Source organism: Streptomyces phaeoluteigriseus, assembly GCF_001896135.2.
Lineage (GTDB): Bacteria > Actinomycetota > Actinomycetes > Streptomycetales > Streptomycetaceae > Streptomyces > Streptomyces phaeoluteigriseus.
Window position 1 is genome coordinate 737,929 of record NZ_MPOH02000019.1, and the last position, 57,133, is coordinate 795,061.

Here is a 57,133-nt window from a genome sequence, read left to right on the forward strand (position 1 = left end):
GAACGGACGCTTCCTTTGTACTCACCCGAGAGACTCTCTCAGGCTTTCCTCCGGGCGCTTCCCTTCGGTCTTGCGTTTCCGACTCTATCAGACCGTTTCCCGATCCGATTTCCTCGGCGCTTTCCAGGTTCCCGCTTTTCTTTCGCGGTTTCCCTTTCCGGCGGTTCCGACTCTATCAGATCCTTTCGGCGCTGATTCCCCGTCAGAGGGGGGTTGCCTTCCCGGCTGTTGGGCCGTTCCGACGAGTGAGACTTTAGCGGATTCCCCGGCCCCGAAGCCAATCGGGGCTGCGTCCTTTCGAACGCGGATTCCTCATTTCGCGAATACACACGCCAATGACACGACGACAGACGAATCGACTGTTCGTCGAGGTGTGGTTGGTACCTGCGGAATGGCTGTCCGGGGACCGACCGGGGTCGGCGCTCACGTCGGACAACTCGGAGAACACTACGTAGCCACCCTGGGTGTGTCAACCCATGCCCTGGAGCCATCCCGGAGGCGTACGCTGCCTCTCATGACCACGCGTACGTGCAGCACCCAGCTGTGGTGGGCCGCCTGACGGCGGCCGGACTGACGTATGCACTCAACGGCCGCCGCCCCGGCGGCCGTTCGTGTTTCTCCCTCCGGGGGGTCGGCCGGCCGGGCGGCGGCCTCGACCAGGAGGTGGAGAGATGAAGCGGGTCTTCAGCGGGGTCAAGCCGAGCGGGCATCTGACGCTGGGGAACTACCTGGGGGCCATGCGGCAGTGGGCCGCGGTCGACCAGCATCGGGCTGACGCGTTGTTCTGTGTCGTCGATCTGCACGCGCTCACCGTCGATCACGACCCCGCGCGGGTGCGTCGGCTGAGCAGGCAGGCCGCCACGCTGCTGCTGGCGGCCGGGCTGGATCCGCGGCTGTGCACCCTCTTCGTGCAGAGCCATGTCGACGAGCATGCGCGGTTGTCGTACGTGCTGGAGTGTGTGGCCACCGACGGCGAGATGCGACGGATGATCCAGTACAGGGAGAAGGCCGCGCGGGAGCGTGAGCGGGGTGGGAGCGTGCGGTTGTCGCTGCTGACCTATCCGGTGCTGATGGCGGCGGACATCCTGGCGTACGGGACGGACGAGGTGCCGGTCGGGGACGATCAGGTCCAGCATGTGGAGTTGACCCGGGATCTGGCGCTGCGGTTCAACCAGCGGTACGGGCAGGCGTTCGTGGTGCCGCGGGCCACGCATCCGACGGTGGGGGCCCGGGTCATGAATCTGCAGGAGCCGATGTCGAAGATGGGCAAGAGCGATGACTCCGGTCCCGGCATCGTCTACCTGCTGGACGAGCCGGACGTCGTGCGCAGGAAGGTCATGCGGGCCGTGACCGACAGCGGGCGGGAGGTCGAGTACGACCGGGTCAAGCGGCCCGGGGTCGCGAATCTGCTGGAGATCCTCGCTGCCTGTACGGGCGGGAACCCGGAGGCACTGGCAGACGTATACGAGTCGTACGGCGCTTTGAAGAAGGACACCGCGGAGGCTGTGGTGGAGATCCTCGGGCCCGTGCAGGCCAGGCACAAGGAGTTGTGCGCTGACCCCGGGTTCGTGGAGGGGGTGCTGAGGGATGGTGCGGAGAGAGCGCGGGCCATGGCCCGGCCGGTCGTGGATGCCGCCTACCGGGCGATCGGGCTGCTGCCCGCGGTGGCGGAACCGGCGCTGAACGCAGCCCGGTAGGCGCGTGGGCTGGTGGCGAGGCGCGATGCGAAGTGCTGGCGCATCGTGACCTCGCTGCCGAAGCCCGCGCGGCGGGCGACCTCGGGCATGGGGAGGTCGGTGCGTTCGAGGAGTTTCTGGGCTGCGGCGAGGCGCTGGTCGAGGAGCCAGCGGAGCGGCGTGGAGCCGGTGGCTGCCGTGAAGTGGCGGGCGAAGGTGCGCGGGGCCATGCCCGCGCGGGCCGCCAGGTCGGCGACCGTGAGCGGTTCGTGCAGGTGGCGGAGCGCGTGTTCGCGTACGGCGGCGAGCGTGTCGGCGTCGCGGTCGGTGTGCGGGGTGGCGTGTTCGATGAACTGGGCCTGGGTGCCGGTGCGGAAGGGGGGCGGTGCATCGAGCGGGCGATGGTGGCGGCCGCTTCCGCGCCGTGGGAGTGGCGGACCAGGTGGAGGCAGAGGTCGATGCCGGCCGCCGTTCCCGCGGCGGTCCAGATGTTGTCGTCCTCGATGAAGAGGGCGTCGGGGACGACGGTGACCCGGGGGTGGTGGGTGCGCAGGAGGTCGGTCAGGTTCCAGTGGGTGATCGCGCGGCGGCCGTCGAGGAGACCGGCCTGGGCGAGCGTGAAGGCTCCGCCGCAGAGGGCGGCGATGGTGGTGCCGCGGGCGTGGGCGCTGCGGAGGGCGTCGAGGACGGGTGGTGGTGCGGGGGTGAGGTGGTCGTCGAGGCCGGGGACCAGGATCAGGTCGGCGCCGGACAGCCAGGAGAGGGTGCGGTCGGGGAGAAGGCTGAGTCCGCCGCGCATGGGGACGGGCGTGGTGGTGTCGGTGGCGACGCGGCGCAGGTCGAAGGCGGGGGCGTCGCGGTCGGTGCGGTCGGTGCCCCAGACCTCGGTGATGACGGAGACGTCGAAGGCGCGGATACCGGGGAAGGCGACGAGTGCCACGCGGTAGTCGCTCGTCCGTTCCCTGCGTGCGTTCGCCTGCTCCATGCATGGCAGTAAACCATCGATCGCTGGCTTTCCGGCTTCTGGGACGGGCGGGGTCCCGGCGGCAGGATCGAGGACATGGACATCGCTGAGAACGCAGCACTGGTGGTCGTGGACGTACAGAAGGGCTTCGACGAGGCCGGCTACTGGGGGCGTCGGAACAACCCCGGTGCCGACGACAACATCGCCTCGCTCATCGACGTATGGCAGGCCACGGGACGGCCGGTCGTGTTCGTGCGGCACGACTCGGTCGAGCCGGGGTCGCCGCTGCGGGTGGGGCATGAGGGGAACGGCTTCAAGGCGTACGTGGAGGAGAGGAGGGGGAAGGGTGCCGGGGCCGAGCTGTTCCTCACGAAGACGGTGAACTCCGCCTTCTACGGGTCGCCGGATCTGGACGCCTGGCTGAAGGCGGAGGGCGTCGGACAGATCGTGCTGGCCGGGATCCAGACCAACATGTGTGTGGAGACGACCGCGCGGATGGGCGGGAATCTGGGGTACGACGTCGTGGTCGCGTACGACGCCACGTACACGTTCGATCTGGAAGGGCCGTTCGGCTGGCGGCGGAGTGCGGACGAGGTGGGGCAGGCGTCGGCGGTGTCGCTGCACGGGGGCGGCTTCGCGCGGGTCGTCACCACAGCGGAGGTGGCGGACGCGGCGATGTGACCGCCCCCGGGTGGGCGGTGGGGCGGGCGGGGCCGCTGCTGTCAGTCCTTGATGTGCTGTCAGTCCTTGGTGCCGGCGGCCAGCTCACGGCTGCGGTCGCGGGCGGCTTCCAGGGCGGCGATGAGGGCGGCTCGTACGCCGTGGTCCTCGAGTTCGCGGATGGCGCTGATGGTGGTGCCGGCCGGGGAAGTGACGTTCTCACGGAGCTTGACCGGGTGCTCGCCGCTGTCACGGAGCATCGTCGCGGCGCCGATCGCGGACTGGACGATGAGGTCGTGGGCCTTGTCGCGGGGCAGGCCGAGCAGGATGCCGGCGTCCGTCATCGCTTCGACCAGGTAGAAGAAGTACGCCGGCCCGGAGCCGGAGAGGGCCGTGCAGGCGTCCTGCTGCGACTCGGGGACGCGGAGCGTCTTGCCGACGGAGCCGAAGATCTCCTCGGCGTGTGCGAGGTGGTCGGCGGTGGCGTGGCTGCCGGCGGAGATGACGGACATGGCCTCGTCGACGAGGGCGGGCGTGTTCGTCATGACGCGGACGACGGGGACCCCGGCGGTGAGGCGCTCCTCGATGGAGGCGGTCGTGATGCCGGCGGCTCCGCTGATGACCAGCCGGTCGGCGGGGACGTGCGGGGCCAGCTCGTCGAGGAGGGCGCCCATGTCCTGCGGCTTCACCGTGAGGATCAGGGTGTCTGCGGTCTTGGCCGCTTCGGCGTTGGTGACCGGGGTGACGCCGTAGCGGGCGCGCAGTTCTTCGGCGCGGTCCGCGCGGCGGGCGGTGACGAGGAGGTCGGCGGGGGGCCAGCCGCCTCGGAGCATTCCGCTGAGAAGGGCTTCGCCGATCTTGCCGGTGCCTAGGACTGCGACTGTCTGGGACATGGCGGGGGTCCTCCGGGGGGTTGCGTCGTCCGGGGTCATCCTCGCATCGGGGCTGGTGCGGGGTGGGGGCTGTCCGGTGGGTGGGCGGCGCGGGTCGCCCATGCCGCCCCTGCCCGTTCCCGTCCCCGGGGCTACGCCACGGACTCACTGTCGGCGCTGCGCGCCTCGTCCTCGAACGCCGGGCGGGCTGAAGGAGTCGGTCATGTCGTCCTGCGGCGCAGGGTTGCCGCTCCCAGGGTCAGGACCAGTAGGGCGCAGCCCGCCACGATCAGGGCGTCACGGATGAATTCGGCTGTCATGTCCGTGTGGGTGAGGACCTCGTTCATGCCGTCGACCGCGTAGGACATGGGGAGGACGTTCGAGACGGCCTCCAGGGCGGGGTGCATGGTGTCGCGGGGCGTGAAGAGGCCGCAGAGCAGGAGTTGGGGGAAGATCACCGCCGGCATGAACTGGACGGCCTGGAACTCGGAGGCCGCGAAGGCCGAGACGAAGAGGCCGAGTGCTGTGCCGAGGAGGGCGTCGAGCAGGGCCACCAGAAGGAGGAGCCAGGGGCTGCCCATCACGTCCAGGTCGAGGAACCAGAGGGCCAGGCCGGTGGCGAGGGCGGACTGGACGATCGCGAGGGCACCGAAGGCAAGGGCGTAGCCGGCGATCAGGTCGCCCTTGCCCAGGGGGAGGGCGAGGAGGCGTTCGAGGGTGCCGGAGGTGCGTTCGCGCAGGGTGGCGATGGACGTGACCAGGAACATCGTGATCAGGGGGAAGATCCCGAGCAGGGACGCGCCGATGCTGTCGAAGGTGCGCGGGCTGCCGTCGAACACGTAGCGGAGCAGGAACAGCATCACGCACGGGATGAGGATCATCAGGGCGATCGAGCGCGGGTCGTGGCGGAGCTGGCGCAGGACGCGGGCGGCGGTCGCGGTGGTGCGGGAGAGGTTGAGGGGGGTGGTGGGGGCGGTGGAGGTGGGGGTGCGGGGTCCTGTGTCGTCGGGGGGCCCTGGGGTTCGATCGCTGTAATTCATCATGCGATGAATAATCTCTCCGGGAGCTGGAGCCGTCAAGCAGGGGTTGGGCGGGCGGTGCGCGTTGGGGCGCGCGGTGTGGGTGGGGGCGCGCGGTGTGGGTGGGGGCGCTCGGCAGCGCGCTGGGAGTGAGGCGGCGCGTGTGGGATGACGCGGTTCGGTTCGCGCGCTTGCACGTTCGTGTGGTGCTCGGTCGTTTCCGGTGCGCGGTGAACTCGGCTTTATGAGAATGGAATTGAATTCGCCGCGTTCTCCCGACGCGGCGCCCCGCATCTCCCCTTTCCGGCCGGAGGTGCCGTCGTCATGCGCCGTGGTGTCCGCAGGACCGAACTGCTCGCTTCCCTGGTCGTCTTCCTCGTCGCGCTGCCCGTGTGCGTGGGCGTGGCGCTGACCTCGGGAGTGCCTGCCGAGCTGGGGCTGGTCACCGGCGCGGCCGGTGGGCTGGTCGCCTCGCTGGCGCGGCTGGGGCGGTGGTTCCTGGCCGTGCCGGTGGCCGTCGTCCAGGGGATGTTCGCCGGGATCGGGGTCGTCCTGGCCACCGGGCAGGTGTACGCCCTCGGGGACACGGCCGTACCGGCGGGCGGGCTCGGGAAGGTCGCCGGGCTGGTGGGACCGGCCTGGCGAGGGGATCCGGTGGCGTTGTCAGTGGGGGGTGCCACCCTGGTCGTGTCGCTGCTGTGGGGGCGGTGGCGGCGGGGTGCGCGGCTGGTTCCGGCGCCGTTGGTCGCACTGGCGTCGGCGGTGGCCGTGACCTGGGCGCTCGGCCTGGAGGTGCGGCGGGTCGAGGTCGGAGGGCTGGGGGATGCCGTACGGCTGCCGGGCGCGGCGGAGTTCGGACGGCTGGCGGAAGTGGGGGTCACCGGGGCCGTCGTGGCCCTCGTGCTGATCATGTGGGCGGAGTCGTCGTTCACGCGGATGCCGCATCGGGTGGGGGTGCTGGTGGTGGCGGTCGGCGCGTTCGGGGTGGTGGGGGTGGTGGGGATGATCCCGGTCGCTGCGGTGGCCGCTCTCCTCCTGTACGTCGGCTGCGGGCTCGTTCCGGTGCGGGAGGTGCGGGCGTTGTGGCGCGGGCATCGGGGTGAGGTGGTCGTTCTGGTGGTGACGGCGGTCGCGGTCGTCGTGGGGAATCTGTTCGAGGGGGTGTTGGTCGGGCTGGCGCTGGCCGTGGCGAAGACTGCCTGGGAGGTCAGCCATGTGCACCTGGAGACCGAGGACCGGGGTGCCGCCGGGATCGTCGTACGGGTGCTGGGACATGCCACGTTCCTGCGGCTGCCCAGACTGCTGGACGCCCTGCACACCCTGGACGTCCAGCATCGGGACCGGGAGATACGGCTGGAGCTGGGCGGACTGCGGCACGTGGACCACGCGTGTGCGGCGGCCATAGAGGGGTGGGCCGCCGCACGGGAGCGGAGGCGATCGCGGGATCAGGGACGGATCGCGAGCAGCAACCCGACGTCGTAGGTCTCCTCGACGGTGCCGTCGGGGAAGGCGGCGAGGAGGTGTCGGCGTTCCGCGTCGAGGAAGGCGGCGGTGCTCTCCTCCCCGTGCACCAGGAACAGCGAGTGGCTGCTGATGTTCGCCAGGTGCGTGTCGACGGGGACCCGGCGGCTCCAGCGGACGTGGCGGCGGTCGAAGTCGAGGCGGCCGGCGGAGGTGGCGAGGGCCTCGTGCGTGCCGTCGCCGTTCCCGCCCACAGCCCGGTCGAGGCCGAAGTGACGCTCGACGCGGGCTGTCTGCGCGTCGATCCACGGGACGTCGAGCGCGCCGGCGTTCCACCAGAGCGCGAGGGCGCCGCCGGGACGCAGGACGCGCAGGGTTTCCGGGATCGCACGGTCCGGGTCGGTCCAGTGCCAGGACTGGGCGTAGGTGAGGAAGTCGAGGGAGGCGGTGGCGAGGGGAAGGTGGTTGCCGTCGCCGCGGACGATCGGCACCTCGGGCAGACCCCGGCGGAACTGCTCCGCCATGCCCTCCCCCGGTTCCACGGCGACGACCCGGGCGCCTCGGGCGTGCAGGAGGGCGGTCCCGATCCCGGTGCCGGCGCCTATGTCGGCGACGCGCGCGCCGGCCAGCGGGCGGCCCGCCATGTCCTCGATCGCCTCGAAGAGGGCTGCTGGGTAGGAGGGTCGGTTCGCGGCGTACTGGGCCGCGGCGGAGTCGAAGGAAAGGGCCCGTGACGTGCTGGAGGCAGGGGTCATGGGGCCATGGTGGCGGGAGGCACGGGGAGCGACCAGAGGGTCGTGCTCAGTGCGGGGTGGTGCGGAGCCCTCGGCCGCCGTCCCGGTCGGTGTGGTGGTTCTGGGCCGGTGTGGTTCCCGGTCGGTGTGGTAATTCGCAGGCCGGTGTGGTTCCCGGCCGGTGCGGTGGTTCCCGGCCGGTGCGGTGGTTCCCGGCCGGTGCGGTGGTTCCCGGTCGGGGGCTTCTTCAGGAGCGGCGGCGCTTCTTGGACGGGTTGCGGGTGCGGCGGGCGGTGCGGCGTTCGTGCTCGGTGCGGGCCGCCTCGTACTCCGCGCGGTACAGCTTCTCGCCGGGGGCCTCCGTGAGCGAGCGGAAGAAGTAGGCGAGGAGGGAGCCGACGAAGCCGATGGCGAGCAGGCCCCGCAGGGAGGCCTGGCGGTCGGGGTCGGGGCGTCTGGTGAAGCCGTCCCAGGTGTGCCGGAATGCCAGGGCGCTGGAGACCGCGAACATGACGACCAGCAGCACGGTCACGAGGCCGCCGGTGCCGGCGAGGGCCACGCCCTCGTAGGCGAAGCGCAGGACGAGGCAGGAGGCGACCGCCGCGGCGAGCGAGCCGACGGCCACGCCGATGCGGCGGGGGGTGTAGCCGTGGTCGTGGTCCACCCAGGTGGTGCCGAAGAAGCGCAGGGGCTCGGGGCGGGGGGGCGGTGGGGGTGCCGGCCGCCCGGGAACCGGCCGGGAGGCCGGAGGAACCCGCCGCGCGGTCCGGGGAACCCGCCGTGGTGTCCGGGGTGCCGTTTTCGTCGCTCACGGGACGATTATGGCTCCGGGCCGGGCGGGGTCCCCGGGTGGGTGCGTGCGGGTGGGTGCGCGCGGGTGCTTGGTGCGCGCCGGTGGGTCAGTCGCAGCGCGGCGCTATGTAACCGTCGCTGCCCGTCCGCACGTACGCGTCCGAGACGAACTGGCTGTCGGCGATGTTGTCCCAGACGTTCGTCGTGCCGTACGGGCCGGTGACCGAGGTGCCGGGCGTCTGGCAGAAGATCGGCACCCTCGTGCCCTCGGGCAGGACCTTGACGATCGGGTAGCTGGTGGCAGGTCCGCTGCGCACGTTGAGGCGCACACCGGGCGCGATCGGGTAGTACGTCAGTCCTGCCGCCGCGACCTGCGACTCGACGGCGTCCCCGGCCGCAGCCACTCCGGCCTCTTCGGTCTCTCTCACTTCTTCCAGGCGCTCTACAGACATGAAAAACCTCCCCCGTAAGACCCCATGACTGCCATGGGGTCACGTTGATTCCCCCGAATCAAGCCATGAAACACATGTACACGATTCGCACATGGAGGCTAGCAAGTCGCCTCGGTCCCGTGAGCGTCATCGACTAGGCTCCGTGCGTCGCGCGCGCGGACGAACAGCACGGGGGTGGTCCATGGCGCCACAGCACAACACCGGAGCCGGCGCGGAAGCGGAACTTCCGGAGTACTCCGGTCACTACCACCTGGAGTCCTGCCTGGGCTCGGGCGGCATGGGCGTGGTCCACCTGGCCCGCAGCACCTCGGGCATGAAGGTCGCGGTGAAGGTCGTACACGCCGAATTCGCGCGGGATCCCGAGTTCAGGGGGCGGTTCCGGCAGGAGGTGGCGGCCGCGAGGCGGGTCAGCGGTGCCTTCACGGCGCCCGTCGTCGACGCCGATCCGGAGGCCGAACGGCCCTGGATGGCCACGCTGTTCATCCCGGGCCCGACCCTGTCGGAGCATGTGAAACGGAACGGGCCCATGGGCGCGGGCGAGTTGCGGCGGCTGATGGCCGGGCTCGCGGAGGCGCTGCGGGACATCCACCGGGTCGGGGTGGTGCACCGGGATCTGAAGCCCAGCAACGTGCTGCTCGCCGAGGACGGCCCGAAGGTCATCGACTTCGGTATCTCGCGGCCGAAGGACAGCGAACTGCGCACCGAGACGGGGAAGTTGATCGGAACGCCGCCGTTCATGGCGCCGGAGCAGTTCCGGCGGCCGCGGGAGGTCGGGCCCGCCGCGGACATCTTCGCGCTGGGGTCGGTGCTGGTGCACGCGGCGACCGGGCGGGGGCCGTTCGACTCGGACAGTCCGTATGTCGTCGCGTATCAGGTCGTGCACGACGAGCCCGATCTGACCGGCCTGCCGGAGAGCCTCGCGCCGATGGTGCTGCGCTGTCTCGCGAAGGAGCCCGAGGACCGGCCGACGCCCGACGAGTTGATGCGGGAGCTGCGGACGGTGGCCGCCTCGTACGACACGCACGCGTTCATACCGGCGCAGCGCGCGCCCGGTGACGTGCGGGAGTCGGAGCCTGCGGGCTCGGCTGGGACGGCGGATCCCGTCGAGTCGTCGGATCCGTCGGACGGCGAGGACGCGGGCGCGGCCGGGGTGGCGGCGCGGCGGCGGGCAGGCGGCGGCAGGTCGCTCTCGCCCTCGGCTCGCTGCTGCTCGTCGTCGGCGGCGGGTTCACCTGCGTCCAGATGTTCGGCGAGGACGCGGGCGGGGCCGCTCGCGGTACGGACGGGTCGCGGTCCGCCGCCGACTCCTTCGCCCCCTGGGCGACTCGCCCGGCCGGGGCCGACGGTCTGCCCAAGTGCACGTACGACGCACGGCGGCTGATCTGCACCCAGCCGGGGTGGGTGTCCGCGCTCGACGCGTCCGACGGTCGCGAGCTGTGGCGGCACGCCCTGTCCCCCGACGACAAGCCCCGCGAGGCGCCGGTCGTCGCGGGCGGGCTGGCGCATGTGCTCACGCACTCGGGCAAGCGCGTCGAGGCCTTCGACCCGGCGTCGGGCAAGGTGCGCTGGGAGCGGGACGTGTCGGCGTACGAGGGTGTCCGGTACGCCGGCGGGACCCTGCTGCTGACGGCGGCCGACGGCACGGTGACCGGGGTGGACGCCGGGTCCGGGCGGACCGCGTGGAGCCGACGGGTCCCGGGGGTGGGCGATCCGTACTTCGTGTCGTTCCCCGGGGACTCGCTGGTCTACGCGACCAGCACCTCCGGCGAGGGCCGGACCCGGGTCACCGCGGTGGATCCCGCCACCGGAGACGTGCGGTGGGACGAGCGGTTCGACGAGGTGCTGACGCTCGTGGGCGCCGGGGACGACAGCGTCGTACTGCTGGCCGAGGACGGGGACGGCGGCTACGGCATGGCCGACGCCGTGGTCCGGTTCTCCCCCGGGACGAAGGTGTCGCGGCGGGTCGCGCTGTCCGTCGCGCTCCAGCAGCCGAGTGCGGCTGTGTACGGGGACCGGGTCTACCTCATGACGTACGACGGTGCTCTCGTGGCCGTCGACACGCGCGCGGAGAAACTGCTGTGGTCCCTGCAGACGGCCGTGAGCCGGGGCTCGGTGCCGACCGTCGACGGCACGCACGTGTACTTCAGCGCTCCCGACGGCCGTCTTCTCGCCGTCGACGCGGAGGCGGGGAAGCTCGTCGGCCAGACGGAGCTGCGGTTCGGCGCGCACTCCGACGAGGTGGTCAGTACGCTGCCCGCGCCCGAGGCGGCCGACGGGCGGGTCTACGCCGGGGCTCCCGACGGGACGGTGTTCGCCGTGGACGGGCGGGATCCTTCGGGCTGGTGAGCCGGGCTCGTGCGGGGGCGGCTCGTGCGGGGGCTCGCGTGGGAGGCCGGCGCGGGAATTTCGTGGCTTCGTGGGCGGGTTCGTGGGCTCGTTCGTGGGCTTCGCGCCATGCGAGAGGGCCGCCTCCGGTTGACGGAGGCGGCCCTTCGCTGTTCGGTCCGGCGTCAGCCCAGCTTCGACACGTCCCGCACCGCGCCCTTGTCGGCGCTCGTGGCCATGGCGGCGTAGGCCCGCAGGGCGGCGGAAACCTTGCGCTCACGGTTCGACGGGGCGTACACCCCGTTCAACGCCTCGTCACGGCGGGCGAGTTCCGTCTCGTCGACCAGCAACTCGATCGTGCGGTTCGGGATGTCGATGCGGATGCGGTCGCCGTCCTCGACGAGGGCGATGGTGCCCCCGGAAGCCGCCTCCGGGGAGGCGTGACCGATGGACAGGCCCGAGGTGCCGCCGGAGAAACGGCCGTCGGTGATCAGGGCGCAGGTCTTGCCGAGGCCGCGGCCCTTGAGGAAGGACGTCGGGTACAGCATCTCCTGCATGCCGGGGCCGCCCTTGGGACCCTCGTAGCGGATGACGACGACGTCGCCGTGGGTGATCTGCTTGTTGAGGATCTTCTCCACGGCCTCCTCCTGCGACTCGCAGACGACCGCGGGGCCCTCGAAGGTCCAGATCGACTCGTCGACACCGGCCGTCTTCACCACGCAGCCGTCGACGGCGAGGTTGCCCTTGAGGACCGCCAGGCCGCCGTCCTTGGAGTACGCGTGCTCGGCGGAGCGGATGCAGCCGTTCTCGGCGTCGTCGTCGAGGGCCTCCCAGCGCTCGGACTGCGAGAAGGCTTCGGAGGAGCGGACACATCCCGGAGCCGCGTGCCACAGCTCGATCGCCTCCGGGGAGGGGGAGCCGGCTCGCACGTCCCAGGTCTTCAGCCAGTCCGCCAGGGACGGGCTGTGGACCGAGTGAACGTCCTCGTTCAGCAGGCCGGCGCGGTGCAGTTCGCCGAGGAGGGCGGGGATGCCGCCGGCCCGGTGCACGTCCTCCATGTAGTACGTGCGGTCCTTGGCGACGTTCGGCGCGACCTTCGCCAGGCAGGGCACGCGGCGCGAGACCGCGTTGATCTCGTCCAGGCCGAAGGGGACCTCCGCCTCCTGGGCGGCGGCCAGCAGGTGCAGGATCGTGTTGGTCGAGCCGCCCATCGCGATGTCCAGCGCCATCGCGTTCTCGAACGCGGCGAGGGTGGCGACGTTGCGCGGCAGGACCGACTCGTCGTCCTGCTCGTAGTAGCGGCGGGTGATGTCCATGACCGTGCGGGCGGCGTCGACGTAGAGCCGCTTGCGCGCGGTGTGGGTGGCCAGGACCGAGCCGTTGCCGGGCAGGGAGAGGCCGATGGCCTCGGTCAGGCAGTTCATCGAGTTGGCGGTGAACATGCCGGAACAGCTGCCGCAGGTCGGACAGGCGTTCTCCTCGATACGGAGGATGTCCTCGTCGGAGATCTTGTCGTTCACGGCGTCGGAGATCGCGTCGACCAGGTCGAGCGTGCGGACCGTGCCGTCGACGAGGGTGGCGCGGCCGGACTCCATCGGGCCGCCGGAGACGAAGACCGTCGGGATGTTCAGGCGCAGGGCCGCCATGAGCATGCCCGGGGTGATCTTGTCGCAGTTGGAGATGCAGACCAGGGCGTCGGCACAGTGCGCCTCGACCATGTACTCCACGCTGTCCGCGATCAGGTCGCGGGAGGGCAGGCTGTAGAGCATGCCGCCGTGGCCCATCGCGATGCCGTCGTCGACGGCGATCGTGTTGAACTCGCGCGGGATGCCGCCGGCCTCGGTGATCGCCTCGCTGACGATCCGGCCGACCGGCGCCAGGTGGGTGTGGCCGGGCACGAACTCGGTGAAGCTGTTGGCCACCGCGATGATCGGCTTCCGGCCGATGTCCGCACCGGGTACACCGGAGGCGCGCATAAGGGCGCGTGCGCCCGCCATGTTGCGTCCGTGGGTGACTGTGCGGGACCTCAGCTCGGGCATCGTCGCTCGCTCCTTCAGACAGATAGGGCTGTTCATGAGCGTACGCCGGTCATCCAGGGGGCGGGACGAGGTGTCCGGAATGCGGGATACGCATCTCGGGGTCCGGCCCTCGTCGGCCCTCGTCAGTCCTTGTCAGCCCTCGTCAGCCCCTGCCAGCCCTCGTCAGCCCTGCCAGCCCTCGTCGGCTCTCGCGTTCAGGGACCGGTGAGGTGCCCCTGCACCACCGGCGCCACGCGCGCGATGATCTGCTCCACGTCCACCGAGGCCAGCGGTTCCACCTTGATCACGTACCGCAGCATGGCCGTACCGACCAGTTGCGCGGCGGCCAGCTCGGCGCGCAGTTCGGCGTCCGGCACGTCGAGCTGGGCGGCTATGCGGCGCAGCAACTGCGCGGCGACGAGACGGCGGAAGACGGCGGCCGCGGTCTCGTTGTTCACGGCCGAGCGGACGACCGCCAGCAGCGGCATCCGCGTGGTGGGGTTCTCCCAGACGCCGAACATGAACCGGGTGAGCCGCTCCCCCACCTGGTCCAGCGGCGCGTCGGCGACCGCGTCCGGCGCGTCGAGCGCGGGCGCCACGGCGACCTCGACGGCTGCGGCGAAGACCTGCTCCTTCGTGCCGAAGTAGTGGTGCACCAGCGCCGAGTCGACCCCGGCGGCCTTGGCGATGCCCCGCACGGTCGACTTCTCGTAGCCCCGCTCGGAGAACTCCCCGCGGGCCGCCGCGAGGATGCGGTCGCGGGTGTCGGCGGACTCCGCGCGCGGGGGGCGTCCGCGGCGGCGCGCTCCGGTGTCGGTCACCGGCGGGGCACCTTCGCCGCCGACGCCAGGTGCAGGCGCGTGAAGGCCAGGGCCTCCGCGAGATCGGCCTCACGTTCGGCGCCGGACATCGCGCGCCGGGTGTTGACCTCGATGACGACATGCCCGTCGAAACCGCTCAGCGCGAGCCGCTCCAGCAGCTCGGCGCAGGGCTGCGAGCCGCGGCCGGGGACGAGGTGCTCGTCCTTGGCGGAGCCGTTGCCGTCGGCGAGGTGCACGTGGCCGAGCCGGTCGCCCATGCGGTCGAGCATGTGCATCGCGTCGGTACGGGCCGTCGAGGCATGGCTGAGATCGATCGTGAAGTGCCGGTAGTCGTCCTTCGTCACATCCCAGTCGGGCGCGTACGCGAGCATCTCGCGGTCGCGATAGCGCCAGGGGTACATGTTCTCGACGGCGAACCGTACGTCCGTCTCGTCCGCCATCCGCCAGATCCCCCGGACGAAGTCGCGCGCGTACTGGCGCTGCCAGCGGAAGGGCGGGTGGACGACGACGGTGCTCGCGCCCAGCTTCTCGGCCGCCGCGCGCGCCCTCTGGAGCTTGACCCAGGGGTCGGTCGACCACACGCGCTGCGTGATGAGCAGGCAGGGAGCGTGTACGGCGAGGATCGGGACGCGGTGGTAGTCGCTGAGCCTGCGGAGCGAGTCGATGTCCTGGCTGACCGGGTCGTTCCACACCATGACCTCGACCCCGTCGTAGCCGAGGCGCGCGGCGATCTCGAAGGCCGTCGCCGTCGACTCCGGGTAGACCGAGGCAGTCGACAGGGCGACCTTCGCATCCGGGATGCGCACGACTGGCTCTGCCATGGAGGACAGGTTACGGGGTGCGGTGACCTGGCCGCGGGGTGCCTCTTCGCCGTTGTGGCGCACGCCACGGGTGGCGGGTGTGGCGTACGCCACGGGTGGTTGGGGGGCGAGTTTCGGTCGGTCGTGGGGGGAGGTGGGTGTGTGGGCAGGCGACGGGCGGGGCGGGAGAGTGTGTCTGTGCTCGGTCGGGCGGATTGGGCTCGGGCGGGCGTACCACTGGGCCGGGCCGGGCGGACCGAGCCCGGTCGGGCCGGGCAGGCCGCGCTCGGTTGCCTGCGCTCACGCGCGTGGCGCTCACGGCGGGCCATGTCGGTTGCCCGCCGCGAGGTGATGTCCGGGCGGCGCGGCAGGCCGTGTCCGGTCTGCATGCGGGGCCATGCCCCGTCTTGCCGCGCTCGCGCGCGGGCTTGCCCACGCGCGCGTGCCGCCCACGCACGCGACGCCATCTCGCGCACGCACCGCGCCCTACGCGCGCGTGCCGGTTCTCACGCACGCGGCCGGTTTCGCGCACGAGCACGCTCGCCCGTGTCTACGGCGACCCCATGTGGTCGAGCTTTCGCAGGATCACGCCCTCCCGGAGCGCCCACGGGCATATCTCCAGGGCCTCCACCCCGAACAGGTCCATCGCCCCCTCGGCGACCAGCGCGCCCGCCAGCAGCTGGCCCGCGCGGCCCTCGGAGACGCCGGGCAGCTCCGCGCGCTGGGCGGTGGTCATGCCGGCCAGGCGGGGCACCCAGGCCTCCAGGGACTCCCTCTTCAGCTGGCGCTGGACGTAGGGGCCGTCGGCGGAGCGGGCGGCGCCGGCGAGGCGGGCGAGCTGCTTGAAGGTCTTCGACGTGGCGACGACGTGGTCGGGGGAGCCGATGCGGCTGAACTCCCCGACGGTCCGGGCGATCTCGGCACGCACGTGCCGCCGCAGCGCTCGTATCCGCTCGGCGTCGGGCGGGTCCCCGGGCAGCCACCCGGCCGTGAGCCGGCCCGCGCCGAGCGGCAGGGAGACGGCCGCGTCGGGCTCCTCGTCGATGCCGTACGCGATCTCCAGGGAGCCGCCGCCGATGTCCAGGACGAGCAGCTTGCCGGCCGACCAGCCGAACCAGCGGCGGGCGGCGAGGAAGGTGAGCCGGGCCTCCTCCGCACCACTGAGGACCTGAAGCTCGACACCGGTCTCGGCCTGCACGCGCGCGAGCACGTCGTCGGCGTTGCTGGCCTCGCGCACGGCGGAGGTCGCGAACGGCAGCACGTCCTCGACGCCCTTGTCCTCGGCGGCCTGGAGGGCTTCCCGGACGACGCTGATCAGCGTGTCGACGCCCTCGCGGCCTATCGCCCCGCTCTCGTCGAGAAGTTCGGCAAGGCGCAGTTCCGCCTTGTGCGAGTGCGCGGACAGCGGGCACGCGCCCGGGTGCGCATCCACCACCAGTAGATGCACCGTGTTCGATCCCACGTCGAGGACACCGAGTCTCATGCGGGGAACGCTACTGCCAGCAGTCCTGGCCTCGGCCCCTGGTGCCCAACCTGAGACGGTCCCGTTGCCGCGCGCGGGCGACTTACCCTGGTCAGGTGCCAAAGACGAAAAAGGCGAAGGAAGAAAAGACCGACAAGGTCGACAAGACCGATAAGGTCGACAAAGCCGTCAAATCCACCAGGGTTCCTTCGGATTCTTCGCGGGTGAAGTCGTCGAAGAGGTCGCGCAAGGCCCTGGAAGCGGATGAGAAGGGCCTCGACTTCGCACGCGCGTGGGTCGAGTTCCCGGATCCGGCGGACGACGATCAGATCTTCCGGTGCGATCTGACCTGGCTGACCTCTCGCTGGAACTGCATCTTCGGCAGCGGCTGCCAGGGCATCCAGGCGGGCCGCGCGGACGACGGCTGCTGCACGCTCGGCGCGCACTTCTCCGACGAGGACGACGAGAAGCGCGTGGCGGGGCATGTGGCGCGGCTCACGCCCGACATCTGGCAGCACCACGCCGAGGGCGAGCTGGGCGGCTGGATCTCGGAGGACGAGGAGGGCTCCCGGCAGACCCGTCCGTTCAACGGCTCGTGCATCTTCCAGAACCGTCCGGGCTTCGCGGGCGGCGCCGGCTGCTCGCTGCACATCCTCGCCCTCAAGGAGGGCCGCGAGCCGCTGGAGACCAAGCCGGACGTCTGCTGGCAGCTGCCGGTGCGGCGGACGTACGACTGGATCGACCGGCCCGACGACACACGCGTGCTCCAGATCTCGATCGGCGAGTACGACCGGCGCGGCTGGGGACCGGGCGGGCACGACCTGCACTGGTGGTGCACGTCGGCGACCTCGGCGCACGGCGCGGGCGACCCGGTGTACGTCTCCTACCGGCCGGAGCTGATCGAGCTGATGGGCAAGGCCGGCTACGACCGTCTGGTCGAGCTGTGCGAGAAGCGGCTCGCCTCGCAGTTGCCGTTGCTCGCCCCGCATCCGGCGGACCCGGTGCCGGCATCGCACCCTGCGCACCCTGCGCCGGCACCGCACCCGGCAGGCCCGGTGCCGGCACCGCATCCGGCGGATCGGGTGGACGTATCGGATCCCGTCGTTCCGGTCGATCCGACCGTGTGAGGCCCTCGGCCCGGCTCCCCGGAGGCGGCGACTCGCTTCCCGGAACGGGGCGGACGGACCGAGTCCGGCCTACGCCGTCGACGGGATCGGGTCGCCGCCGCCGTCGGACGGCGGGGCCGAGCCGCCCGGGTCGGACGGGGACGGGGACGGGTCGGTGGGCGTGGGCTCGGGGCCGGAAGAGGTCGGCGGATCGCTCGGTGTGGGGTCCGTGGAGGGCGAGGCCGTGGGGGTCGGCTCCGGGTCCGGGGAGGGCGGCGGGCCGCTCGGCGCGGGGTCGGGGTCCGAGGGGGCGGGCGCGACGCCGTAACCCTCGATGGAGACGACGGCACCGGCCGGGGAGACCGCCACGCGCGCGTGCCAGTGTCCGGCGGGCTCGCGCAGATGGTCGACGTACACCTTGAGAGTGATCGATTCGCCGGGCTGGAGGGTGCCCGTGGTGCGGCTCAGGTAGAGCCAGGAGGCGCCGGTGGTCGCCGACCAGCGGACCGGCCCTTCCGCTTCCTCGGCCACGGTCAGGGTGATCAGGGTGGTGTCGCCGCTGTTCCCGGCCGTGACGGACAGCAGGCCCGCGCCCTTGTCGCCGAGTCCGGGGACGCTGATGACCTGCACGGAGACATCGGGCTTGGCGCCCTCGGGGAGCCGGGAGCCGGGCCGGGTGCTGGCGTTGCCCGCGTTCTGGTAGCCGCCCGACCCGTCTCCGTCGAGGCCGTCGGGGCCCTGCGCCTCGCTGGCGGTGGGCGAGCGGCCGTCGGAGTCGGCGGTCGGGGTGCCCCGGTAGGCCGCCCAGAGGGCGAGCACGGGCGCGGCGACGACCGTGGCGACGACCGTCGTCGTGACGGCACGCGCGCGGAGGCGGTCCCGTCGGGCGGCGCGGTCCTTGGGGTCCATCGGGAAGCCGCGCCGGTCGAAGCGCGGCGCGGCGGCGCCCCGCGCGCGCGGAAGGCGCGCCAGGGCGGTGTGCAGGGCGGTGCGGGGCGCTTCCAGGACGGGCAGCTCGGCGGGTGTGACCCCGGCGCGGGCCAGCGGCCGGGGACCGCGCGCTCCGCGGCCCGGCGGCAGCGCGGGCAGTCGTCGACGTGCCGGACGAGTTCGCGACGGAGCGCGGCACTGAGCACGAGCTGGTGGTCACCGGTGAGGCGGGCCACGCCGGGGCAGCCGCCGGTCTCGACGACGGCCAGGGCGGCACGCGTGCGTTCCACCTCGCAGGCGGCGGAGGAGAGCAGTTCGCGGGCCGCGGCGACCTCCATGCCGAGAACGGCCGCCACCTCGTGGGCGGCGAGGTGATGCCGCACGGCGAGTTCGAGCGCCTCGCGCTGTTCCGGGCTGGTGCCGGCGGCCTCCGGCCAGGCGAGCAGGGCGAGTTCGCGCCGCCGCTGCTCCTGGAGGCCGTCGGGCAGGGGCTCGGCGCCGCTCGCCCTGTGCGCGCTGTGCCGGCCCGGCGCGTGGGTGCCCTGACGCTTCTGCCTGGCCTCGCCGAGCTTGCGCAGGCAGGCCCAGCGGGCCAGGGCGTAGAGCCAGGCCCTGCGGTCGCCGGCGGCGTCCGGGAGGCGTTGTCGGCGCCGTTCGGCGAGCGCCAGGACGTCGCCGAGGGCCGCTGTGGCGGTGTCGTGGTCGCACAGAACGGACAGACAGTAGGTGAACAGGCCGTCCAGGTAGGGCTCGTAGGGAGCGGGTGGGCGCTGCGCGAGCGTGCGCACCGCAGCGCGGTCGCGCGCCTCCCTGTGCACCCGGTGTGCGCCGGTCGTGCGGGTCGGGGTTTCCGAACTGCTGCTCATCACCCGTGCGACCGTAGGCGCCGCGGAACGACCTCTTCTGCCCCCTTGAGCCCTTTTAATCCGTACGGGTGAAACGATCCCTCATAAGGGGACAGCAAACGGGAGTCGAGTGGCTCATTCGTGACAGTGGTGGCCGATTCGCAAGGGGTGGGGGTGCCCGGCCGGGGGGATGGCCGGGCACCCTCACCGGCATCCGCCGCGCCGGGGGGCGGACGCGGCGAACGCCATCTCGGAGACCCGTCTGCCCCGGCGAACCACCTCCATGCACAGCTTCATGCACGGGTTTCTCGCGTTGTCAGACCCGGCGGTTACGGTTTCCCCATGGCTGCCCGTACGAAGACCACGAAGGACCGTCCGTCCTACCGCTGCACGGAGTGCGGGTGGCAGACGGCGAAGTGGCTCGGCCGCTGCCCCGAATGCCAGGCCTGGGGCACGGTCGAGGAGTACGGCGTGCCCGCGGTCCGTACGACGGCGCCCGGCCGCGTCACCACCTCCGCCCTGCCCATCGGCCAGGTCGACGGCCGCCAGGCCACCGCCCGCCCCACCGGTGTGCCCGAGCTGGACCGCGTCCTGGGCGGCGGCCTGGTTCCGGGCGCGGTCGTCCTGCTGGCCGGTGAGCCGGGCGTCGGCAAGTCCACGCTCCTGCTCGACGTGGCCGCCAAGGCCGCGAGCGACGAGCACCGCACGCTGTACGTCACGGGTGAGGAGTCGGCGAGCCAGGTCCGGCTGCGGGCCGACCGCATCGGCGCCATCCACGACCACCTGTACCTCGCCGCGGAGACCGATCTGGCCACCGTCCTCGGCCACTTGGACGCCGTGAAGCCGTCCCTGCTGATCGTCGACTCGGTGCAGACGGTGGCCTCCCCGGAGATCGACGGCGCCCCCGGCGGCATGGCGCAGGTCCGCGAGGTCGCCGGCGCGCTGATCCGCGCCTCGAAGGAGCGCGGCATGTCCACGCTGCTGGTGGGCCATGTCACCAAGGACGGCGCGATCGCCGGCCCGCGCCTCCTCGAACACCTCGTGGACGTCGTCCTGTCCTTCGAGGGCGACCGGCACGCGCGCCTGCGTCTCGTGCGAGGCGTCAAGAACCGCTACGGCGCCACCGACGAGGTCGGTTGCTTCGAACTGCACGACGAGGGCATCACGGGCCTTACCGACCCAAGCGGACTTTTCCTGACCCGTCGTGACGAACCGGTCTCCGGTACCTGTCTGACGGTCACCCTCGAGGGCCGCCGCCCCCTGGTCGCCGAAGTGCAGGCACTCACCGTCGATTCCCAGATCCCGTCCCCCCGCCGCACCACGTCGGGCCTCGAGACCTCCCGCGTCTCGATGATGCTCGCGGTCCTGGAGCAGCGGGGCAGGATCAGCGCGCTCGGCAAGCGGGACATCTACTCCGCGACGGTCGGCGGCGTGAAGCTCTCCGAGCCCGCGGCGGACCTGGCGATCGCCCTCGCGCTGGCCTCCGCGGCGAGCGACACCCCCCTGCCGAAGAACCTCGTCGCGATCGGCGAAGTGGGGCTCGCGGGCGAGGTCAGACGGGTTACGGGCGTCCAGCGCAGACTGGCCGAGGCGCACCGCCTGGGCTTCACGCACGCGCTCGTGCCGAGCGATCCCGGCAAGGTCCCGGCGGGGATGAAGGTCCTCGAAGTGGCGAACATGGGGGAGGCTCTGAGGGTGCTCCCGCGCTCCCGTCAGCGAGAGGCCCCGCGGGAGTCGGAGCAGCGCCGGTAGACTTTGCCCAGGTCTCGCCCGTCCGTACGAACCGAGTGCGCGAAACGGGAGCACCACAGAACCTGTGACCGGAGGAGTGCAGTGGCAGCCAACGACCGGGCGGCAGCTCCCGGAAAGTCCGGTGGGAGTTCCGGTGCCGAAGGCCTGATGCGCGCCGCGCTGAGCGCGGTGGCTCCCGGCACGGCCCTGCGCGACGGCCTGGAAAGGGTTCTCCGCGGCAACACCGGCGGACTCATCGTGCTCGGTTCCGACAAGACGGTCGAGACGATGTGCACGGGCGGCTTCGTCCTGGACGTCGAGTTCACGGCCACGCGCCTGCGGGAGCTGTGCAAGCTCGACGGCGGCATCGTGGTCTCCTCCGACCTGTCCAAGATCCTTCGGGCCGGCGTCCAACTGGTGCCGGACCCCACCATCCCCACGGAGGAGACCGGCACCCGCCACCGCACGGCGGACCGCGTCAGCAAGCAGGTCGGCTACCCCATCGTCTCGGTCTCGCAGTCCATGCGCCTGATCGCGCTCTACGTCGACGGCCAGCGCCGCGTCCTGGAGGACTCCGCGGCGATCCTGTCCCGCGCGAACCAGGCGCTCGCGACCCTGGAGCGCTACAAGCTCCGCCTGGACGAGGTCGCGGGAACGTTGTCAGCGCTGGAGATCGAGGACCTGGTGACGGTCCGGGACGTCTCGGCGGTGGCGCAGCGCCTGGAGATGGTGCGCCGCATCGCCACCGAAATCGCCGAATACGTGGTCGAACTGGGCACCGACGGACGTCTCCTCTCCCTCCAGCTCGACGAGTTGATCGCGGGCGTGGAGCCGGAGCGTGAGCTGGTGGTCCGCGACTATGTTCCGGAGCCCACGGCCAAGCGCTCCCGCACGGTCGACGAGGCGCTGTACGAGCTGAACGCGCTCAGCCACGCGGAGCTTCTCGAAATGTCCACGGTGGCCCGTGCGTTGGGCTACACCGGCTCCCCCGAGGCGCTCGACTCCGCGGTCTCACCGCGCGGTTTCCGCCTGCTGGCCAAGGTTCCCCGCCTCCCCGGCGCCATCATCGACCGCCTGGTGGAGCACTTCGGCGGCCTCCAGAAGCTCCTCGCGGCGAGCGTCGACGACCTTCAGACGGTCGACGGCGTTGGCGAGGCACGGGCGCGCAGCGTGCGCGAAGGGCTGTCGCGGCTGGCGGAGTCGTCGATCCTGGAGCGGTACGTCTGAGGCGAGACGGTATGTGTGGTGCCCGTGAGGCGGCACGGGCGACCGTGCCCCGAACCGGACTCGACAGCCGTGCCGCTCCGGACAGCCCCGTCGCCCCGCCTCAGTCCTGATCGAGCACGAACGACGTCTGCGCCTTCGCGAACCCGGGCGCCTTCGCCTCCACCAGGTACGTGCCGGCCCCGGCGCTTCCCGCCGGAGGCGTCGCGCACTCCGGCGCACTCCGCTTCCGGTCCCACGTCACGGTGTAGGTGAAGCTGCCCTCGGCCGGCACCCGGTACAGCAGGCTCGCGGACCCCTTGGGGCAGTCGGCCGACGACCAGTAGTCCTCGGCGCCACCGGCCTGTGTGATCGTCAACACCGCGTTCTTCGGCCCGAGATCGACCTTGCAGTCACTCCCGGAGGAGTTCTTCGCCGTCAGCCGGAACATGGGCGTCTGGTCCGGCGAGTACGTGTTGCGGACACTGCGCAGGCTCAACGTGACGACGCTGGCGGTGCAGTTGGGCAGCGTCGTACCGGCCGGCAGTGTCGTACCCGACCCGCTGCCGTCGGCACCGCCGCCGGAACCACCGGATCCCGCCGAACCGGCGCCGCCCGTGCCCCCGCCGCCGGACCCGGCACCGTCGCCGGCGCCGGTCTCCGAGCCCGTCTCCGAGCCCGAACCGGAGCCGCCGGTGTCCTCGTCGCCCGACTCGTCCCGCCCGCCGGGGTTTTGACTGATCGCGGGCCCGGAGCCGGAAGGGCCCGGGGTGATGGAGGAGGCGGGATTCTTGCCGTCGGAGCCGTCCGCCCCGTTCTTGCCGCCACCCCCGCCCGAGCTGACCACCCACGTGATCAGCAACGCCAACAGGGCGAGCACGGACAGCAGTACGACCCTCCGTCGCCAGTAGATGGAGGAGGGAAGCGGCCCGACCGGATTGCGCATAGATCCCACGGCGCAAACTGTACGAGAGATCCTTGCGTTACCCGGCCCCACCCGCCGCCTGCACCACAACTTTTCCGGATCATCATCCCGGATACGGCTGTCCGGGTGCCCACTTGAGACTCTCGCGCGCCCGCGCGGTCGCGGGCCGTGACATCGGTGCCGCGCGCCGGACACGGTCCGTGACGGCGCACTCCTGCGCCGAGCGCCCCTCGCGCTCCGGCCGCGCCGGCCGCCCACGCGCGCGGATTCCTCTCGCGCCCCCGCCCCACCGGTGGCGGTACGCGCGCGTGCCCCTCCGCGCATGGCAGGATCGGAAGGGCCATGACTGCGCCCACGAAGCCCCCGCACCACAGCCCCGCCGACACCGTCTCCGGCCCGCCCACCGGAGAACAGCCGCCCCCGGCCACGACCGACCCGACGACCACCGGACGGGCCTCCGGCACGCGCCTGCACTCCCCCGTCATCGACTGGTTCGAGGACCACGCCCGCGACCTGCCCTGGCGGCGCCCCGAGGCAGGTGCCTGGGGTGTGATGGTCAGCGAGTTCATGCTCCAGCAGACGCCGGTCAGCCGCGTCCTGCCGGTCTACGAGCAGTGGCTCGCCCGCTGGCCGCGCCCCGCCGACCTGGCCGCCGAGGCTCCCGGCGAGGCCGTACGCGCGTGGGGCCGGCTCGGCTATCCGCGGCGCGCCCTGCGGCTGCACGGCGCCGCGGTGGCCATAACGGAACGCCACGGCGGCGACGTACCGGCGGACCACGCGCAACTGCTGGCGTTGCCCGGCATCGGCGAGTACACGGCCGCCGCAGTCGCCTCGTTCGCCTACGGGCAGCGGCACGCCGTCCTGGACACCAACGTCCGCCGGGTGTTCGCGCGCGCGGTCACCGGGGTGCAGTACCCGCCGAACGCCACCACGGCCGCCGAGCGCAAGCTGGCGCGCGCCCTGCTGCCCGAGGACGAGAAGGTCGCCGCGCGCTGGGCCGCCGCGTCCATGGAACTGGGCGCGCTGGTCTGCACGGCACGGAACGAGACCTGCCACCGCTGTCCGATCGCCGCCCAGTGCGCATGGCGGCTCGCGGGCAAGCCGGAACACGACGGTCCGGCGCGTCGCGGTCAGACGTACGCCGGTACGGACCGGCAGGTGCGCGGCAAACTGCTCGCCGTCCTGAGGGAGGCCCGTACGCCCGTGCCGCAGGCGGCACTGGACCGCGTGTGGCACGAGCCGGTGCAACGCGCGCGTGCGCTGGACGGCCTCGTCGCGGACGGCCTGGTGGAGCCGCTGGTGGGCGGCCTGTACCGGCTGCCGCTCACCTGACGCACGGCCAGTTCACAGGTGAGCCGACGAGGCGGGGGCCGTCACCGGGCTTCTGTCACAGTCGACCGGCGAACGAATCATCCCGAACCGGCAGCATCGGGCTGTCTTCCTTACCCCTGACCCGCCTCCGTTACACAACCGACGGACAGCCGACTGCTAGCCGCAGGCTGCCTCGGACAGTGCCGTGACAACACCTCCGTAGCTTCATTTGCGTGCCCGACAGCGACACGCGGGCCGCAGACCACGAGCGGGAGACCGGCGGACGACAGCCAGCCGGAACGGGGATACGGAGGCGGTTGATCATGGCGCACGGAGAGGTGCTCGAGTTCGAGGAGTACGTCCGCACCCGGCAGGACGCACTGCTGCGCAGTGCCCGCCGCCTGGTCCCGGACCCGGTGGACGCGCAGGACCTCCTCCAGACCGCCCTGGCGCGGACGTACGGCCGCTGGGACGGCATCGCCGACAAGCGACTGGCGGACGCCTATCTGCGCCGGGTCATGATCAACACGCGGACCGAGTGGTGGCGGGCCCGCAAGCTGGAGGAAGTCCCCACCGAGCAGTTGCCGGACGCCAGCGTGCAGGACTCCACCGAGCAACACGCGGACCGCGCCCTGCTGATGGACGCCATGAAGGTGCTCGCTCCGAAGCAGCGCAGTGTCGTCGTGCTGCGACACTGGGAGCAGATGTCCACGGAGGAGACGGCCACCGCCCTCGGCATGTCGGCCGGTACGGTCAAGAGCACGCTGCACCGGGCGCTCGCCCGGCTCCGCGAGGAGCTGGAAGCCCGCGATCTGGACGCACGCGCGCTGGAGCGTGAGGAGCGGGAGCGTTGCACGGCGGCCTGACCGAGGCCGGGCCCCCACCGGCCCGAGGCACTTTCCAGGCGGTGATCGCGGCAGTGGCCGTGCTCACCGCCCTCGGCCTTTTCCTGTCCTCGTGCGCCACCGGCGGCACCGGCGCCCGCGACGAGGGCCCGGCGCACGCCGGAGCGGTCGCCGGCACCACCGCCTCCCCGTCGGGCACCCCCACCGACGTCCCCGACCGCACCGACGCCGTCCGGCTCGTCAAGGACGACCCCGAGGTCTCGGAGGAGGTCAAGCGCGAGCTGAAACCCTGCCTCGGCGACGAGTACCCGGTCGACGTCTCCTTCGGCGATCTCACCGGCGGCGCCGAGACGGACGTCGTCGTCAACGTGCTGACCTGTGGTGACGCGGTCGGGGTCGGGGCATATGTGTACCGGGAGACGAGTGGCCGGTACGAGAACGTCTTCAAGGCCGAGGAACCCCCGGTCTACGCCGAGATCGACCGCGGCGACCTGGTGGTGACCAAACAGGTGTACGAGAAGGGCGACCCCGTCTCCAGCCCCTCCGGCGAGAACGTGATCACGTACCGCTGGACGAGCGCGGGCCGCTTCGTCAAGGAATACAGCTGGCACAACGACTACAGCAGCGTCGTCGGCGAGGATGCGACGCCGGTGCCGGAGAGCGGCTGACGGACCGGACTCGGTACTTCGAAACTCGGCGACTCGATGACTCGGCGACTCGGCGACTCGGCGACTCGGCGAAAGAAATCTTCTGTCGCGTGAACCGTTCGGGCCTCCCGGACCGATGAACCAGTGAACGGACCAGGCTCTCCGGGCGTCCCACCTAGGGACAGCCTGACAGCGCACCGACAGACGGAGCGGACACGCCGGCACGGCGGGCCCGCAAGCACAGCACATCCACGACACCACTGAGGACTGAGAGCACCGGGATGGCAGACCAGACACACGTCCTGTTCGTCGAGGACGACGACGTCATCCGCGAGGCCACCCAGCTAGCCCTGGAGCGGGACGGCTTCGTGGTCACCGCGATGCCCGACGGCCTGTCCGGTCTGGAGGCATTCCGGGCGGACCGCCCCGACATCGCCCTGCTGGACGTCATGGTGCCCGGACTGGACGGCGTGAGCCTGTGCCGCCGCATCCGGGACGAGTCGACCGTGCCGGTGATCATGCTCTCCGCTCGTGCCGACTCCATCGACGTCGTCCTCGGCCTGGAGGCCGGCGCCGACGACTATGTGACCAAGCCGTTCGACGGCGCCGTCCTGGTCGCCCGCATCCGTGCGGTGCTGCGCCGGTTCGGGCACGCGGGCGGGCCCGACCGCGGGGAGGCGGAGTCCTCCGCCGCCGGGGGTGTGCTGACCTTCGGCGACCTGGAGATCGACACCGAGGGCATGGAGGTGCGCCGGGCCGGGCAGCCGGTCGCGCTCACTCCGACCGAGATGCGCCTGCTGCTGGAGTTCTCCTCCGCGCCGGGCACGGTCCTCTCGCGGGACAAGCTGCTCGAGCGGGTGTGGGACTACGGCTGGGGTGGTGACACCCGTGTCGTCGACGTCCATGTGCAGCGGCTGCGGACGAAGATCGGCCAGGACCGTATCGAGACGGTCCGCGGCTTCGGCTACAAACTGAAGGCCTGAGCGGACAGGGGTATGCGGGGGATGTTGCGGCACCTGGTTCCGGCCCGCGTGGAGCGCGCGGGCATCCGCACCGGCCTGCGGTGGAAGCTCAGCGCGGCCATCGCGCTGGTCGGCGCGCTGGTGGCGATCGTGCTCAGCCTCGTCGTCCACAACGCCGCGCGGGTGTCCATGCTGGACAACGCCCGTGATCTGGCCGACGAGCGCCTCCGGATCGCCCAGCGCAACTACGAGCTGTCCGGCCGCCTCAACTTCCCCAACATAAGGATCGACGACCAGGAGCTGCCCTCGGAGCTGAGGTTCAAGGTCGAGAAGGGGCGCCGGGCCACGTTCGTCTCCGACCACGGGGGCGGGGCGCCGGACATCTGGGCGGCCGTCCCCCTGAAGGACGGGCATGTCCTCTCCCTGCACACCGGCTTCACCGACCGCAGCACCGACATCCTCAACGACCTGGACCAGGCGCTGGTGATCGGCTCCATCGCCGTCGTCCTCGGCGGCAGCGCGCTCGGCGTGCTGATCGGCGGACAGCTGTCGCGCCGGCTGCGCAAAGCGGCGGCCGCGGCGAACCAGGTCGCCAAGGGCGAGACGGACGTGCGGGTGCGGGACGCCATCGGCGGGGTCGTGCGGGACGAGACCGACGACCTGGCCTCCGCAGTGGACGCCATGGCGGACGCGCTTCAGCAGCGGCTGGAGGCCGAGCGCCGGGTGACCGCCGACATCGCGCACGAGCTGCGCACACCCGTGACCGGGCTGCTGACGGCCGCCGAGCTGCTGCCGCCGGGCCGGCCCACCGAGCTGGTCATGGACCGGGCGAAGGCCATGCGCACGCTCGTCGAGGACGTCCTGGAGGTGGCCCGCCTCGACGGCGCCTCCGAGCGCGCCGAGTTGCAGGACATCCTGCTGGGCGAGTTCGTCACCCGGCGGGTGGCGGCCAAGGACCCCGAGGTCGAGGTACGGGTGGTGCACGAGTCCATGGTCACCACCGACCCCCGGCGCCTGGAGCGCGTACTGCTGAACCTGCTCACGAACGCCGGCCGGCACGGCAAGCCGCCGATCCAGGTCACCGTCGAGGGCAGGGTCATCCGGGTCCGTGACCACGGCCCCGGCTTTCCCCGCGATCTCCTTGCGGAGGGCCCCAGCCGCTTCCGCACCGGCAGCAGCGACCGGGCAGGCCGCGGCCACGGCCTCGGCCTCACCATCGCGGCCGGACAGGCCCGCGTCCTGGGAGCCAGGCTGACCTTCCGCAACGTACGGCCCGCGGGGGCGCCGGAACACAGACCGTCCGAGGGCGCCGTAGCCGTCCTCTGGCTACCGGAACACGCCCCGACGAACACGGGAAGCTATCCGATGCTGCCGTAGGGGCGGGCTGCCGCCGGGGAGACGGGCACGGCCGGGGGGAGGGCGGGGCCGTACAGCTAGACGCGGGTCACGGCACCAGGCGCCGTCCGGCCTGAGGCCAGGTCACGGCACCAGGCGCCGTCCGGCCTGAGGCCAGAGGCCCCCAGCGGGGACAGCAGCCGGGGTTACAGGCCACCCGGGCGGACACCGGCCCGGGGGCCTGTCATCCGGCCCCAGGCCAGAGGCCCCCGGCGCGGACACCGGCCCGGGGCTACAGGCCACCCGGGCGGACACCGGCCCGAGGCCGCACGCCCCCAGCGCGGACACCGGCCCGGGGCCAGTCCTCCGGCTCGTACGGCGCCAAGGGGCCGCCGCCGTCGGCCGGCGGCGGCACTCCCTTCGCGGTGGGTCAGACGGGCTCGACCACCGGCGTCTTCGGGGCGGTGGGCTCGTCCGGGGCGCCCTCCTGCTTCGGTTCGGCTCCGCGGAGGGGAACCTCCTTGACGAACACGGCCGCCACCAGCGCGACCACGGCCACGGCGGCTCCGAGGACGAACGCCGCGTGCGTGCCGTCGGACACCGCGAACTGGTAGGCCTCCCGCGCCGGGGCCGGAAGCTTGGCGAGGCTGGCGGCGTCCAGTTGCGCGGACTGCTCGGTGATCTTGGAGCCCAGCGCGCCGGCCCGCTCGGACATGGCGTCCTGGACCCGGCTGTTGAACAGCGCGCCCATGATCGCGACACCGAAGGAGGACCCGAGCGTACGGAAGAGGGTGGCCGAGGAGGAGGCGACGCCCATGTCCTTCATCTCGACGCTGTTCTGCGCGACCAGCATGGTGATCTGCATCAGGCAGCCCATGCCGAGGCCGACGACCGCCATGAACACACCGGAGGTGAACCGGGAGGTGCCGGTGTCCATCGTGGACAGCAGGTACAACCCGACGATCATCAGCGCGCTGCCGACCACCGGGAAGATCTTGTAGCGGCCGCTGCTGGTCGTGATCCGGCCGGCGACCATCGAGGTCACGAGCATCGCGCCGAGCATCGGCAGGAGCAGCAGACCGGAGTTGGTCGCCGAGGCGCCCTGCACCGACTGCTGGTACAGCGGCAGGAACAGGGTGGCGCCGAACATCACGAAGCCGGTGATGAAGCCGATGACGGCCATCAGCGTGAAGTTGCGGCTGCGGAAGATGTGCAGCGGCAGGATCGGCTCGACGGCCCTGGTCTGCCAGAACACGAACCCGACGAGCGCGGCGACACCGATGCCGATCAGCTCCATGATCCGCGCGGAGGACCAGGCGTACTCCGTGCCGCCCCAGGTGGTGACGAGCACGATGGAGGTGATGCCGACGGTGAGCAGTCCGGCGCCCAGATAGTCGATGCGCGCCTGGGACCGCTTCTTCGGCAGGTGGAGGACGGCGGTGATGAGGCCGAGGGCCACCGCGCCGAGCGGCAGGTTGATGTAGAAGGCCCAGCGCCAGCCCCAGTGGTCGGTGATGGTGCCGCCGACCAGCGGTCCGCCGATCATGGCGATCGCCATCACGCCGGCCATCATGCCCTGGTACTTGCCGCGCTCGCGGGGCGGCACGAGGTCGCCGATGATCGCCATGACGCCGACCATCAGACCGCCTGCGCCGAGTCCCTGCACGGCGCGGAAGCCGATCAGTTGGCCCATGTCCTGGGCCATGCCGCTCAGCACCGAGCCGGCCAGGAAGATGACGATCGAGCTGAGGAAGGCGCCCTTGCGCCCGTACATGTCGCCGAGCTTGCCCCAGATCGGGGTGGAGGCGGCGGTGGCGAGGGTGTACGAGGTCACCACCCATGACAGGTGTTCCAGGCCACCGAGGTCACCGACGATCGTCGGCATCGCGGTGCCCACGATCATGTTGTCGAGCATGGCGAGCATCATCGTGATCATCAGCGCGAGGATCACGACCCGTACGCTCTGCTCTTTCTTGCCCTGTATGCCGGTGTCCGGCTCAACGGTTCGCGTGTCCGTCATCGTTCCCCACTCCCCCGGGGCCGCTACTTACTTGCCGCCCGGCTAGTTCACTAGACTGGGAAAGTAGACCCGCAACTAGCCGGGCGTCAAGTAAGTTCTGACCGGGCCGAGGGTAGGAGTTTCTTACCTTCCGGCTCCCGGTTTCGCGGCGACGCGAGGAGTACGAGGATGGACGTCACCATGGACGGCACCAAGCAGCGACGCCGCGGCAACACCCGCCAGCGCATCCAGGACGTAGCGCTCGAACTCTTCGCCGAGCAGGGCTACGAGAAGACCTCGCTCCGCGAGATCGCGGAGCGTCTGGATGTCACCAAGGCGGCCCTGTACTACCACTTCAAGACCAAGGAAGAGATCATCGTCAGCATCTTCACGGATCTGACGAAGCCGATCGAGCACCTGATCGAGTGGGGGCGGAGCCAGCCGCACACCCTGGACACCAAGCAGGAACTCCTGCGGCGCTACAGCCGCGCGCTCAGCGAGGCGGCCCCGTTCTTCCGCTTCATGCAGGAGAACCAGGCGACGGTCCGCGAGCTACAGATCGGCGAGTCCTTCAAGGACCGCATGCGCGGGCTGCGCGACATCGTCATCGACCCGGACGCTCCCCTCGCCGACCAGGTCCGCTGCGTCAGCGCCATCTTCACGCTGCACGCCGGCATGTTCTTCCTGCACGACCTCGAAGGCGACCCCGAGGAGAAGCGCGAAGCCGTCCTCGAGGTCGCCATCGATCTGATCACCCAGGCCCATCAGGGCTCGCAGCCGTCGTCCTGACGGCCGCCGCGGGTCACCGTCGTCAGACGGTCACGCCCTTGCCACGCAGGAACTTCACCGGGTCGATCGCCGAACCGTAGTTGGCGGTGGTCCGGATCTCGAAGTGCAGGTGCGGGCCGCTGGAGTTCCCGGTGTTGCCGGACAGGGCTATGCGCTGGCCGGTCTTGACGATCTGGCCGACCTTCACGTCGACACGCGACAGGTGGGCGTACTGGGAGTAGACGCCGTTGGCGTGCTTGATGACGACGGCGTTGCCGTAGGCGGGGCCGTCACCGGCGCCGTTGCCGCCGGCCTTGACGACCTTGCCGCCGTGGGTGGCGAAGACCTTGGTGCCGCTCGCCACGGCGAAGTCCTGGCCGCTGTGGATGGAGTTCCACATGTTGCCGGCCTGGGCGAAGCTGGCGGACAGCTTGTACTTCTTCACCGGGTCGACCCAGGAGGCCGCCGAGGCCTTCTTGGCGACCGACACGGCGGTCGCGGCCGTGGGTGCCGCCGTCTGAGCCTGGGGCGCGACAGCGGACGCCACTCCGGACCCCAGCACGACCGTGGCGCCGAGAGCGGCGGCGCCGACGGCCACGCGGGTGCGGAGCTGGGACGTACGGGAAGAACGGAACGGGACGCGCTGGAACATCGAAACCTCATGGGGCCGGGGACAGAGAGAACCACCCGACGTACGGACGTCCGCCGGATGGCCATCCCTTGGTAACCCGGGGGCCGCCAATGCCCCAAACGTGTGATCTACGACGGAAGCTAGTAGCTCGGCCCAAAACGGGGCACTTCTTGACAGTCCACCCTTTCGGCCGCGCCCACCCCCGGTCCACACGGGAAGCCTGCCGCACAGAAGGCCTCTGACCGTTACGTCCGTTTCGCCCGAATCACCCTTTCCACTATTCCGCCTAGTACGTGACGTAACTCCTGTGCGCCATGTCACCGGCCGCCCGGCGTACGGCACTTCGGAATGTGACGGGGGCTACTCGCCTGGCACCGAAGGCACTTGTGACCCGCGTCACGAAGCGTGCACGAGGGTGTGACCGGCCTCTCACGGCCCTCTACCGTCCAGTAACCCGCTGGTTCCCGTCAGGCCATCCCCACCGATGAGCATGCCCACGACACCCGCAGCTCGGACGCGAGAGGACCCCCACACCATGACCAGAGGCACCTGGACGCGCCGTATCGGCATGACCGCCGTGGCGACGGCCGCCGTCACCGCGATGGCCGTCCCGGCCGGCGCCCAGGCCGCGTCGGCCACCGGCACCACCGCCGTCGCCACCGTCGTCGCCGCGGAGGACGTCGACTACACCACCTGGCAGGCGGACTGCCTGACCGTGATGAACCAGGCCCTGCCCTACCTGAAGCAGCGCATCGCAACCGCCAAGCCGGGCGAGAAGCAGGCCCTGGTCCTCGACATCGACAACACCACGCTGGAGACCGACTTCGGGTTCAGCTACCCGCAGCCGGCCAACAAGCCGGTCCTCGACGTCGCCAAGTACGCCCAGGAGCACGGCGTCGCCCTCTTCTTCGTCACCGCCCGCCCCGGCATCATCTCGGGCGTGACCGACTACAACCTCAAGTACGTCGGCTACAAGGTCTCCGGCCTCCACGTGCGCGGCCTGTTCGACCTCTTCAAGGACGTCGCCGCCTACAAGACCGCCCAGCGCGTGAACATCGAGTCCAAGGGCTACACGATCATCGCGAACATCGGTAACAGCGCCACCGACCTGTCGGGCGGCCACGCGGAGAAGACCTTCAAGCTGCCGGACTACGACGGGCAGCTGTCCTGACGAGCGCGCACAAAAAAGGGGGCCGCCCCGGGACTCAAGTCCCGGGGCGGCCCCTTTTCCTCTGCTCAAACCCCGAAGGGTCAGGCGTCCTTGTTCAGGTTCGGACCCGCACCGCCTGCAGCCTGCTCGATCGGCGGAACGTCCGGCAGCGCCGACTTCTCCTCACCCCGGAAGGTGAAGGTCTTGGCCTCGCCCTCGCCCTCGGTGTCCACGACCACGATGTGACCGGGGCGCAGCTCACCGAAGAGGATCTTCTCCGAGAGCGTGTCCTCGATCTCGCGCTGGATGGTGCGACGCAGCGGACGCGCACCCAGCACCGGGTCGTAGCCCTTCTTGGACAGCAGCTCCTTGGCGGACTGGGAGAGCTCGATGCCCATGTCCCGGTCCTTGAGGCGCTCGTCCACCTTGCCGACCATCAGGTCGACGATCTGGAGGATGTCGGCCTGGGTGAGCTGCGGGAAGACGACGACGTCGTCGACGCGGTTGAGGAACTCGGGCCGGAAGTGCTGCTTCAGCTCGTCCGAGACCTTGTTCTTCATGCGCTCGTAGTTGGACTTCGTGTCACCTGCGGCGGCGAAGCCGAGGTTGAAGCCCTTCGAGATGTCCCGCGTGCCGAGGTTGGTCGTCATGATGATGACCGTGTTCTTGAAGTCCACGACCCGGCCCTGGGAGTCGGTCAGGCGACCGTCCTCCAGGATCTGGAGCAGCGAGTTGAAAATGTCCGGGTGGGCCTTCTCCACCTCGTCGAAGAGGACGACGGAGAACGGCTTGCGGCGGACCTTCTCGGTCAGCTGGCCACCCTCTTCGTAACCCACGTATCCGGGCGGGGAACCGAAGAGACGCGACACCGTGTGCTTCTCGCTGAACTCCGACATGTCGAGGGAGATCAGCGCGTCCTCGTCACCGAAGAGGAACTCGGCGAGCGCCTTGGACAGCTCGGTCTTACCGACACCGGACGGGCCGGCGAAGATGAACGAACCACCGGGGCGCTTCGGGTCCTTGAGGCCCGCACGCGTACGACGGATCGCCTTCGAGAGTGCCTTGACGGCGTCCTTCTGGCCGATGACCCGCTTGTGGAGCTCGTCCTCCATCCTCAGCAGACGCGAGGACTCCTCCTCGGTCAGCTTGAAGACCGGGATGCCGGTGGCGGTCGCGAGGACCTCGGCGATCAGCTCGCCGTCGACCTCGGCGACGACGTCCATGTCGCCGGCCTTCCACTCCTTCTCCCGCTTGGCCTTGGCGGCCAGGAGCTGCTTCTCCTTGTCGCGGAGGGAGGCGGCCTTCTCGAAGTCCTGCGAGTCGATCGCGGACTCCTTGTCGCGGCGGACGCCGGCGATCTTCTCGTCGAACTCGCGCAGGTCCGGCGGCGCGGTCATCCGGCGGATGCGCATCCGGGAACCGGCCTCGTCGATCAGGTCGATCGCCTTGTCCGGCAGGAAGCGGTCCGAGATGTACCGGTCGGCCAGGGTGGCGGCCTGGACCAGCGCCTCGTCCGTGATGGAGACACGGTGGTGCGCCTCGTACCGGTCGCGCAGACCCTTGAGGATCTCGATGGTGTGCGGCAGGGACGGCTCCGCGACCTGGATGGGCTGGAAGCGGCGCTCGAGGGCCGCGTCCTTCTCCAGGTGCTTGCGGTATTCGTCCAGCGTGGTGGCACCGATGGTCTGCAGCTCACCGCGGGCCAGCATCGGCTTCAGGATCGAAGCGGCGTCGATGGCGCCCTCGGCGGCACCCGCACCGACCAGCGTGTGCAGCTCGTCGATGAACAGGATGATGTCGCCGCGGGTGCGGATCTCCTTGAGGACCTTCTTCAGGCGCTCCTCGAAGTCACCGCGGTAGCGGGAGCCGGCGACCAGAGCGCCGAGGTCCAGGGTGTAGAGGTGCTTGTCCTTGAGGGTCTCGGGCACCTCGCCCTTGACGATGGCCTGGGCGAGGCCCTCCACGACGGCGGTCTTGCCGACGCCGGGCTCACCGATCAGGACCGGGTTGTTCTTGGTACGGCGGGACAGCACCTGCATGACCCGCTCGATCTCCTTCTCGCGCCCGATGACCGGGTCGAGCTTGGACTCACGAGCGGCCTGGGTGAGGTTCCGGCCGAACTGGTCGAGGACCAGGGACGTCGAGGGGGTGCCCTCGGCAGGACCGCCACTGGCGCCGGCGGTCTCCTTGCCCTGGTAACCGGAGAGCAGCTGGATGACCTGCTGCCGCACACGGTTCAGATCTGCGCCCAGCTTGACCAGGACCTGGGCTGCGACGCCCTCGCCCTCACGGATCAGGCCGAGCAGGATGTGCTCCGTGCCGATGTAGTTGTGGCCCAGCTGAAGGGCCTCGCGGAGCGACAGCTCCAGGACCTTCTTGGCACGGGGGGTGAAGGGGATGTGCCCGGACGGAGCCTGCTGCCCCTGCCCGATGATCTCCTCCACCTGCTGGCGGACCGCCTCGAGCGAAATCCCGAGGCTCTCAAGGGCCTTGGCGGCGACACCCTCACCCTCGTGGATCAGGCCCAGGAGGATGTGCTCGGTGCCGATGTAGTTGTGGTTGAGCATCCGGGCTTCTTCCTGAGCCAGGACGACAACCCGCCGCGCGCGGTCGGTGAACCTCTCGAACATCGTTAATCGCTCCTCAGAGCGGTCAGGCAGTGGGGGGAACTTCCCCTCCCTGTCCTTCCGCAGCTTAGTCCCGCAAGCGGGGACCGCTCATTCCAACTGCCGACACCGTCGATGGCCTCCTGACCCCGAACGCCGACATCTGCTCCAACCCGATGGTGCGAGACGATGTTCCCGCAGGCCAGACAGTTACCCCTGTCGCCAGTACGCCGATGGCGAACGTGAGACCGCCGATTCCTGCGTGTCGCCCCCTCCCACTAGGGATGTCTTACCCGCCGGGACCGACACTCCATGCCCTGAGCACCCGATCCCTCCGCTACGGGCGAACAACCTTGCGCCTCCCGGCACCCCCGTACGCCCCCCGCTTCACTACCGTGCGCACTTGGCAGGACACCCAGCGTAACTCGGGGGCCTTCAGGACTGTTGCACTCGGCATGGTTGGCTCAGTCCCCTCGACCGTGTTCCCGGCCGCCCCTCCGGCCGTCTCTCCGTCCATCTCCTCGACATCCCCGCTCCCCTTCCCCCGCAGGCCGCTCGGTCCGGACCGTCCGGCCGAGAGCCTCCGCGGCTGGTACGAGAACGAACTGGGATGGCCGACGGTGCCCGGAGAGCCCGTACGACTTCGGGTGGGTGTGCTCTTCGACGTGCTGGACGTGCCGGCCGAGGTGGGTCACGCGGCGCTGCGGCACCTGGCGCCGGGCTCTCCGGTGGCCGTTCGGGGCGACCGGATGCGGCTGCTGGTGGCGGCGGGGAGCGCGGAGGAGCTGCCGGGGATCCTGCGTTGGCTGGAGTGGGACGCGCTGCCGCTGGATCTGACGGCGACCGGCGTGGGCGGGGTCGTCGAGGCGCCCCTGCCGCCGGGCCGGTGCCAGTCCGGGACAGCGGTGCAGGGGGCCGCCGTGTGGGTGCGGCCCCCCGTCGGAGGGTGCGAGTTCGAGGCCTCGCTGCCGACGATGTCGGCCCTGGGGAACGTTGGGGCGCCCCCGACCTGGTGCGATTGGTGGACACGCTGGCGACGCACTGTCACCGTGTCCGGCTGCGGCGCGCCTGCGCTCAGCCGTTGGCCTTCTCGTAGGCCTCGCGAATGGTCGCGGGAACACGGCCACGGTCGTTGACCTCGTAACCGTTCTCCTTCGCCCAGGCGCGGATCTGCGCGGTGTCCTGGCTGCCGCCGACAGCGGCGCGCGCCTTTCCACGTCCACCCGAAGCACGGCCTCCGGTGCGCCGGCCGCCCTTCACATAGGGGTCGAGAAGGCCGCGCAGCTTGTCCGCATTGGCGGTCGTGAGATCGATCTCGTATGTCTTGCCGTCCAGCGCGAACGTCACGGTCTCGTCGGCCTCGCCGCCGTCGAGGTCGTCGACAAGAAGGACCTGAACCTTCTGTGCCACCGGATTTCCTTTCATCGATAACGTGGGAGCCGGGGGTCTGCGGCGTTCCGCCGTTTCGCCGCCCCCTGTTATATGCAGTACTGCAGTACGTCGGAAAGCAAACCGCTTTTGCTGAGAAAACACAAACCCTCGGGAGAGACCGGCTGCCCGTACACCGCACGGAAACGTGCGCGTTTCGGACATAGGGCACCTGGGCAAGGCGGCTCGACCGGAATGGGACTCGACGATCACAGATGCAGAAGCATCCGGCTGTTGCCCAAGGTGTTCGGTTTCACTCGTTCGAGACCGAGGAACTCCGCGACGCCCTCGTCATAGGAACGGAGCAGCTCCGTGTAGACATCGGTGTCCACCGGTGTCTCGCCGATCTCCACGAAGCCGTGCTTGCCGAAGAAGTCGACTTCGAAGGTCAGGCAGAAAACCCGGCGAACGCCGAGCCAGCGCGCGGTCTGCAGCAACTTCTCCAACAACTGGTGACCGACGCCGGCGCCCTTCAGGCCGGGCTTCACCGCGAGTGTGCGGACTTCCGCGAGGTCTTCCCACATCACGTGCAGGGCACCGCAGCCGACGACCTCGGCGTTGTCGTCGCGTTCGGCGACCCAGAACTCCTGGATGTCCTCGTAAAGGGTCACCGTCGCTTTGTCGAGCAGGATGCGGCCACGGACGTACGCGTCAAGGAGACGGCGTACGGCGGGGACATCGCTGGTCCGGGCCCGGCGGACGGTGATGGCTTTAGCGCTGACTTCAGGGCTCTGTGCTGACATGAGCGGACGCTATCGCCCGTCGGACTCCGTCGCCGACCCGGGGTTCTCCCGTGGACTCCCCGCTTCCGGGCGTTCGGAAGTTTCGGGTCCCTGGACGATGCGAACCGCATCGCGCAGGGCATGCCGCTGTTCGTCGCTCATCATCCCGAAGAAGGCGACGAGAGCGGCGGCGGGGTTGTCGCTCTGCGTCCAGGCCTCGTTCATCAGGGCGGCGGCGTAGGCGGCACGTGTGGAGACCGCCTCATATCGATAGGCCCGGCCTTCCGCCTCACGGCGCACCCAGCCCTTCTGATGGAGATTGTCCAAAACGGTCATCACCGTGGTGTAGGCGATGGACCGTTCCTGCTGAAGGTCTTCCAGGACTTCTCGAACGGTGACCGGGCGGTTCCACTTCCACACCCGCGTCATGACCGCGTCTTCGAGTTCTCCCAATGGGCGAGGCACAACTCAGAACAATAGTGGGAGATCACATCGATCGCGTGCCGGACGTGCACTCATCGCCACAAATACGAACAAAAAGGGCGTACGGCACCCGGAAGTGGGAGCCGTACGCCCCGAAGGACGTGCGTGGGAGGTGGGGGACCTGCGTGGGATCAGGCCCCGGTCTTCGCGGAGGCCTGGCGCGTGCCCTCCGCGCGCGCGAGGGCCGCCTCGACGGCCGCGTCCTCCTTGGCCTTGTTCGCGCCGCCCTGGGTTTTCACGATCACCCTGATCAGGCCGACGAAGAAGACGGCCATGACGACGGGGGGCAGCAGCGCGGAGACATAGTCCATGGATCCAGGGTAGCCAGGGAAGGACGGGATACGGGGACGGGGTCGCGTACCGCGAGGCGGGTCGGTCGCGCCCCACCAGCCCCCACCCCCAGCCGGCGGCGCCTCCGTCAGCCGGCGGCGAGCCGCTCCTGCGGGCCGGTGGACGACGGGGCGGGTTTGCGCCGCGGGAAGACCTCGCCCGGCGTGGGCACGGGCCGGCGTGAGGGCTCGGGCTCCTGCGGCTTCACGGGGACGGGCCCGGGAGCGGGCGGTTTCTCCGCGGGCTTCTCGGCAGGACGCGGCTTCGGCTCCTCGGCGGCGACCGGCAGGCGGTCGCGAACGGCCTCCGCCACCGCCCCGCAACGGCCCCCGGGAAGCGCCAGGAGGCGCGTACGGGACGCCGGCACCGCAGGGGCGGGCGCGACGACCCGGCGGGCCGTACGGCGGGCGAGACGGGCGCGTACGTCCTGCTCGGCAAGGGTCTGACAGCGGTCCAGGAGGGCGGCCGCCACCGGATTGCCCCGCAGGGCGCGCAGGGCGGCGAGGTCGTCGGCCTCGGGCCGGTGGCCGGTGGCCAGCACCTCCTCCAGGAGCGCGAGGTATCCGGCCGCGGTGCCGGGGAGGGCGGCTCGGTACCGGACGAGGTCGGATACCAGGAAGGCCCGCAACCGGGCGGCCTCGCGCATCGCCTCGTCGAGGGATTCGGCGAGGCGATGGCAGTCCTGGACGTCCTCGGACGAGACGGGACCGGGGTGGAGGGCGAAGGCGAGGGCGCGACGGAGCACACGCAGCTCCTCCGCACCGAACGCCATGCCGCCGCGGGATCCGTATGGCGTGGGCATGCGGCGACGATACGCGCTAATCAGACAAACTCGACATAAGGAGTGGGTGTGGCGCGTCCGATTCCACGGACCGGCCCCACACCCACAACTCATCACTCACGACTCACGCCCACGACGAACGACGCACGACTCGCGGCGCACGGCTCACATGCGCGAGACGTTCCGCTCGTAGACCAGCCGCAGCCCGATCAGCGTCAGCCACGGCTCGTGCTCGTCGATCACCGCGGACTCGCCCAGCACCATCGGTGCCAGACCGCCCGTGGCGATCACCGTCACGTCGTCGGGGTCCTCCGACAGTTCCCTGGCCATCCGGCCCACGACGCCGTCGACCTGGCCGGCGAAGCCGTAGACGATGCCGGACTGCATCGCCTCGACCGTGTTCTTGCCGATCACGCTGCGGGGGCGGGCCACCTCGATCTTGCGCAGCTGCGCGGCCTTGACGCCCAGGGCCTCGACGGAGATCTCGATCCCGGGCGCGATGACGCCGCCGACGTACTCCCCGCGCGCGCTGATCGCGTCGAACGTGGTCGCCGTGCCGAAGTCCACGACGATCGCCGGGCCGCCGTACAGCTCGTTGGCGGCGACCGCGTTGATGATGCGGTCGGCGCCGACCTCCTTGGGGTTGTCGAAGAGGATCGGGACGCCCGTCTTCACGCCGGGCTCGACGAGCACCGCGGGGACGTCGCCGTAGTAGCGGCGGGTCACCTCGCGCAGTTCGTGCAGGACCGACGGGACGGTCGCGCAGATGGCGATGCCGTCGATGCCCTCGCCCAGCTCCACGCCGAGGAGGGGGTGCATGCCCATCAGGCCCTGGAGGAGGACCGCCAGCTCGTCGGCCGTGCGGCGGGCGTCCGTCGAGATCCGCCAGTGCTCGACGATGTCCTCCCCGTCGAACAGGCCGAGCACGGTGTGCGTGTTCCCTACGTCGATCGTCAGCAGCATGGCCGGATCCCGCTCCCTACTCCGCAGCTCGCAGGTCCAGGCCGATGTCCAGGATCGGCGAGGAGTGGGTCAGGGCGCCCACGGCCAGGAAGTCGACCCCGGTGTCGGCGTACGCCTTCGCGTTGTCCAGGGTGAGCCGGCCGGAGGCCTCGAGGAGCGCACGCCCGCCGACGACGCGGACGGCCTCCGCGCACTCCTCGGGCGTGAAGTTGTCCAGCAGGATCAGGTCGGCGCCGGCCTCGATGACCTCGCGCAGCTGGTGCAGGGTGTCGACCTCGACCTCGATCGGCACGTCCGGGAAGGCCGCCCGTACGGCCTGGAAGGCCTGGGCGACGCCGCCCGCGGCCACCACGTGGTTGTCCTTGACCAGGGCGGCGTCGGACAGCGACATCCGGTGGTTGAGACCGCCGCCGCAGCGCACGGCGAACTTCTCCAGGGCGCGCAGGCCCGGTGTGGTCTTCCGGGTGTCACGCACGCGTGCCTCGGTGCCCTCCAGGGCGTCCGCCCACGCGCGCGTGGCGGTCGCGATGCCGGAGAGGCGGCACATCAGGTTCAGCGCGCTGCGCTCGCCGGTGAGGAGGTCGCGCGTGCGCGTGGTGACCGACAGCAGCTTCTGCCCGGCCTCCACGCGGTCGCCGTCCTCGACATGCCGCTCGACCTCGAACTCGTCCGTGCAGACGACCGAGAGCACGGCCTCGGCGACCCTGAGGCCCGCCACCACGCCCGCCTCGCGCGCGGTGAAGTCGGCGGTGGCCACCGCGTCCTCGGGAATGGTCGCGACCGTCGTCACGTCCACGCCGTGGGCCAGGTCCTCCTGGATCGCGACGTTGGCGATGTCCTCGACCTCGACCGGGTCAAGCCCGGCGTCCGCCAGGAGCTGGGCGAGCGCGGGGTCGAGCCCGCACTCCAGGTACTCCGCGTCGGTGGGGTCGGCGTCCGTGCCACAGGCACAGCCGTCGCCGCAGCCGCCGCTCTGGACGAGGGGAAGGTCCTCGGGGGTGCTCACTTCTGTCACTGCTCCTGCTGCCGGGTCGGGGGGAAGTCTGCGGTATCGGTGGTGTGTACGGCGAGCGTCCGGTCCGGATTGAGCCGTACGACGATGTGGCGGCGCCAGTGCGTGTCGTCGCGCTCGGCGCGGTCCTCGCGCCAGTGGCAGCCGCGGGTCTCCTCGCGCAGCCGGGCGGCGGCGACCAGGACGCGGGCCACGCACAGGAGGTTGGTGGCCTCCCACGTGTCGACGCCGGGCTCGGCGGTCTTGCCGTTCTCCTCGAGGGCCTCGCGGGCCTCGGAGTGCAGCCGCTGGAGCTGCTCGGCAGCCTTCTCCAGGGAGTCGGCGGAGCGCAGGACGCCCGCGCCCTCGGTCATGCTCCGCTGGATGGCGAACCGGGCCTCGGGGGCGAGGAGGGGGTGCGCGGGCTTCTCGGGGTGCTCGACGGGTGCGGGCACGCGCGCGGAAAGGCCGTCGGCCGAACGGCTCGCCGCGATGTCGGCGGAGATGCGCTCGGCGTAGACGAGGCCCTCCAGGAGCGAGTTGGAGGCGAGCCGGTTCGCGCCGTGCACGCCCGTGCAGGCGACCTCGCCACAGGCGTACAGGCCCGGGACGGTGGTCCGGCCGTGGGAGTCGGCGCGCACCCCGCCGGAGGCGTAGTGGGCGGCCGGGGCGACCGGGACGGGCTCGGTGACCGGGTCGATGCCGTGGGCGCGGCAGGCGGCGAGGATCGTCGGGAAGCGGTGTTCCCACATCTCGGCGCCGAAGTGGCGGGCGTCGAGGTACATGTGCTCGGCGTCCTGTTCCTGCATGCGGCGCATGATGCCCTTGGCGACGATGTCGCGGGGCGCCAGCTCGGCCAGCTCGTGCTGGCCCAGCATGAAACGCACGCCGTTGCCGTCGACCAGGTGGGCGCCCTCACCGCGTACCGCCTCGGAGACGAGGGGCTGCTGGCCCTCCGCGTCGGGACCCAGGAACAGCACGGTCGGGTGGAACTGCACGAACTCCAGGTCGGAGACCTCCGCGCCCGCGCGCAGGGCGAGCGCCACGCCGTCGCCGGTCGACACCGACGGGTTGGTGGTCGCGGAGAAGACCTGGCCCATGCCACCGGTGGCGAGGACCACCGCGGGCGCGTGCACCGCGCCCACCCCGTCGTGCTGGCCCTCCCCCATGACGTGCAGGGAGACACCGGCGGTGCGGCCGTCGGCGTCCGTGAGGAGGTCCAGGACGAGCGCGTTCTCGATGGTGCGCAGTCCGCGCGCGCGTACCGCCTCGACGAGCGCGCGGGAGATCTCCGCGCCGGTCGCGTCGCCGCCCGCGTGCGCGATGCGGCGGCGGTGGTGGCCGCCCTCGCGGGTCAGCTCCAGGCCGCCTTCCTCGGACTCGTCGAAGTGGGCGCCGGTCTCGATGAGCCGCCGTACGGCGTCGGGGCCCTCGGTGACCAGGAGGCGTACCGCGTCCTCGTCGCACAGGCCCGCGCCGGCCACCAGCGTGTCCTCCAGGTGCTGTTCGGGTGTGTCGCCCTCGCCGAGCGCCGCCGCGATGCCGCCCTGTGCCCAGCGGGTGGAGCCGTCGTCCAGGCGGGCCTTGGTGACGACGACCGTCGTCAGTCCCGCGGCCTCGCAGCGCAGGGCGGCGGTGAGGCCGGCCACGCCGGAGCCGACGACCACGACGTCCGCGGAGATGGACCACCCGGGCGCGGGCGCGTGCAGTCGTATGCCTGTGCTGGTCACGAGGCGGCTCCGAAGGTGAGGGGGAGGTTGTCGATCAGCCGGGTCGTGCCGACCCGGGCGGCGACGGCGAGAACGGCCTCGCCGGTGAAGTCGTCGTCGATGTCGCCGAAGTCGGCCGGGTCGACGAGGGCGAGGTAGTCCAGTCTCAGCGGCGGGACCATGCGCGCGGCCTCGTCCAGGACCGTGCGGGCGGCGGCGCGGACGGCGGCCACGGAGCCGGGGGCGGCCTTGGCCACGGCGTGGGCGTCGGCGGCCGCGCGGGACTCGCCGAGGGCGCTGAGCGCCTGCGCACGCGCGTGGGTGGCGGGCACCTCACGCGCGCGTGCCCTCAGCGCCTCCTGCGCGGCATGCCGGTCGCGGCCCGCGAACAGCGCCTGGGACAGGGCGAGCGCGGTGCGCCGCTCGGCCGGGGACAGATAGCGGTTGCGGCTGGACAGCGCCAGTCCGTCTTCCTCGCGCACCGTCGGTACGGCGACGATGTCGATGCCGAAGTTCAGGTCGCGCACCATGCGCCGGATCAGGGCGAGCTGCTGGGCGTCCTTCTGTCCGTACAGGGCGACGTCGGGGCGGGTCAGGTGCAGCAGCTTGGCGACGACGGTGAGCATGCCGTCGAAGTGCCCGGGGCGGGAGGCACCCTCCAGGCGCTCCCCCATGGGTCCGGCGCTGACGCGGACCTGGGGTTCGCCGCCCGGGTAGACCTCGTCGACGGACGGGGCGAACACGACGTCCGCACCCGCCTCCTCGGCGATCTTGACGTCGGCGTCCAGGGTGCGCGGGTAGCGGTCGAGGTCCTCGCCCGCGCCGAACTGGAGCGGGTTGACGAAGACCGTGACGACGACCTCGCCCTCCGGTCCGGCGATCTCGCGCGCGGTGCGGACGAGGGTGGCGTGTCCCTCGTGCAGGGCGCCCATCGTCATCACGACGGCGCGGCGGCCCGCGCGCGTGCGTGCGTGCAGCTCACCGGCGGTGCGCAGCAGGGTCGTGGTCATCGGACGTCTCCCTCGGCGCCGTCGGTCCCCTTGGCGAGTACCCCGAGGAGGTCCTCGGCGAGTTCAGGCTTGAGCAGGCCGCTGGCCAGCGCCCGGTCGGCCGTCGCGCGGGCCATCGCCAGATAGCCGTCGACGGTCTGCGGGGCGTGCCTGCGCAGCTCGGAGACGTGCACGGCGACCGTGCCCGCGTCGCCGCGCGCGACGGGGCCGGTGAGCGCGGCGTCGCCGGAGCGCAGCGCGTTGTCCAGGGCGGCGCCCAGCAGGGGGCCGAGCATCCGGTCGGGGGCCTCGACGCCGGCCGCGCGCAGCAGTTCCAGGGACTGGGCGACCAGGGTGACCAGGTGGTTGGCGCCGAGGGCGAGGGCCGCGTGGTAGAGCGGCCGGTTCTGCTCGGCGATCCATTCCGGTTCGCCGCCCATCTCGATGACGAGTGCTTCGGCGGCCAGCCGCAGTTGGTCGGGCGCGGTGACGCCGAAGGAGCAGCCGGCCAGACGCTGGACGTCGACCGCGGTGCCGGTGAAGGTCATCGCCGGGTGCAGGGCCAGCGGCAGCGCGCCCGCGCGCAGGGCGGGGTCCAGGACCCTCGCGCCGTACCGGCCGGAGGTGTGCACGAGCAGCTGCCCGGGGCGGACCGCGCCGGTCTCGGCGAGGCCCTCGACGAGGCCGGGCAGGGCGTCGTCGGGGACCGTCAGCAGGACCAGGTCGGCGCGCGCCATGACCTCGGCGGGGGTGACGAGGGGGACGTCGGGCAGCATCGTCGCGGCGCGCCGGCGGGAGGCGTCGGAGACGCCGGAGACGGCGACCGGACGGTGCCCGGCGAGCTGGAGGGACGCGGCGAGCGCGGGGCCTACGCGCCCTGCGCCGACGACGCCGACGGTCAGCCGCGCGGGGCGGTCCCTGGGGTCTGGCTGTTGGACTGTACTCACGCGACGGCGGCCTTCCCGTTCCAGTCCGCTCTGGGTACCGGACGATTTCTCGTCATGTTAACGCGATCGGTTACCGGGGGCCCCGGTTGTCCACAGGCTGTGGGTAACCGCACTCTTCCTCCGCCGCCGAAATCGGGTGTCCTCGGGCCACGCGCGCGAAATGATCCACGGCATGAGTGATACGGCGGATCGGTCCACGCGGACGTCCGAGCAGGAGCCGTCCGGGCCGGTGTCGGAGGACGAGCGGCGCGGGCGCCGGTGGGAGCGGCGCAGAAGGGCCTCCCGCAGCGCGCGGCGGGTACTGGCGCGCTCCGGCCTCGAGCGGACGATCCGTCAGCGGCTCGCCCTCCTGGATGCCGCCGACGAGGTGTACGACCTGGACGAGTCCGTCGACATGTACGGCGACGGCGTCGTCGCCGCCCTGGAGGCCAAGGTCGCCGGGCTGCTCGGCAAGGAGGCCGCGGCCTTCTTCCCGACGGGCACCATGGCGCAGCAGGTCGCCCTGCGCTGCTGGGCGGGCCGCACCGGCAACCCGGTGGTGGCCCTGCACGCCGAGGCCCACCCGGAGGTGCACGAGCGCGGGGCGTTCAGCCAGGTCAGCGGATTGCGCCCGGTCCGGCTGACCGACGAGCCGCGGCAGCCCACCGCCGAGGAGGTCCGTGACTGCGAGGAGCCCTTCGGGGCGCTGATGCTCGAACTGCCGCTCGTGGGCCCGGGACACCTGCTGCCGTCCTGGGAGGAGCTGACCGATCTCGTCGAGGCGGCGCGCGAGCGGGACGCGGTGGTGCACTTCGACGGCGCGCGCCTGTGGGAGTCCACCGTCCACTTCGACCGCCCGCTCGACGAGATCGCCGCACTGGCGGACAGCGTCTACGTGTCGTTCTACAAGTCCCTCGACGGTTTCGGCGGTGCCGCGCTGGCCGGCCCGAGCACCCTGGTGGAGGAGGCGAAGGCCTGGCGCCACCGCTACGGCGGCACGGTGTTCCAGCAGTTCCCCACCGCCCTGTCGGCGCTGCTGGGCCTGGAGCGCGAACTGCCCCGCCTGCCTTCGTACGTGCGCCACGCGCGCGTGGTGGCCGCCGCACTGGCCGAAGGCTTGGCGGCGGCCGGGCTGCCGTGGTCGCGGGTGCACCCCGAGGTGCCGCACACCAACGAGTTCCAGGTGTGGCTGCCGTACGACGCCGACACGGTCGCCGAGGCGGCGATCCGTACGGCCGAGGAGAGCGGGACCCTGCTCTTCGCGCGCGCCTGGAACGCCCCCGTGCCGGGCCTGGCCGTCACGGAGGTCGACGTCCGCGCCCCCGGCCTGGAGTGGAGCGCAGAGGACGTACGCACGGCGGTCGCCGACTTCGTGGTCCGGCTGAGGGAGGAGGCCGGCCGGGCCGGGGGGCGGACCGGCCCGTAGACGTCAGCCGGCCGTCGGCCGGGGGCGGCGTTGTCAGCGGTGGGGTGCACCATGAGGGCATGAGCGTGCGCATCGACATCGCGGGGCTGCGGCCGGAGGGGGTCGCGATCGTGCCGTCCCCCCTGGCCGAACTCGGCATGGCGCTGCACGCGCTGTCCGAGCCGGGGCACCATCCAGGGCTCCAGGGCTGGGTCACGAGTGTCACCGCGCGCCTCGACCCGCATCTCGCCGACCGGATGTGCGAGGCCGACTTCCTGTGGCGGACGACGTTCTCCGACCTCTTCATGCCGTACGCCGGCATCCCGGGCCGCAGCACGCTCCCGCGCGGGACGCTCGCCGAGGAGCTGGACCTGCTCGACAAACTGACGGACGAGCAGTTCGTGGACGCCGCCCTGGAGTTCACCTGCGTGATCAGCTACGGCTCCCACGAACCGCTGGTCCTCACCGACGAGCGCGTGCGCCGGCGCGCCCTGGAGGTGGCCGCCTCGCGCGGCCCCCAGCAGGTGCGGTTCACCCAGCGGCTGCTCGACGACCCGCCCAGCGTGCGCGCGTGGCTGCGGCGCTTCCTGGAGGACTGCGACGAGGCGTTCTTCGCGGAGGCCTGGTCGCGGCTGAGCCACGGGTTGACGGCGGACGCCCGGCACAAGAGGGAACTGCTGCGGCACCGCGGGCTGTCGGAGGCGCTGACAGCGGTGTCGCCCGCCCTGGCCGTGGACGAGGCGGCCTGCCGGATCGAGGTCGACAAGCTCATCGAGGGCCGGACGGTCACCGCGGGCGGCGGGCTGCTCCTCGTGCCGACCAGTCTCGGCTGGCCGCATCTCAGCGTGCTGCACCGGAGTGGATGGCAGCCCGTGCTGCACTACCCCGTCGGCTCCCCCGAGCCGGCCTCGCCGCCGTCCGTCGAGCAGCTCACCCTGCGGATGACGGCCCTGTCCCACCCGGTCCGCATGCGGATCTGCCGCCAGCTGGCACGCAGCGCGTACACCACGAGCGAACTCGCCCAGGTGCACGGCATGACGGCCCCCGAGATATCCCGGCATCTGGCCGTCCTGAAGAAGGCGGGCCTGATCACCACCCGTCGGCGCGGCCGGTACGTGCTGCACCAGCTCGACGTGACGAGGGTGGCCCGGCTGGGCAGCGACTTCCTGGAGGGGATCCTCAGGTAGCGCGGCCTCCTGCCGGCCGGCGCCCGTCAGCGCGCGGAGCCGCCGGTGCCCGCCCTGCGCCCCGCCGCCCGGTTCCTGGCCCTGCGTCGACGCCGTCGGTCGCCGAGTTCGCCCCCGACGATCGTGAGGACGGCGCCGACGGCGCACACCAGCAGGCTCGGCCGGTGGCCCACGGCCCGGCCCCCGAGCCAGAAGGCGAGCGTGACCGCCGCCCACCACGCGGCATACCCCGCGGTCCTCCGCGCAGACGCGGTCCATCCCGGAATCGGCTTCACGACGTCACCGTAAGCTCTGCGGGCCCCGCGCCCAGGGCCCGGCGACGGCCACCACGGCGGTCCTCAGTCGAACCGGATGTGCTTCAGGCCGACCCGCGCCTGGCGCAGCCGGGTGCGGAGCGATCCCTCGGTGTTCGGCCGCAGCGTCAGCCCGGCCAGGACGGCGATGCGGTCGGCCGTCTTCGGCACGCTCGTGTGGTCCGTCCACAGGTGTTCGGCGAACTCCGGCTCGCGCAGCCGCTCCAGACAGTGGTCGAGCTGCTGGACGGCCCGACTCTCCCTGCGCGGCACCGCCTTTCTCCCTGGGACGAAGCGGAGGAGGCGCCCCAGACCGCGCTCGCGCAGGCGCCTCACCACGGTCTCCCGCTCGGCGAGGAGCGTGAAGTGCCGTACGTCGTGGCCCATTTCGCCCAGCCTGCCGACGGTCTCGGCGAAGTAGCGCGGGTCGGTCACCGTCATGGGGGCGATCACCACGCCGTCGTGCTCGCGGAGCGCCAGGTCGAGGACCTCGACGACCCCCTGCCGCCAGGAGACCAGGTCCTGGAAGTCGCCTCGCAGGTCCGGCGGCAGCATGCGGCGCAGACCGAAGCCGGCGTGTTCGGGGTCGCAGACGACGCTGCCCGGCAGGCGGCGCCGGATCTCGTGTGCGGTCTGTGTCTTGCCGCCCCCGAAGGGACCGTTGATCCACAGGAGCATGCGCCGACCCTAGTGGCCGCCGGGCGCGCGCGGGGCGCGTTCGGCGGTGATCCGTACGTCCGTACGCACCCGGAGGCGGCTCAGCCGAGTCCCCCCGCCCGCACCAGCCCCGTCTCGTACGCGAGGACCACCACCTGCACCCGGTCCCGCAGCCCCAGCTTCGTCAGGATGCGGCCCACGTGGGTCTTGACGGTCGCCTCGGACAGCACCAGCCGGGCCGCGATCTCCCTGTTGGACAGCCCCTGGGCGACCAGGATCATGACCTCGCGCTCCCGGCCGGTGAGCCGCTCCAGCTCCATGTGCTGGGGCTCCTTGCCCGCGCTGGGCAGCATGGGCGCGAACCGGTCGAGGAGGCGGCGGGTGGTGGAGGGCGCGACCACCGCGTCGCCGCTGTGCACGGAGCGGATCGCGGTGAGCAGTTCACCGGGCGGCACGTCCTTCAGCATGAAGCCGGAGGCGCCCGCCTTCAGCCCGGAGAAGGCGTACTCGTCGAGGTCGAAGGTGGTCAGGATCAGCACCTTCGGCGCGTCGGGGGCCGAGCAGATGCGCCGGGTGGCCTCGACCCCGTCCAGTTTCGGCATGCGGACGTCCATCAGCACCACGTCGACCGCGGTGGAACGCACCACCTGGAGGGCCTCGACACCGTCGCCCGCCTCGGCCACGACCTCCATGTCCGGCTGGGCGGCGAGCACCATCCGGAACCCGGTGCGCAGCAGCATCTGGTCGTCGACGAGCATGACGCGGATCGTCATCGAGTCCTCTTCCATGGGTTGTGACAGGTGTCAACAGAGGGCGTGCGTCGGCGTCAATGCGCCGGTTTGAGCGGGAGCAGCGCGCTGATGCGGAATCCTCCGCCGGGACGCGGGCCCGCGTCCAGGGTGCCGCCGACCATGCGACCCGCTCCCGCATGCCGATCAGGCCGTGGCCGCCGCCGTCGGCGCCGCCCTCCTCGTACAGCTCGTGCGGGGGCGCCCTTGCCGTCGTCCTCGACGAGCAGACCGAGACCGTCGTCGAAGTAGACCAGGCGCACGCTGGCGCCCGCGTTCGGCCCCCCGTGCTTGCGCGTGTTGGTGAGCGCCTCCTGAACGATCCGGTACGCCGTCAGCTCGACGCCGCTCGGCAGCGGCCGTGGGGTGCCCTCGACCTTGAAGTCCACGGGCAGGCCGGAACCGCGGCACTGCTGGACGAGGTCCTCGATCTGCTCGACGTCCGGCTGCGGCACGTACTCCCCGCCCTCCTCGTGCTCGCCGGTGCGCAGGACGCCCAGCAGGCGGCGCATCTCGGCGAGAGCCTGACGGCCCGTGGAGGAGATCGTCTCCAGTGCCTTCTTCGCCTGGTCGGGCGCCGCGTCGAGGACGTAGGCGGCGCCGTCTGCCTGCACGACCATCACCGACACGTTGTGCGCGACGACGTCGTGCAGCTCACGCGCGATCCGGGCGCGCTCGGCGGCGACCGCTACCTTCGCCTGCGCCTCGCGCTCCTTCTCCAGGCGCGCCGCGCGCTCCTCCAACTGGGCGAAGTACGCCCGCCGGGTGCGCACGGAGTCGCCGAGCACCCAGGCGAGCACGAACGGCACCGTCTGGAAGACGACTATGGCCACGTTGCCCGCCAGGCTCGTCTGCTCGTTCTGCCAGCGCAGTTGGGCCAGGGTCGCGGCGCACAGGCCCATGCCCAGCGCGAGCCTGGACGCCCAGCGGGCACCCGTCGCGGCGACCGTGTAGACGATCACCAGCAGGGCGAAGTCGGCGGCCGTCGTCGCGACGTCCAGCACGAGCTGGGCGAGGCCGAGCGCGCAGGCCAGCAGCAGCATCCGCTCCGGCATGCGCCGCCGCAGCGCCACCACCAGGCCCAGCAGAAGCGCGATCGGTACGAGCAGCGCCAGGGAGTCGGTTCCCTGGTGGTTCTCGCCGGTAGTGGTTCCGGCGACCACAGAGATCCCGAACAGGACGAGGGCCCAGAAGCCGTCGACCAAGGTCGGGTGTCTGCGGAGGAAGTCGTAGAGGCGCTGCACGTAACCCAGAGTAGGGAAGCGAGATGCGTGCAGGGGTCAACCGGAGGGCCGATCCGGGCCCGGCGCGCGTACTCCGCAAGGTGGAGACCGTGATCACCTGTACGCCTAGTCTGATCCGGTGGTGGAGACGATCCGGAGGTCGAAACGGTGACGGGCGCGGGCGGATGGCGCGGCTGGCGGGCGGCGACCGAGTCCGCCCTGTACGGCCCGGACGGCTTCTACCTGCGCCCCGAGGGTCCGGCCGGACACTTCCGTACGTCCGTGCACGCCTCCCCCCTCTTCGCCGAGGCCGTGGCCCGGCTGCTGTGCCGGGTCGACGAAGCGCTCGGCCGGCCCGCGTCGCTCGACTTCGTCGACATGGCCGCCGGTCGCGGCGAACTGGTCACCGGCGTGCTCGCCGCACTCCCCGCCGACGTGGCCGCCCGCACGCGCGCGTACGGCGTCGAAGTCGCCGCCCGTCCGGCGGGCCTCGCCCCCCGGATCACCTGGCTTCCCGAGCCTCCGACGCAGGTCACCGGCCTGCTGTTCGCCAACGAGTGGCTCGACAACGTGCCGGTGGAGGTCGCCGAGGTCGACTCGGCGGGCGTGCCCCGGCTGGTCCTCGTCCGGGACGACGGGGTCGAGCGGCTCGGCGAGCCGGTGTCCGGGGCGGAGGCGGAGTGGCTCGCGCGGTGGTGGCCGCTGCCGGGCGAGGAGGGGTTGCGGGCCGAGATCGGACTGCCCAGAGACCGTGCCTGGGCCGGCGCCGTCTCCCGCGTCGCACGAGGGCTGGCGGTGGCCGTGGACTACGCGCACACGGTGCGGGCGCGCCCTCCGTTCGGCACGCTCACCGGCTTCCGGGAGGGCCGCGAGACCTCACCGGTCCCGGACGGCACGTGCGACATCACGGCACATGTGGCACTCGATGCGTGTGCGGAGGCGTGCACCCCGGCGCGTACGCCCCAGCGCCCGCTCCTCCTCCGGCAACGCGCCGCCCTGCGCGCCCTGGGCCTCGCGGGCGCCCGCCCCCCGCTCACCCTCGCCGCCACGGACCCCGCCGCCTACGTGCGTGCCCTGGCGGGCGCCGGCGAGGCGGCGGAACTCACCGCTCGGGGCGGGCTCGGCGACTTCGGATGGCTTCTCCACCCGGTGGGCATCGCGCACCCACTCGCCCCGGACGCCGCGGCGGCCGAGTGACCCGCTCACCCACGCGACCTACTTGTCGATGTCCCCGACGACGAAGAACAACGACCCCAGGATCGCCACCATGTCCGCGACCAGCGTGCCCGGCAGCAGCTCGGTGAGCGCCTGGATGTTGTTGTACGAGGCCGAGCGCAGCTTCAGCCGGTACGGCGTCTTCTCACCCTTGCTGACGAGGTAGTACCCGTTGATGCCGAGGGGGTTCTCGGTCCACGCGTACGTGTGCCCCTCGGGCGCCTTGAGGACCTTCGGGAGCCGCTGGTTGATCGGGCCGGGCGGCAGGTCCGCGAGGCGGTCCAGACAGGCGTCCGCGAGGTCCAGCGCGTTGTGCGTCTGCTCCAGGAGGCACTCGAAGCGGGCGAGACAGTCGCCCTCGGTCCGGCCCACCACCTTCAGGGTGTCCCGCAACTCGCCGTACGCGAGGTAGGGCTCGTCGCGGCGCAGGTCGAAGTCGACACCTGAGGCACGTGCGATCGGCCCGCTCACGCCGTAGGCGTGCACGGCCGCCGGCGTGAGGGTGCCCACGCCGCGCGTGCGGCCCCGGAAGATCTCGTTGCCGAGCACGAGGTCGTCGAAGACGTCCATGCGCGAACGCACGGCGGCGACCGCGCCACGCGCGCGGGACGCCCAGCCGGCCGGCAGGTCCTCCTTGAGGCCGCCGACGCGGTTGAACATGTAGTGCATGCGCCCGCCGGAGACCTCCTCCATGACGTTCTGGAGCACCTCGCGCTCGCGGAAGGCGTAGAAGACCGGCGTGATCCCGCCGAGTTCCAACGGATACGACCCCAGGAACATCAGGTGGTTGAGCACCCGGTTCAGCTCCGCGAGGAGCGTGCGCGTCCACACCGCGCGCGGGGGCACCTCCATGCCGAGCATCCGCTCCACGGCGAGGACCACGCCCAGCTCGTTGGAGAAGGCCGACAGCCAGTCGTGGCGGTTGGCCAGCATGATGATCTGGCGGTAGTCACGGGCCTCGAACAGCTTCTCCGCGCCGCGGTGCATATAGCCGATCACCGGCTCCGCCTGCCGGATGCGCTCGCCGTCCAGCACCAGCCTGAGCCGCAGCACGCCGTGCGTGGAGGGGTGCTGGGGGCCGATGTTGAGCACCATGTCGGTGCTCTCCGCGGCGCCGCCGATGCCGACCGTGGTCTCCGTCGTGGGAGTCATGGACCCAGTCTCTCCTACGTACGCTGGCGGTATGGAAACGGGGAGCGCGGCAGACACGGGGACGACGCCGGAGCCGGAGCCGCGGTGGACCGGGCTGCCGCGGGGGCTGCTGCGCATGCGGCGGCTGTTGCTGGTGGTGTGGCTGGGGCTGGCCGCCGTGGCCGTCGGAGTGCTGCTCGGCCTGTTCGCCGGGCCCGCGTGGGCCGCGTTCGCGCTGCTGCCCCTGGCGGGCATCGTCTGGGGCTGGGTCGGGCTCGGCCGCAACTGGCTCTCCTGGCGGTACGCCGAGCGCGCGGACGACCTGCTGATCAGCCGGGGCGTGCTGTGGCGCGAGGAGACGGTCGTCCCGTACGGGCGCATGCAGCTCGTGGAGGTGACCTCCGGCCCCGTGGAGCGCCACTTCGGGCTGGCCAGCGTGCAGCTGCACACCGCGGCCGCGGCGACCGACGCGACGATCCCCGGTCTGGACCCGGCCGAGGCGGAACGGCTGCGGGACAGGCTGACCGCGCTGGGCGAGGCCCGATCGGCGGGGCTGTGACGACGCCGGGCCTCGACGAGGGCGTACGGCCGAAGCGGGTCGTCGTGGAGCGGCGGCTGCATCCCGTGACGCCGTTCAGGCGGGCGTGGGCACCCGTCGCCGTGGTCGTCGGATGGGCGGCGCACGATCCGAACCAGGCGCAGGAGCAGCTGACCCGGCTGACCACGACGACCCTGCTGATCGTGTTCGCGGTGGTCGTGCCGGCGGCCTCCCTCTACGGGTTCCTGTCCTGGTGGTTCACGCACTTCTCGGTGACGGACAGCGAACTGCGCATCCGCACCGGCCTGTTGTTCCGGCGCACCGCGCACATCCGGCTCGAGCGCCTCCAGGCGGTCGACCTCACCCAACCGCTGCTCGCGCGGCTCGCGGGCGTCGCGAAGCTGCGCCTCGACGTCGTCGGCGCCGACAAGAAGGACGAACTGGCCTTCCTCGGCGCGTCGGAGGCGCGTGCCCTACGCGCGGAACTGCTCGCGCGCGCGGCGGGCTTCGCGCCAGAGACGGCACACGAGGTGGGCGAGGCACCCGCGCGCGAACTGCTGCGGGTGCCCGCGCGCGAACTGGCGATCGCCCTGATGCTGACCGGCGCCACCTGGGGCGCGCTCGCCGCCGCGCTCGTCGTGCCCCCGGTCCTCTGGCTCGCCACCCACAGCGTGTGGACGGTCCTCGCCACCGGTCTGCCGCTGCTGGGCGCGGCGGGCGCGAGCAGTGCGGGACGCTTCGTCGGCGAGTACGACTGGACGGTCGGCGAGTCGCCGGACGGGCTCCGGATCGACCACGGCCTGCTCGACCGTACGCACGAGACGGTGCCGCCCGGCCGCGTGCAGACCGTCCGCATCGTCGAACCGCTGCTGTGGCGGCGGCGCGGGTGGGTGCGGGTCGAGCTGGACGTGGCCGGGTCGGCCAACTCCGTGCTGGTGCCGGTCGCCCCGCGCGCGGCGGCCGAAGCCGTCATCGCGCGCGTACTGCCCGGCGCCGAGGTGCCCGCGACGGCCACCCTGTCTCGGCCGCCGCGCCGGGCCGGGCGGTGCCTCCCGCTGTGGTGGCGGGGCTACGGCATCGCCGTCACCGGCGCGGTGTTCGTCGCCCGGCACGGGCTGCTGCGCCGCAGCGTGGCGCTCGTGCCGCACGCGAAGGTGCAGAGCGTGCGCCTGTCCCAAGGGCCCTGGAAGCGGCTGTGGCGCCTCGCCGACGTCCATGTGGACACGGGGGCCGACAAGACGGTGACGGCGCGTCTGCGGGACGCGCGGGAGGCGGCCGAGTTGCTGCGCGGTCAGGCGGAACGGTCCCGCACCGGGCGCCGCGACGCGGGGCCCGACCAGTGGATGGCGTGACCGCCGGACACACCGCGCCCGCCGCGCCGCAGGGGCGTGGCGGGCCGCAGGGGCGTGGCGGGCCGCAGGGGCGTGGCGGGCCGCGGTATACCGGCGGGCCGCTCAGGAGGCCGCGCTGCGCAGTCCCTGGACGTCGATGTGCTCTGTCTCGTCGTGCGCGGTCAGGTCGATGACCTGACCGACGGCGCGCGTCTGCTCGTGGGCCGGCTCGAACTCCGCCTCGGTCTGGGCCTTGTGGAGCGCGAGCGCCTCCTCGCCGACGACGTCGGCGAGGTCCTCGTTCTGCACGGCCTCCAGCGCGGCGGACGCCGACGCCTTCTCCGCCCCGAAGAAGTCGAAACCGCCCTCGGTCGTGGGGCGCCGCACCGGCTGTGTGGCCGGTACGACGGCGACGGCGGTCGGGACCGCGAAGTGGCCGGAGGGCCGCTGAACGGGGGTGACGGAGGGCGCGGCGGCGGTCTTGGCGGGGGTCTCGCCGGCGGTCTCGGTGGCGGTGGCCGCCACCGGCGCTTCCAGGGTCTCGACCGCTTCGGCCTCCTCCGCTGCTTCGGTCTCCTCCGCTGCTTCGGCCTCTTCGGCTGCTTCGGCCTCTTCGGCTGCTTCAACCTCTTCGGCGGACGGGATGTCCTCGGACTTCGTCCGGGCGGTGGGCTCCTCCGGGGCGGCCTTCTCGTCAGGAGTGCCGTTCGCCTCGGCGGTCAGGTGGGGGGCGGTCGCACGCGCGTGCTCGTCGACCGCCTCGGGCTTCCCCTTGACCTCGTCCTCCCGCGCGGCCTCCGCGTCGGCGCCGGACTCGGCGGGGGCGGCGGCCCGGACGGGCTCGGCCTCGGCGGGCTCGTCGTCCGTGACCGTGCTCTGCGCAGGCTTCGGGCCGTCGGTGTCGAGGCGGGCCAGCGCGGCCTGTGCCCGCAGGAACAGCTTGGAGCCGGAGGGCGAGAAGACCTCGGGAGCCTCCCGCTCGTCCTCGTCCTCGTCCCCGACGGTGCCGGAAGTCTCGGCCGAATCGGAAGCCTCGGCGGTGTCGGAAGCCTGTGCCGAATCGGAAGGCTCGGCCGAGTCGGAAAGCTCGGCGGAGTCGGTGGTTCCGGTCTCGGGTGCCCCGGCCGCCTCCGTACCCTCCGGTGCTTCCACGGCCTCCGTGGCGTCACCCTCGGCCGGTTCGCCGGTCTCGGCGGCGGCCTCGCGCGACTCCGCCGCGTCGTCCTCCGCGGCCCGTGCGGGCGGCAGCGCCAACGACGGGACCGCGCTCTCTATCTCGAGCAGACGACGGCCCTCCAGGGCGCTCGCCCGCTCGGTCTCCGCCGTCGCGTAACGGCGCAGCAGGGACGCGTGTTCGTTCCGCAGCCCGGCCAGTTCGGCGCGCTTGGCCCGCAGCCGCTGCTCCAGCTTCACGCGCAGCTCGCGCGACTCCTCCAGGTCGCTCTCCAGTTCGGCGACCCGCTCCTCGTAACGCCACTCGTCGCCCGCACGCGCGCGCGTGAGGTCGGCCACCTGTTTGCCGGCCTGGATGTCCCAGCGGCGCATGACGAACGCGCTCCCGACCGCCGTCGCCGCGGCGGCCGCGGCCAGGCCTCGGAGCAACGATGGCTCCGTGAAGACCCAGGGGCCGAGCGCGCAGACGAGGGAGACGCCTGCGATCGCCGAGGGAGGCAGCAGCCGGTGCAAAGGTGGGGAATGGCGGTGACGTCCACGTGGCATGGCCAGAAACTTACCGCGCGTAGGCGAATGTTGGCGCCCCGCCCCGTAAAAACACCGCCATACCGAAGCACTCACACGGCATCAGGAAACATACCGGTCGTCGAATTCACCGGGATTCAAGATCATTTCTGGTCGCCACGGTCGCCTCGGCCGTCCACCGACGTCACCGGCGGCTCACCGGCCGCTCAACCGCCCGCTGATCCACTCCAGAGTCGGCGGGATCTCCCGCCGCCAGGTGTTGAAGTTGTGCCCGCCGCTTTCCAGGACGATCGACGAGATCCTTGTCCTGTCGGTCGCCTTCACCAGTTCAATGAACTTCAACGTGTCCTTGTAGTTGGATTCTCCAACCTTGCTGCTGGTGACGAGCAACGAGGTGTCGGGCGCGGGACGGTGCTTCAGGAACCAGCGCAGATCGGCCTCGTTGCGCAGCGTCTCGTCGCCGTGGAACAGGTCACCGGTCGTCGGGTCGGTCGGCGCCTTGTAGTACGCCGACAGGCCGGCGCCCGCCCCGTAGACCTCGGGGTGGTGCATCGCCAGCTTCAGCGCGCAGTAGCCGCCCGTGGAGTCCCCGATGACACCCCAGCTGCCGGGCGCCCTGTTCACCCTGTAGTGGGCCGCCACGGCGGCCGGCAGGTCCTTGGCGAAGAAGGACTCCGTCTGCGGCCCGCCCGGGATGTCCACGCACTCCGTGTCCCGCGGCGGCGCCACCGTCGGCCGCATCATCACCAGGATCATCGGCCGCATGCGGCCGTCCTCGGCGAGCCCGCGCGCGGTGCGCGGGTAGTCCAGCTTGTCCACGAGGGCCTCAGCGGTGCCGGGGTAGCCCGTGAGGACGACGGCCGCCGGGAACGTACGCGCGCGATCGTGCGGGTCGAAGTACTCCGGCGGCAAATACACGAAGGCGGGCGAGGCGATGCCCGACGTACGGCCGTTGACGGCGACCTTCTGGATCTGCCCGCCGAACTCCGGCCGCCCGCCGCCACCCTCCACGCGCCGGGTGTCGACCACCCGCAACGGTCCGCCGCCCGCGTGGTCGACGACGACGCCCTGTTCGGTCTCCTGGCCGAACAGGTCCGCCCAGCTGGCGTAGAACCCGAAAGCCTGGTTCGCGGCGAGCCCCACGGACGCGAAGACGGCCAGCTGGGTGGCCAGCAACAGAGCGACGCGCGCGCTGACGGTCCGCCAGCCGCGTCCGGCCAGCCGCGGCCAGTGCCACACCGTGCCGACGAACAGCAGCACGGCGGACAGGACTGCCAGCAACAGGACTGTTCTGC

At 71.6% G+C, this 57,133-nt stretch carries 47 protein-coding genes and 5 pseudogenes (1 of these 52 cut by a window edge); 20 read left to right on the forward strand and 32 right to left on the reverse strand.

What is annotated here, in order from left to right; genetic code table 11:
• Positions 1-671: 671 nt before the first annotated feature.
• Entirely contained in the window at positions 672-1,697 is a 1,026-nt protein-coding gene (gene trpS, locus BM536_RS33020) for a tryptophan--tRNA ligase (RefSeq protein WP_073500190.1), read from the forward strand.
• Here trpS and BM536_RS33025 read toward each other — a convergent pair.
• Positions 1,637-2,661, reverse strand: a pseudogene (locus BM536_RS33025) (GlxA family transcriptional regulator). The gene trpS and the pseudogene BM536_RS33025 overlap by 61 nt on opposite strands.
• A 75-nt stretch (positions 2,662-2,736) precedes the next feature.
• Here BM536_RS33025 and BM536_RS33030 point away from each other — a divergent pair.
• Entirely contained in the window at positions 2,737-3,321 is a 585-nt protein-coding gene (locus BM536_RS33030; protein ID WP_073500075.1) for a cysteine hydrolase family protein, read from the forward strand.
• Positions 3,322-3,380: 59 nt separating this feature from the next.
• On the opposite strand, the gene proC is transcribed toward BM536_RS33030, so the two are convergent.
• Both proC and BM536_RS33040 read right to left on the reverse strand, forming a co-directional pair.
• Entirely contained in the window at positions 3,381-4,193 is an 813-nt protein-coding gene (proC, locus tag BM536_RS33035; protein ID WP_094103832.1) for a pyrroline-5-carboxylate reductase, read from the reverse strand.
• Between the two features lie 200 nt (positions 4,194-4,393).
• A complete protein-coding gene (locus tag BM536_RS33040; RefSeq protein ID WP_094103923.1) occupies positions 4,394-5,212 on the reverse strand; it encodes an ABC transporter permease in 819 nt (272 codons plus the stop codon).
• 303 nt (positions 5,213-5,515) lie between these two features.
• Here BM536_RS33040 and BM536_RS33045 point away from each other — a divergent pair, with 303 nt between their 5' ends.
• Complete coding sequence (locus BM536_RS33045) at positions 5,516-6,673, forward strand: SulP family inorganic anion transporter (RefSeq protein WP_073498429.1); 1,158 nt, start codon at positions 5,516-5,518, stop codon at positions 6,671-6,673.
• Here the strand turns inward: BM536_RS33045 and BM536_RS33050 are convergent.
• The 3 genes from BM536_RS33050 to BM536_RS33060 form a co-directional block, all read right to left on the reverse strand.
• Positions 6,637-7,407: a class I SAM-dependent methyltransferase gene (locus BM536_RS33050; RefSeq protein WP_073498431.1), complete on the reverse strand. Its 771-nt coding sequence runs from the start codon at positions 7,405-7,407 to the stop codon at positions 6,637-6,639. The two genes, BM536_RS33045 and BM536_RS33050, sit on opposite strands and share 37 nt — an antisense overlap.
• Positions 7,408-7,633: 226 nt before the next feature.
• Entirely contained in the window at positions 7,634-8,074 is a 441-nt protein-coding gene (locus BM536_RS33055; protein WP_094103833.1) for a hypothetical protein, read from the reverse strand.
• A gap of 211 nt (positions 8,075-8,285) precedes the next feature.
• Positions 8,286-8,630: an SH3 domain-containing protein gene (locus BM536_RS33060; protein WP_073498433.1), complete on the reverse strand. Its 345-nt coding sequence runs from the start codon at positions 8,628-8,630 to the stop codon at positions 8,286-8,288.
• Between the two features lie 181 nt (positions 8,631-8,811).
• On the opposite strand from BM536_RS33060, the pseudogene BM536_RS33065 reads away from it, so the two are divergent.
• Positions 8,812-10,976: pseudogene (locus BM536_RS33065) on the forward strand (serine/threonine-protein kinase).
• A 164-nt stretch (positions 10,977-11,140) separates the two neighbouring features.
• On the opposite strand, the gene ilvD reads toward BM536_RS33065, so the two are convergent.
• From ilvD to BM536_RS33085, 4 genes are all read right to left on the reverse strand, one after another.
• The gene (gene ilvD / locus BM536_RS33070; protein WP_073498435.1) at positions 11,141-12,994 is read right to left on the reverse strand and encodes a dihydroxy-acid dehydratase; all 1,854 of its coding nucleotides are present in this window, start codon (positions 12,992-12,994) and stop codon (positions 11,141-11,143) included.
• A gap of 194 nt (positions 12,995-13,188) precedes the next feature.
• Positions 13,189-13,794, reverse strand: a complete 606-nt coding sequence (locus BM536_RS33075) for a TetR/AcrR family transcriptional regulator (protein ID WP_073498437.1) — start codon at positions 13,792-13,794, stop codon at positions 13,189-13,191.
• Positions 13,791-14,615 (reverse strand): sugar phosphate isomerase/epimerase family protein, encoded by an 825-nt coding sequence (locus BM536_RS33080; protein WP_073498440.1) that lies wholly within the window; start codon positions 14,613-14,615, stop codon positions 13,791-13,793. Before BM536_RS33080 ends, BM536_RS33075 begins: the two co-directional genes overlap by 4 nt.
• 529 nt (positions 14,616-15,144) lie before the next feature.
• On the reverse strand, positions 15,145-16,077 hold the full coding sequence (locus BM536_RS33085; protein ID WP_073498438.1) for a Ppx/GppA family phosphatase: 933 nt from the start codon (positions 16,075-16,077) through the stop codon (positions 15,145-15,147).
• Between the two features lie 95 nt (positions 16,078-16,172).
• Between BM536_RS33085 and BM536_RS33090 the strand changes: the two are divergent.
• Positions 16,173-17,057, forward strand: a pseudogene (locus tag BM536_RS33090) (DUF3109 family protein); the annotation flags it as partial.
• A gap of 195 nt (positions 17,058-17,252) precedes the next feature.
• Here BM536_RS33090 and BM536_RS33095 read toward each other — a convergent pair.
• Positions 17,253-18,958 (reverse strand): annotated as a pseudogene (locus BM536_RS33095) (BACON domain-containing protein).
• Between the two features lie 321 nt (positions 18,959-19,279).
• On the opposite strand from BM536_RS33095, the gene radA reads away from it, so the two are divergent.
• Together radA and disA are read left to right on the forward strand one after the other, a co-directional pair.
• Positions 19,280-20,689, forward strand: coding sequence for a DNA repair protein RadA (radA, locus tag BM536_RS33100; RefSeq protein ID WP_073492023.1), 1,410 nt, complete (start codon positions 19,280-19,282; stop codon positions 20,687-20,689).
• A gap of 81 nt (positions 20,690-20,770) precedes the next feature.
• Positions 20,771-21,895, forward strand: a complete 1,125-nt coding sequence (gene disA / locus BM536_RS33105; protein ID WP_073492024.1) for a DNA integrity scanning diadenylate cyclase DisA — start codon at positions 20,771-20,773, stop codon at positions 21,893-21,895.
• Positions 21,896-21,995: 100 nt separating this feature from the next.
• Here disA and BM536_RS33110 read toward each other — a convergent pair whose 3' ends face one another.
• The gene (locus tag BM536_RS33110) at positions 21,996-22,826 is read right to left on the reverse strand and encodes a hypothetical protein (protein ID WP_073492025.1); all 831 of its coding nucleotides are present in this window, start codon (positions 22,824-22,826) and stop codon (positions 21,996-21,998) included.
• A 312-nt stretch (positions 22,827-23,138) separates the two neighbouring features.
• On the opposite strand from BM536_RS33110, the gene BM536_RS33115 reads away from it, so the two are divergent.
• The 5 genes from BM536_RS33115 (at position 23,139) to cseC (ending at position 27,938) form a co-directional block, all read left to right on the forward strand.
• On the forward strand, positions 23,139-24,128 hold the full coding sequence (locus BM536_RS33115) for an HhH-GPD family protein (protein ID WP_094103835.1): 990 nt from the start codon (positions 23,139-23,141) through the stop codon (positions 24,126-24,128).
• A 302-nt stretch (positions 24,129-24,430) separates the two neighbouring features.
• Complete coding sequence (locus tag BM536_RS33120) at positions 24,431-24,973, forward strand: SigE family RNA polymerase sigma factor (protein ID WP_073492056.1); 543 nt, start codon at positions 24,431-24,433, stop codon at positions 24,971-24,973.
• The gene (locus BM536_RS33125; protein ID WP_073492027.1) at positions 24,958-25,620 is read left to right on the forward strand and encodes a hypothetical protein; all 663 of its coding nucleotides are present in this window, start codon (positions 24,958-24,960) and stop codon (positions 25,618-25,620) included. Before BM536_RS33120 ends, BM536_RS33125 begins: the two co-directional genes overlap by 16 nt.
• A 260-nt stretch (positions 25,621-25,880) precedes the next feature.
• On the forward strand, positions 25,881-26,582 hold the full coding sequence (cseB, locus tag BM536_RS33130) for a two-component system response regulator CseB (protein ID WP_073492028.1): 702 nt from the start codon (positions 25,881-25,883) through the stop codon (positions 26,580-26,582).
• Positions 26,583-26,594: 12 nt separating this feature from the next.
• Complete coding sequence (cseC, locus tag BM536_RS33135; RefSeq protein ID WP_073492029.1) at positions 26,595-27,938, forward strand: two-component system sensor histidine kinase CseC; 1,344 nt, start codon at positions 26,595-26,597, stop codon at positions 27,936-27,938.
• A gap of 388 nt (positions 27,939-28,326) precedes the next feature.
• Here the strand turns inward: cseC and BM536_RS33140 are convergent, their stop codons facing one another.
• Complete coding sequence (locus BM536_RS33140; protein WP_073492030.1) at positions 28,327-29,916, reverse strand: MDR family MFS transporter; 1,590 nt, start codon at positions 29,914-29,916, stop codon at positions 28,327-28,329.
• A gap of 168 nt (positions 29,917-30,084) precedes the next feature.
• Here BM536_RS33140 and BM536_RS33145 point away from each other — a divergent pair, with 168 nt between their 5' ends.
• Positions 30,085-30,684, forward strand: a complete 600-nt coding sequence (locus tag BM536_RS33145) for a TetR/AcrR family transcriptional regulator (RefSeq protein WP_073492031.1) — start codon at positions 30,085-30,087, stop codon at positions 30,682-30,684.
• Between the two features lie 22 nt (positions 30,685-30,706).
• Here BM536_RS33145 and BM536_RS33150 read toward each other — a convergent pair whose 3' ends face one another.
• Entirely contained in the window at positions 30,707-31,315 is a 609-nt protein-coding gene (locus BM536_RS33150; RefSeq protein ID WP_073492032.1) for a M23 family metallopeptidase, read from the reverse strand.
• A 514-nt stretch (positions 31,316-31,829) separates the two neighbouring features.
• Between BM536_RS33150 and BM536_RS33155 the strand changes: the two genes are divergently transcribed.
• Positions 31,830-32,465, forward strand: a complete 636-nt coding sequence (locus BM536_RS33155; protein WP_073492033.1) for an HAD family acid phosphatase — start codon at positions 31,830-31,832, stop codon at positions 32,463-32,465.
• Between the two features lie 80 nt (positions 32,466-32,545).
• Here BM536_RS33155 and BM536_RS33160 read toward each other — a convergent pair whose 3' ends face one another.
• On the reverse strand, positions 32,546-35,074 hold the full coding sequence (locus BM536_RS33160; RefSeq protein WP_073492034.1) for an ATP-dependent Clp protease ATP-binding subunit: 2,529 nt from the start codon (positions 35,072-35,074) through the stop codon (positions 32,546-32,548).
• A 431-nt stretch (positions 35,075-35,505) separates the two neighbouring features.
• Here BM536_RS33160 and BM536_RS43415 point away from each other — a divergent pair.
• Positions 35,506-36,146, forward strand: a pseudogene (locus BM536_RS43415) (SCO3374 family protein).
• Here BM536_RS43415 and BM536_RS33175 read toward each other — a convergent pair.
• The 10 genes from BM536_RS33175 to BM536_RS33220 form a co-directional block, all read right to left on the reverse strand.
• Positions 36,125-36,460 carry a histone-like nucleoid-structuring protein Lsr2 gene (locus tag BM536_RS33175; protein ID WP_073492035.1) on the reverse strand — a complete coding sequence of 112 codons (336 nt, stop codon included), beginning with the start codon at positions 36,458-36,460 and terminating at the stop codon, positions 36,125-36,127. The pseudogene BM536_RS43415 and the gene BM536_RS33175 sit on opposite strands and share 22 nt — an antisense overlap.
• Before the next feature lie 227 nt (positions 36,461-36,687).
• A complete protein-coding gene (locus BM536_RS33180; protein ID WP_073492036.1) occupies positions 36,688-37,221 on the reverse strand; it encodes an amino-acid N-acetyltransferase in 534 nt (177 codons plus the stop codon).
• Between the two features lie 9 nt (positions 37,222-37,230).
• Positions 37,231-37,653, reverse strand: coding sequence for a BlaI/MecI/CopY family transcriptional regulator (locus BM536_RS33185; RefSeq protein WP_073492037.1), 423 nt, complete (start codon positions 37,651-37,653; stop codon positions 37,231-37,233).
• A gap of 161 nt (positions 37,654-37,814) precedes the next feature.
• On the reverse strand, positions 37,815-37,994 hold the full coding sequence (locus BM536_RS33190) for a hypothetical protein (protein WP_073492038.1): 180 nt from the start codon (positions 37,992-37,994) through the stop codon (positions 37,815-37,817).
• Positions 37,995-38,101: 107 nt separating this feature from the next.
• Complete coding sequence (locus BM536_RS33195) at positions 38,102-38,785, reverse strand: hypothetical protein (RefSeq protein WP_094103836.1); 684 nt, start codon at positions 38,783-38,785, stop codon at positions 38,102-38,104.
• Between the two features lie 174 nt (positions 38,786-38,959).
• A complete protein-coding gene (locus BM536_RS33200; RefSeq protein WP_073492039.1) occupies positions 38,960-39,757 on the reverse strand; it encodes a type III pantothenate kinase in 798 nt (265 codons plus the stop codon).
• A gap of 16 nt (positions 39,758-39,773) precedes the next feature.
• The gene (gene nadC / locus BM536_RS33205; protein WP_073492040.1) at positions 39,774-40,763 is read right to left on the reverse strand and encodes a carboxylating nicotinate-nucleotide diphosphorylase; all 990 of its coding nucleotides are present in this window, start codon (positions 40,761-40,763) and stop codon (positions 39,774-39,776) included.
• Between the two features lie 5 nt (positions 40,764-40,768).
• Positions 40,769-42,478, reverse strand: a complete 1,710-nt coding sequence (locus tag BM536_RS33210; RefSeq protein WP_094103837.1) for an L-aspartate oxidase — start codon at positions 42,476-42,478, stop codon at positions 40,769-40,771.
• The gene (gene panC, locus BM536_RS33215) at positions 42,475-43,467 is read right to left on the reverse strand and encodes a pantoate--beta-alanine ligase (protein WP_094103838.1); all 993 of its coding nucleotides are present in this window, start codon (positions 43,465-43,467) and stop codon (positions 42,475-42,477) included. The genes BM536_RS33210 and panC overlap by 4 nt, the downstream gene beginning before the upstream one ends.
• A complete protein-coding gene (locus BM536_RS33220) occupies positions 43,464-44,393 on the reverse strand; it encodes a Rossmann-like and DUF2520 domain-containing protein (protein WP_094103839.1) in 930 nt (309 codons plus the stop codon). Before BM536_RS33220 ends, panC begins: the two co-directional genes overlap by 4 nt.
• 172 nt (positions 44,394-44,565) lie before the next feature.
• Between BM536_RS33220 and BM536_RS33225 the strand changes: the two genes are divergently transcribed.
• Both BM536_RS33225 and BM536_RS33230 read left to right on the forward strand, forming a co-directional pair.
• The gene (locus BM536_RS33225; protein WP_079274930.1) at positions 44,566-45,798 is read left to right on the forward strand and encodes a threonine aldolase family protein; all 1,233 of its coding nucleotides are present in this window, start codon (positions 44,566-44,568) and stop codon (positions 45,796-45,798) included.
• Between the two features lie 59 nt (positions 45,799-45,857).
• Positions 45,858-46,964 (forward strand): DUF5937 family protein, encoded by a 1,107-nt coding sequence (locus BM536_RS33230; protein WP_073492042.1) that lies wholly within the window; start codon positions 45,858-45,860, stop codon positions 46,962-46,964.
• Between the two features lie 26 nt (positions 46,965-46,990).
• Here the strand turns inward: BM536_RS33230 and BM536_RS33235 are convergent, their stop codons facing one another.
• From BM536_RS33235 to BM536_RS33250, 4 genes are all read right to left on the reverse strand, one after another.
• Positions 46,991-47,239, reverse strand: coding sequence for a hypothetical protein (locus BM536_RS33235; protein ID WP_245873903.1), 249 nt, complete (start codon positions 47,237-47,239; stop codon positions 46,991-46,993).
• 63 nt (positions 47,240-47,302) lie between these two features.
• Entirely contained in the window at positions 47,303-47,935 is a 633-nt protein-coding gene (locus BM536_RS33240; protein ID WP_073492043.1) for an AAA family ATPase, read from the reverse strand.
• An 80-nt stretch (positions 47,936-48,015) separates the two neighbouring features.
• The gene (locus tag BM536_RS33245; protein WP_073492059.1) at positions 48,016-48,687 is read right to left on the reverse strand and encodes a response regulator transcription factor; all 672 of its coding nucleotides are present in this window, start codon (positions 48,685-48,687) and stop codon (positions 48,016-48,018) included.
• Positions 48,688-48,740: 53 nt separating this feature from the next.
• On the reverse strand, positions 48,741-49,946 hold the full coding sequence (locus BM536_RS33250; protein ID WP_342748856.1) for a sensor histidine kinase: 1,206 nt from the start codon (positions 49,944-49,946) through the stop codon (positions 48,741-48,743).
• 147 nt (positions 49,947-50,093) lie between these two features.
• Between BM536_RS33250 and BM536_RS33255 the strand changes: the two genes are divergently transcribed.
• Positions 50,094-51,122, forward strand: a complete 1,029-nt coding sequence (locus BM536_RS33255; RefSeq protein WP_094103840.1) for an SAM-dependent methyltransferase — start codon at positions 50,094-50,096, stop codon at positions 51,120-51,122.
• Between the two features lie 18 nt (positions 51,123-51,140).
• On the opposite strand, the gene BM536_RS33260 is transcribed toward BM536_RS33255, so the two are convergent.
• Positions 51,141-52,292 (reverse strand): NADH-quinone oxidoreductase subunit D, encoded by a 1,152-nt coding sequence (locus tag BM536_RS33260; RefSeq protein ID WP_073492045.1) that lies wholly within the window; start codon positions 52,290-52,292, stop codon positions 51,141-51,143.
• A 31-nt stretch (positions 52,293-52,323) separates the two neighbouring features.
• Between BM536_RS33260 and BM536_RS33265 the strand changes: the two genes are divergently transcribed.
• Together BM536_RS33265 and BM536_RS33270 are read left to right on the forward strand one after the other, a co-directional pair.
• Positions 52,324-52,830: a PH domain-containing protein gene (locus BM536_RS33265; RefSeq protein WP_073492046.1), complete on the forward strand. Its 507-nt coding sequence runs from the start codon at positions 52,324-52,326 to the stop codon at positions 52,828-52,830.
• The gene (locus BM536_RS33270) at positions 52,827-54,161 is read left to right on the forward strand and encodes a PH domain-containing protein (RefSeq protein WP_094103841.1); all 1,335 of its coding nucleotides are present in this window, start codon (positions 52,827-52,829) and stop codon (positions 54,159-54,161) included. Before BM536_RS33265 ends, BM536_RS33270 begins: the two co-directional genes overlap by 4 nt.
• 102 nt (positions 54,162-54,263) lie before the next feature.
• On the opposite strand, the gene BM536_RS33275 is transcribed toward BM536_RS33270, so the two are convergent.
• A complete protein-coding gene (locus BM536_RS33275) occupies positions 54,264-55,859 on the reverse strand; it encodes a hypothetical protein (RefSeq protein WP_094103842.1) in 1,596 nt (531 codons plus the stop codon).
• A gap of 174 nt (positions 55,860-56,033) precedes the next feature.
• Positions 56,034-57,133: the 3' portion of an alpha/beta hydrolase gene (locus BM536_RS33280; protein WP_094103843.1), read on the reverse strand. 13 nt of this gene lie beyond the right edge of the window; 1,100 of the gene's 1,113 nt are visible here — the last part of the coding sequence; its start codon lies beyond the right edge, outside the window — the gene reads right to left on this strand; the stop codon is at positions 56,034-56,036.

Bases quoted from the DNA above. Each gene is read 5' to 3' on its own strand.
- trpS (WP_073500190.1), top strand. From the start codon at position 672: ATGAAGCGGGTCTTCAGCGGGGTCAAGCCGAGCGGGCATCTGACGCTG.
- BM536_RS33030 (WP_073500075.1), top strand. From the start codon at position 2,737: ATGGACATCGCTGAGAACGCAGCACTGGTGGTCGTGGACGTACAGAAG.
- proC (WP_094103832.1), bottom strand. From the start codon at position 4,193: ATGTCCCAGACAGTCGCAGTCCTAGGCACCGGCAAGATCGGCGAAGCC.
- BM536_RS33040 (WP_094103923.1), bottom strand. From the start codon at position 5,212: ATGAATTACAGCGATCGAACCCCAGGGCCCCCCGACGACACAGGACCC.
- BM536_RS33045 (WP_073498429.1), top strand. From the start codon at position 5,516: ATGCGCCGTGGTGTCCGCAGGACCGAACTGCTCGCTTCCCTGGTCGTC.
- BM536_RS33050 (WP_073498431.1), bottom strand. From the start codon at position 7,407: ATGACCCCTGCCTCCAGCACGTCACGGGCCCTTTCCTTCGACTCCGCC.
- BM536_RS33060 (WP_073498433.1), bottom strand. From the start codon at position 8,630: ATGTCTGTAGAGCGCCTGGAAGAAGTGAGAGAGACCGAAGAGGCCGGA.
- ilvD (WP_073498435.1), bottom strand. From the start codon at position 12,994: ATGCCCGAGCTGAGGTCCCGCACAGTCACCCACGGACGCAACATGGCG.
- BM536_RS33080 (WP_073498440.1), bottom strand. From the start codon at position 14,615: ATGGCAGAGCCAGTCGTGCGCATCCCGGATGCGAAGGTCGCCCTGTCG.
- BM536_RS33085 (WP_073498438.1), bottom strand. From the start codon at position 16,077: ATGAGACTCGGTGTCCTCGACGTGGGATCGAACACGGTGCATCTACTG.
- radA (WP_073492023.1), top strand. From the start codon at position 19,280: ATGGCTGCCCGTACGAAGACCACGAAGGACCGTCCGTCCTACCGCTGC.
- BM536_RS33115 (WP_094103835.1), top strand. From the start codon at position 23,139: ATGACTGCGCCCACGAAGCCCCCGCACCACAGCCCCGCCGACACCGTC.
- BM536_RS33120 (WP_073492056.1), top strand. From the start codon at position 24,431: ATGGCGCACGGAGAGGTGCTCGAGTTCGAGGAGTACGTCCGCACCCGG.
- cseB (WP_073492028.1), top strand. From the start codon at position 25,881: ATGGCAGACCAGACACACGTCCTGTTCGTCGAGGACGACGACGTCATC.
- cseC (WP_073492029.1), top strand. From the start codon at position 26,595: ATGCGGGGGATGTTGCGGCACCTGGTTCCGGCCCGCGTGGAGCGCGCG.
- BM536_RS33140 (WP_073492030.1), bottom strand. From the start codon at position 29,916: ATGACGGACACGCGAACCGTTGAGCCGGACACCGGCATACAGGGCAAG.
- BM536_RS33145 (WP_073492031.1), top strand. From the start codon at position 30,085: ATGGACGTCACCATGGACGGCACCAAGCAGCGACGCCGCGGCAACACC.
- BM536_RS33150 (WP_073492032.1), bottom strand. From the start codon at position 31,315: ATGTTCCAGCGCGTCCCGTTCCGTTCTTCCCGTACGTCCCAGCTCCGC.
- BM536_RS33155 (WP_073492033.1), top strand. From the start codon at position 31,830: ATGACCAGAGGCACCTGGACGCGCCGTATCGGCATGACCGCCGTGGCG.
- BM536_RS33160 (WP_073492034.1), bottom strand. From the start codon at position 35,074: ATGTTCGAGAGGTTCACCGACCGCGCGCGGCGGGTTGTCGTCCTGGCT.
- BM536_RS33180 (WP_073492036.1), bottom strand. From the start codon at position 37,221: ATGTCAGCACAGAGCCCTGAAGTCAGCGCTAAAGCCATCACCGTCCGC.
- BM536_RS33190 (WP_073492038.1), bottom strand. From the start codon at position 37,994: ATGGACTATGTCTCCGCGCTGCTGCCCCCCGTCGTCATGGCCGTCTTC.
- BM536_RS33195 (WP_094103836.1), bottom strand. From the start codon at position 38,785: ATGGCGTTCGGTGCGGAGGAGCTGCGTGTGCTCCGTCGCGCCCTCGCC.
- BM536_RS33200 (WP_073492039.1), bottom strand. From the start codon at position 39,757: ATGCTGCTGACGATCGACGTAGGGAACACGCACACCGTGCTCGGCCTG.
- panC (WP_094103838.1), bottom strand. From the start codon at position 43,467: ATGACCACGACCCTGCTGCGCACCGCCGGTGAGCTGCACGCACGCACG.
- BM536_RS33225 (WP_079274930.1), top strand. From the start codon at position 44,566: ATGAGTGATACGGCGGATCGGTCCACGCGGACGTCCGAGCAGGAGCCG.
- BM536_RS33230 (WP_073492042.1), top strand. From the start codon at position 45,858: ATGAGCGTGCGCATCGACATCGCGGGGCTGCGGCCGGAGGGGGTCGCG.
- BM536_RS33240 (WP_073492043.1), bottom strand. From the start codon at position 47,935: ATGCTCCTGTGGATCAACGGTCCCTTCGGGGGCGGCAAGACACAGACC.
- BM536_RS33245 (WP_073492059.1), bottom strand. From the start codon at position 48,687: ATGACGATCCGCGTCATGCTCGTCGACGACCAGATGCTGCTGCGCACC.
- BM536_RS33260 (WP_073492045.1), bottom strand. From the start codon at position 52,292: ATGACTCCCACGACGGAGACCACGGTCGGCATCGGCGGCGCCGCGGAG.
- BM536_RS33265 (WP_073492046.1), top strand. From the start codon at position 52,324: ATGGAAACGGGGAGCGCGGCAGACACGGGGACGACGCCGGAGCCGGAG.
- BM536_RS33275 (WP_094103842.1), bottom strand. From the start codon at position 55,859: ATGCCACGTGGACGTCACCGCCATTCCCCACCTTTGCACCGGCTGCTG.